The organism is Hasllibacter halocynthiae (assembly GCF_003003095.1).
GTDB lineage: Bacteria > Pseudomonadota > Alphaproteobacteria > Rhodobacterales > Rhodobacteraceae > Hasllibacter > Hasllibacter halocynthiae.
Window position 1 is genome coordinate 769880 of record NZ_PVTT01000001.1, and the last position, 52963, is coordinate 822842.

Annotated in this window: 59 protein-coding genes and 2 tRNA genes (2 of these 61 cut by a window edge); 28 read left to right on the top strand and 33 right to left on the bottom strand. The window is 72.0% G+C overall.

From position 1 onward, the window contains the following. A protein-coding gene (gene dusB / locus BCF33_RS03870; protein WP_106159582.1) for a tRNA dihydrouridine synthase DusB crosses the window boundary here: on the bottom strand, window positions 1-531 show its 5' portion. Its footprint begins 423 nt before the window's first position; the window shows 531 of its 954 coding nt (coding positions 1-531); its start codon is at window positions 529-531; its stop codon lies beyond the left edge, outside the window. Window positions 532-668: 137 nt separating this feature from the next. Here dusB and ispD point away from each other — a divergent pair, with 137 nt between their 5' ends. From ispD to BCF33_RS03885, 3 genes are read left to right on the top strand one after another with little or no spacing between them, the layout of a single operon-like run. Continuing rightward, complete coding sequence (ispD, locus tag BCF33_RS03875; RefSeq protein ID WP_106159583.1) at window positions 669-1787, top strand: 2-C-methyl-D-erythritol 4-phosphate cytidylyltransferase; 1119 nt, start codon at window positions 669-671, stop codon at window positions 1785-1787. Continuing rightward, on the top strand, window positions 1784-2281 hold the full coding sequence (locus BCF33_RS03880; RefSeq protein WP_106159584.1) for a phosphatidylglycerophosphatase A family protein: 498 nt from the start codon (window positions 1784-1786) through the stop codon (window positions 2279-2281). The genes ispD and BCF33_RS03880 overlap by 4 nt, the downstream gene beginning before the upstream one ends. Then, a complete protein-coding gene (locus BCF33_RS03885; RefSeq protein WP_106159585.1) occupies window positions 2278-2739 on the top strand; it encodes a CinA family protein in 462 nt (153 codons plus the stop codon). Before BCF33_RS03880 ends, BCF33_RS03885 begins: the two co-directional genes overlap by 4 nt. A gap of 16 nt (window positions 2740-2755) precedes the next feature. On the opposite strand, the gene BCF33_RS03890 is transcribed toward BCF33_RS03885, so the two are convergent. The 4 genes from BCF33_RS03890 to BCF33_RS03905 all read right to left on the bottom strand — a co-directional run bounded on the left by BCF33_RS03890 (window position 2756) and on the right by BCF33_RS03905 (window position 6441). Further along, complete coding sequence (locus BCF33_RS03890) at window positions 2756-3226, bottom strand: type II toxin-antitoxin system RatA family toxin (protein ID WP_106159586.1); 471 nt, start codon at window positions 3224-3226, stop codon at window positions 2756-2758. Between the two features lie 71 nt (window positions 3227-3297). Next, window positions 3298-4440 carry a S1C family serine protease gene (locus tag BCF33_RS03895; protein WP_245883709.1) on the bottom strand — a complete coding sequence of 381 codons (1143 nt, stop codon included), beginning with the start codon at window positions 4438-4440 and terminating at the stop codon, window positions 3298-3300. A gap of 41 nt (window positions 4441-4481) precedes the next feature. Continuing rightward, window positions 4482-5432, bottom strand: coding sequence for a lipoyl synthase (gene lipA / locus BCF33_RS03900; protein ID WP_106160199.1), 951 nt, complete (start codon window positions 5430-5432; stop codon window positions 4482-4484). A 73-nt stretch (window positions 5433-5505) separates the two neighbouring features. After that, entirely contained in the window at window positions 5506-6441 is a 936-nt protein-coding gene (locus BCF33_RS03905; RefSeq protein ID WP_245883710.1) for a DUF6456 domain-containing protein, read from the bottom strand. Window positions 6442-6673: 232 nt separating this feature from the next. On the opposite strand from BCF33_RS03905, the gene BCF33_RS03910 reads away from it, so the two are divergent. Next, window positions 6674-6964: a DUF6477 family protein gene (locus BCF33_RS03910; protein ID WP_106159587.1), complete on the top strand. Its 291-nt coding sequence runs from the start codon at window positions 6674-6676 to the stop codon at window positions 6962-6964. Between the two features lie 27 nt (window positions 6965-6991). Here the strand turns inward: BCF33_RS03910 and BCF33_RS03915 are convergent, their stop codons facing one another. Next, window positions 6992-8533 carry a trimethylamine methyltransferase family protein gene (locus BCF33_RS03915; protein ID WP_106159588.1) on the bottom strand — a complete coding sequence of 514 codons (1542 nt, stop codon included), beginning with the start codon at window positions 8531-8533 and terminating at the stop codon, window positions 6992-6994. Window positions 8534-8669: 136 nt separating this feature from the next. Between BCF33_RS03915 and guaA the strand changes: the two genes are divergently transcribed. The 9 genes from guaA to BCF33_RS03960 all read left to right on the top strand — a co-directional run bounded on the left by guaA (window position 8670) and on the right by BCF33_RS03960 (window position 17816). Further along, the gene (guaA, locus tag BCF33_RS03920; RefSeq protein WP_106159589.1) at window positions 8670-10256 is read left to right on the top strand and encodes a glutamine-hydrolyzing GMP synthase; all 1587 of its coding nucleotides are present in this window, start codon (window positions 8670-8672) and stop codon (window positions 10254-10256) included. Beyond that, complete coding sequence (locus BCF33_RS03925; protein WP_342747423.1) at window positions 10253-11143, top strand: DMT family transporter; 891 nt, start codon at window positions 10253-10255, stop codon at window positions 11141-11143. Before guaA ends, BCF33_RS03925 begins: the two co-directional genes overlap by 4 nt. A gap of 144 nt (window positions 11144-11287) precedes the next feature. Beyond that, entirely contained in the window at window positions 11288-12493 is a 1206-nt protein-coding gene (locus BCF33_RS03930; RefSeq protein ID WP_106159590.1) for a hypothetical protein, read from the top strand. Between the two features lie 105 nt (window positions 12494-12598). Further along, window positions 12599-13522, top strand: a complete 924-nt coding sequence (locus BCF33_RS03935; RefSeq protein ID WP_106159591.1) for a DMT family transporter — start codon at window positions 12599-12601, stop codon at window positions 13520-13522. A 32-nt stretch (window positions 13523-13554) separates the two neighbouring features. Further along, window positions 13555-14424, top strand: a complete 870-nt coding sequence (locus tag BCF33_RS03940) for an ATPase (protein WP_106160202.1) — start codon at window positions 13555-13557, stop codon at window positions 14422-14424. Continuing rightward, window positions 14424-15353 carry a homoserine O-succinyltransferase gene (locus tag BCF33_RS03945; RefSeq protein WP_106159592.1) on the top strand — a complete coding sequence of 310 codons (930 nt, stop codon included), beginning with the start codon at window positions 14424-14426 and terminating at the stop codon, window positions 15351-15353. The genes BCF33_RS03940 and BCF33_RS03945 overlap by 1 nt, the downstream gene beginning before the upstream one ends. Next, window positions 15328-16314, top strand: a complete 987-nt coding sequence (locus BCF33_RS03950; protein ID WP_245883711.1) for an alpha/beta fold hydrolase — start codon at window positions 15328-15330, stop codon at window positions 16312-16314. Before BCF33_RS03945 ends, BCF33_RS03950 begins: the two co-directional genes overlap by 26 nt. 3 nt (window positions 16315-16317) lie before the next feature. Continuing rightward, window positions 16318-17199 carry a polyphosphate kinase 2 gene (ppk2, locus tag BCF33_RS03955; protein ID WP_106159593.1) on the top strand — a complete coding sequence of 294 codons (882 nt, stop codon included), beginning with the start codon at window positions 16318-16320 and terminating at the stop codon, window positions 17197-17199. Further along, window positions 17199-17816 (top strand): TetR/AcrR family transcriptional regulator, encoded by a 618-nt coding sequence (locus BCF33_RS03960; RefSeq protein WP_106159594.1) that lies wholly within the window; start codon window positions 17199-17201, stop codon window positions 17814-17816. Before ppk2 ends, BCF33_RS03960 begins: the two co-directional genes overlap by 1 nt. A 10-nt stretch (window positions 17817-17826) precedes the next feature. Here the strand turns inward: BCF33_RS03960 and BCF33_RS03965 are convergent, their stop codons facing one another. The 5 genes from BCF33_RS03965 to rplM all read right to left on the bottom strand — a co-directional run bounded on the left by BCF33_RS03965 (window position 17827) and on the right by rplM (window position 21638). Next, window positions 17827-18885: an ABC transporter ATP-binding protein gene (locus tag BCF33_RS03965; RefSeq protein WP_106160205.1), complete on the bottom strand. Its 1059-nt coding sequence runs from the start codon at window positions 18883-18885 to the stop codon at window positions 17827-17829. Window positions 18886-18887: 2 nt separating this feature from the next. Next, window positions 18888-19658 (bottom strand): ABC transporter permease, encoded by a 771-nt coding sequence (locus BCF33_RS03970; RefSeq protein ID WP_106160204.1) that lies wholly within the window; start codon window positions 19656-19658, stop codon window positions 18888-18890. Between the two features lie 35 nt (window positions 19659-19693). Further along, window positions 19694-20560 (bottom strand): ABC transporter permease, encoded by an 867-nt coding sequence (locus BCF33_RS03975; RefSeq protein WP_106159595.1) that lies wholly within the window; start codon window positions 20558-20560, stop codon window positions 19694-19696. Between the two features lie 93 nt (window positions 20561-20653). Next, window positions 20654-21172: a 30S ribosomal protein S9 gene (gene rpsI / locus BCF33_RS03980; protein WP_106159596.1), complete on the bottom strand. Its 519-nt coding sequence runs from the start codon at window positions 21170-21172 to the stop codon at window positions 20654-20656. Window positions 21173-21176: 4 nt separating this feature from the next. Continuing rightward, window positions 21177-21638, bottom strand: a complete 462-nt coding sequence (rplM, locus tag BCF33_RS03985; RefSeq protein ID WP_106159597.1) for a 50S ribosomal protein L13 — start codon at window positions 21636-21638, stop codon at window positions 21177-21179. Between the two features lie 119 nt (window positions 21639-21757). Between rplM and BCF33_RS03990 the strand changes: the two genes are divergently transcribed. Further along, a complete protein-coding gene (locus BCF33_RS03990) occupies window positions 21758-22276 on the top strand; it encodes a 2'-5' RNA ligase family protein (RefSeq protein WP_106159598.1) in 519 nt (172 codons plus the stop codon). A gap of 13 nt (window positions 22277-22289) precedes the next feature. On the opposite strand, the gene BCF33_RS03995 is transcribed toward BCF33_RS03990, so the two are convergent. Further along, window positions 22290-23672 carry an aminotransferase-like domain-containing protein gene (locus BCF33_RS03995; protein WP_106159599.1) on the bottom strand — a complete coding sequence of 461 codons (1383 nt, stop codon included), beginning with the start codon at window positions 23670-23672 and terminating at the stop codon, window positions 22290-22292. Window positions 23673-23764: 92 nt separating this feature from the next. Here BCF33_RS03995 and BCF33_RS04000 point away from each other — a divergent pair, with 92 nt between their 5' ends. Further along, entirely contained in the window at window positions 23765-24001 is a 237-nt protein-coding gene (locus BCF33_RS04000) for a DUF1127 domain-containing protein (protein WP_106159600.1), read from the top strand. A 225-nt stretch (window positions 24002-24226) separates the two neighbouring features. Here the strand turns inward: BCF33_RS04000 and BCF33_RS04005 are convergent, their stop codons facing one another. The 3 genes from BCF33_RS04005 to BCF33_RS04015 form a co-directional block, all read right to left on the bottom strand. Then, on the bottom strand, window positions 24227-25693 hold the full coding sequence (locus BCF33_RS04005) for a carboxypeptidase M32 (protein ID WP_106159601.1): 1467 nt from the start codon (window positions 25691-25693) through the stop codon (window positions 24227-24229). Beyond that, window positions 25690-26832, bottom strand: coding sequence for a heme A synthase (ctaA, locus tag BCF33_RS04010; RefSeq protein ID WP_106159602.1), 1143 nt, complete (start codon window positions 26830-26832; stop codon window positions 25690-25692). Before ctaA ends, BCF33_RS04005 begins: the two co-directional genes overlap by 4 nt. 71 nt (window positions 26833-26903) lie before the next feature. Beyond that, the gene (locus BCF33_RS04015; protein ID WP_106159603.1) at window positions 26904-27632 is read right to left on the bottom strand and encodes an RNA methyltransferase; all 729 of its coding nucleotides are present in this window, start codon (window positions 27630-27632) and stop codon (window positions 26904-26906) included. An 80-nt stretch (window positions 27633-27712) separates the two neighbouring features. Between BCF33_RS04015 and BCF33_RS04020 the strand changes: the two genes are divergently transcribed. Beyond that, entirely contained in the window at window positions 27713-28324 is a 612-nt protein-coding gene (locus BCF33_RS04020) for a thiamine phosphate synthase (RefSeq protein ID WP_106159604.1), read from the top strand. Here the strand turns inward: BCF33_RS04020 and olsA are convergent. From olsA to BCF33_RS04035, 3 genes are all read right to left on the bottom strand, one after another. Beyond that, entirely contained in the window at window positions 28321-29157 is an 837-nt protein-coding gene (olsA, locus tag BCF33_RS04025) for a lysophospholipid acyltransferase family protein (RefSeq protein ID WP_483867463.1), read from the bottom strand. The two genes, BCF33_RS04020 and olsA, sit on opposite strands and share 4 nt — an antisense overlap. 7 nt (window positions 29158-29164) lie before the next feature. Further along, window positions 29165-29917 (bottom strand): GNAT family N-acetyltransferase, encoded by a 753-nt coding sequence (locus BCF33_RS04030; protein WP_106159605.1) that lies wholly within the window; start codon window positions 29915-29917, stop codon window positions 29165-29167. A 90-nt stretch (window positions 29918-30007) separates the two neighbouring features. Further along, on the bottom strand, window positions 30008-30187 hold the full coding sequence (locus BCF33_RS04035) for a DUF3553 domain-containing protein (RefSeq protein ID WP_106160207.1): 180 nt from the start codon (window positions 30185-30187) through the stop codon (window positions 30008-30010). Window positions 30188-30232: 45 nt separating this feature from the next. Between BCF33_RS04035 and BCF33_RS04040 the strand changes: the two genes are divergently transcribed. After that, window positions 30233-30847 (top strand): histidine phosphotransferase family protein, encoded by a 615-nt coding sequence (locus BCF33_RS04040; protein WP_106159606.1) that lies wholly within the window; start codon window positions 30233-30235, stop codon window positions 30845-30847. Here the strand turns inward: BCF33_RS04040 and BCF33_RS04045 are convergent. The 6 genes from BCF33_RS04045 to BCF33_RS04070 all read right to left on the bottom strand — a co-directional run bounded on the left by BCF33_RS04045 (window position 30844) and on the right by BCF33_RS04070 (window position 36331). After that, entirely contained in the window at window positions 30844-32097 is a 1254-nt protein-coding gene (locus tag BCF33_RS04045) for a glutamate-5-semialdehyde dehydrogenase (RefSeq protein ID WP_106159607.1), read from the bottom strand. The two genes, BCF33_RS04040 and BCF33_RS04045, sit on opposite strands and share 4 nt — an antisense overlap. A gap of 9 nt (window positions 32098-32106) precedes the next feature. Further along, window positions 32107-33219 carry a glutamate 5-kinase gene (gene proB / locus BCF33_RS04050; RefSeq protein WP_106159608.1) on the bottom strand — a complete coding sequence of 371 codons (1113 nt, stop codon included), beginning with the start codon at window positions 33217-33219 and terminating at the stop codon, window positions 32107-32109. Further along, window positions 33207-34229 (bottom strand): GTPase ObgE, encoded by a 1023-nt coding sequence (gene obgE, locus BCF33_RS04055; RefSeq protein WP_106159609.1) that lies wholly within the window; start codon window positions 34227-34229, stop codon window positions 33207-33209. Before obgE ends, proB begins: the two co-directional genes overlap by 13 nt. After that, window positions 34226-35248, bottom strand: a complete 1023-nt coding sequence (locus tag BCF33_RS04060; protein ID WP_106159610.1) for a GNAT family N-acetyltransferase — start codon at window positions 35246-35248, stop codon at window positions 34226-34228. The genes obgE and BCF33_RS04060 overlap by 4 nt, the downstream gene beginning before the upstream one ends. 78 nt (window positions 35249-35326) lie before the next feature. Beyond that, entirely contained in the window at window positions 35327-35596 is a 270-nt protein-coding gene (gene rpmA, locus BCF33_RS04065; protein ID WP_106159611.1) for a 50S ribosomal protein L27, read from the bottom strand. Between the two features lie 6 nt (window positions 35597-35602). Continuing rightward, a complete protein-coding gene (locus BCF33_RS04070) occupies window positions 35603-36331 on the bottom strand; it encodes a 50S ribosomal protein L21 (protein ID WP_106159612.1) in 729 nt (242 codons plus the stop codon). 220 nt (window positions 36332-36551) lie between these two features. Here BCF33_RS04070 and BCF33_RS04075 point away from each other — a divergent pair. Continuing rightward, window positions 36552-36641 (top strand) — tRNA-Ser (locus BCF33_RS04075). Between the two features lie 630 nt (window positions 36642-37271). Here the strand turns inward: BCF33_RS04075 and BCF33_RS04080 are convergent. Together BCF33_RS04080 and BCF33_RS04085 are read right to left on the bottom strand one after the other, a co-directional pair. Continuing rightward, the gene (locus tag BCF33_RS04080; protein ID WP_106159613.1) at window positions 37272-37985 is read right to left on the bottom strand and encodes an RlmE family RNA methyltransferase; all 714 of its coding nucleotides are present in this window, start codon (window positions 37983-37985) and stop codon (window positions 37272-37274) included. Continuing rightward, a complete protein-coding gene (locus BCF33_RS04085; protein WP_106159614.1) occupies window positions 37985-39097 on the bottom strand; it encodes a Ppx/GppA phosphatase family protein in 1113 nt (370 codons plus the stop codon). Before BCF33_RS04085 ends, BCF33_RS04080 begins: the two co-directional genes overlap by 1 nt. A gap of 242 nt (window positions 39098-39339) precedes the next feature. On the opposite strand from BCF33_RS04085, the gene BCF33_RS04090 reads away from it, so the two are divergent. From BCF33_RS04090 to BCF33_RS04115, 6 genes are all read left to right on the top strand, one after another. Next, the gene (locus BCF33_RS04090; protein ID WP_106159615.1) at window positions 39340-39636 is read left to right on the top strand and encodes a virulence factor; all 297 of its coding nucleotides are present in this window, start codon (window positions 39340-39342) and stop codon (window positions 39634-39636) included. After that, window positions 39633-40538, top strand: a complete 906-nt coding sequence (locus tag BCF33_RS04095; RefSeq protein WP_106159616.1) for a methylenetetrahydrofolate reductase — start codon at window positions 39633-39635, stop codon at window positions 40536-40538. The genes BCF33_RS04090 and BCF33_RS04095 overlap by 4 nt, the downstream gene beginning before the upstream one ends. After that, the gene (locus BCF33_RS04100; protein WP_106159617.1) at window positions 40535-41524 is read left to right on the top strand and encodes a methyltetrahydrofolate cobalamin methyltransferase; all 990 of its coding nucleotides are present in this window, start codon (window positions 40535-40537) and stop codon (window positions 41522-41524) included. The genes BCF33_RS04095 and BCF33_RS04100 overlap by 4 nt, the downstream gene beginning before the upstream one ends. Then, window positions 41521-43506, top strand: coding sequence for an ASKHA domain-containing protein (locus BCF33_RS04105; RefSeq protein WP_106159618.1), 1986 nt, complete (start codon window positions 41521-41523; stop codon window positions 43504-43506). The genes BCF33_RS04100 and BCF33_RS04105 overlap by 4 nt, the downstream gene beginning before the upstream one ends. 38 nt (window positions 43507-43544) lie before the next feature. Beyond that, window positions 43545-43618 (top strand) — tRNA-Gly (locus BCF33_RS04110). After that, window positions 43618-44052: an acyl-CoA thioesterase gene (locus tag BCF33_RS04115; RefSeq protein ID WP_106159619.1), complete on the top strand. Its 435-nt coding sequence runs from the start codon at window positions 43618-43620 to the stop codon at window positions 44050-44052. The genes BCF33_RS04110 and BCF33_RS04115 overlap by 1 nt, the downstream gene beginning before the upstream one ends. Before the next feature lie 8 nt (window positions 44053-44060). Here the strand turns inward: BCF33_RS04115 and pgi are convergent, their stop codons facing one another. Genes pgi through zwf form a run of 3 tightly spaced genes read right to left on the bottom strand, consistent with a single transcriptional unit; the run spans window position 44061 to window position 47785 of the window. After that, a complete protein-coding gene (gene pgi / locus BCF33_RS04120; RefSeq protein ID WP_106159620.1) occupies window positions 44061-45605 on the bottom strand; it encodes a glucose-6-phosphate isomerase in 1545 nt (514 codons plus the stop codon). Between the two features lie 3 nt (window positions 45606-45608). Further along, entirely contained in the window at window positions 45609-46283 is a 675-nt protein-coding gene (gene pgl, locus BCF33_RS04125; protein WP_106159621.1) for a 6-phosphogluconolactonase, read from the bottom strand. Beyond that, window positions 46280-47785 (bottom strand): glucose-6-phosphate dehydrogenase, encoded by a 1506-nt coding sequence (gene zwf / locus BCF33_RS04130; protein ID WP_106159622.1) that lies wholly within the window; start codon window positions 47783-47785, stop codon window positions 46280-46282. The genes pgl and zwf overlap by 4 nt, the downstream gene beginning before the upstream one ends. A 154-nt stretch (window positions 47786-47939) precedes the next feature. On the opposite strand from zwf, the gene BCF33_RS04135 reads away from it, so the two are divergent. The 3 genes from BCF33_RS04135 (at window position 47940) to BCF33_RS04140 (ending at window position 49505) form a co-directional block, all read left to right on the top strand. After that, window positions 47940-48893 (top strand): radical SAM protein, encoded by a 954-nt coding sequence (locus BCF33_RS04135; RefSeq protein ID WP_245883712.1) that lies wholly within the window; start codon window positions 47940-47942, stop codon window positions 48891-48893. Between the two features lie 63 nt (window positions 48894-48956). Beyond that, window positions 48957-49097, top strand: a complete 141-nt coding sequence (locus BCF33_RS13995) for a hypothetical protein (protein WP_158259349.1) — start codon at window positions 48957-48959, stop codon at window positions 49095-49097. Window positions 49098-49166: 69 nt separating this feature from the next. Further along, window positions 49167-49505 (top strand): DUF3140 domain-containing protein, encoded by a 339-nt coding sequence (locus tag BCF33_RS04140; RefSeq protein WP_106159624.1) that lies wholly within the window; start codon window positions 49167-49169, stop codon window positions 49503-49505. A 4-nt stretch (window positions 49506-49509) separates the two neighbouring features. On the opposite strand, the gene BCF33_RS04145 is transcribed toward BCF33_RS04140, so the two are convergent. The 4 genes from BCF33_RS04145 to BCF33_RS04160 all read right to left on the bottom strand — a co-directional run bounded on the left by BCF33_RS04145 (window position 49510) and on the right by BCF33_RS04160 (window position 52553). Continuing rightward, on the bottom strand, window positions 49510-50097 hold the full coding sequence (locus BCF33_RS04145) for an HNH endonuclease (protein WP_106159625.1): 588 nt from the start codon (window positions 50095-50097) through the stop codon (window positions 49510-49512). Window positions 50098-50214: 117 nt separating this feature from the next. Next, window positions 50215-51141, bottom strand: coding sequence for an MBL fold metallo-hydrolase (locus BCF33_RS04150; protein WP_106159626.1), 927 nt, complete (start codon window positions 51139-51141; stop codon window positions 50215-50217). A gap of 114 nt (window positions 51142-51255) precedes the next feature. Continuing rightward, window positions 51256-51930, bottom strand: a complete 675-nt coding sequence (locus BCF33_RS04155; protein WP_106159627.1) for an alpha/beta hydrolase — start codon at window positions 51928-51930, stop codon at window positions 51256-51258. Then, window positions 51927-52553, bottom strand: a complete 627-nt coding sequence (locus BCF33_RS04160; RefSeq protein ID WP_106159628.1) for a DNA-3-methyladenine glycosylase family protein — start codon at window positions 52551-52553, stop codon at window positions 51927-51929. The genes BCF33_RS04155 and BCF33_RS04160 overlap by 4 nt, the downstream gene beginning before the upstream one ends. Before the next feature lie 95 nt (window positions 52554-52648). Between BCF33_RS04160 and BCF33_RS04165 the strand changes: the two genes are divergently transcribed. Beyond that, window positions 52649-52963: the start of an MFS transporter gene (locus BCF33_RS04165; protein ID WP_245883713.1), read on the top strand. The gene runs 1062 nt beyond the window's last position; only the first 315 of its 1377 coding nucleotides appear in the window; it begins with the start codon at window positions 52649-52651; its stop codon lies beyond the right edge, outside the window.

Here is a 52963-nt window from a genome sequence, read left to right on the forward strand (position 1 = left end):
CCCACGGTAGAACTGGCAGCGGGTGCGCCCGTGCACGGCGATGGCCTGCGCGCCCGCCGCCTCGGCCCGCCGGGCGAGCGCGGGGGCGTTGAGCTGCCGCTCGTCCCAGCCGAGGCGCATCTTCACGGTGACGGGCACGTCCACCGCCCCGACCACCGCCTCGACGAGGCGGAGGGCGCGATCCGGCTCGCGCATGAGGGCGCTGCCGGACGCGCCGCCGGTGACCTTCTTGGCCGGGCAGCCCATGTTGATGTCCACGATCCGCGCGCCCATCCCGGCGACGGCGCGCGCGGCCTCCGCCATGGGCCCCGGCTCGCGTCCGGCAAGCTGCACGGCGCCGCCCTCTGCCTCGAGCTCGGCCTTCTCGCGGGTGCCGGGGCGGCGGGTCAGGAACTCGCCCGAGGCGATCATCTCGGACGTGGTGAGCGCGACGCCGAACCGGCGGACGAGGCGGCGGAACGGCAGGTCGGTGATCCCCGCCATGGGGGCCAGCAGCACCCTGCCCTTCAACTCGACCGATCCGATCCTCATGGCCACCCTTTCTCGTCGCGCCGCGGCCGCCCGCAAGATCGACGCGGCCGGAGAGGCGCCCATTTCGACGCCTTCGCACAAAGAACAGGCATGGGCGAGCGATTGCCACCGGCGGGGGCCGCGTCTAACCCGCGCACATGGAGGCCTGGGCCGTCATCGTAGCCGCCGGACGCGGCACCCGCATCGGTGGCGAGCCGAAGCAGTGGCGCATGGTGGGCGGCCGCACCGTGCTGGAGCGCGCGGTCGAGGCGTTCGAGGATCATCCGGGGATCGCGGGCGTGGTCGTCGTGCTGCATCCCGACGACGCCCCCCTGCCCGGCCGGCGCTGCGTCCCCGGCGGCGCGACGCGGGCGCTGTCGGTCCGCGCGGGCCTCGACGCGCTGCCGGAGACCGCGGAGGCGGTTCTGGTGCATGACGGCGCGCGGCCGCTGGTGTCGGCCGAGCTGATCGCGCGGGTGATCGACGGCGTGCGCGGCGCCGGCGCGGCCGCCCCCGCCCTGCCCGTGACGGATGCCCTCTGGCGCGGAGGCGCCGTGGTGGCGGAGGCGGTGCCGCGGAACGACCTCTGGCGGGCGCAGACGCCGCAGGGATTCCGGCTGACGCTCCTGCGGGGGGGGCATGCGGGCGCCGACGGGACCGAGGCCGACGACGTGGAGGTGGTCCGCAAGGCCGGCGCCGAGGTCGCGATCGTTCCCGGCGACGAGGAGAACCTGAAGATCACCCATCCCGAGGACTTCACCCGAGCGGAGGCCGTCCTGCGCGCCCGCGCGCCCGGCCCGGACGTCCGCATGGGAACGGGCTTCGACGTGCACGCCTTCGGCGGGCCGGGACCGGTCGTCCTCTGCGGGGTAGAGGTCGAGCATCCGAAAGGGCTGAAGGGCCATTCGGACGCCGACGTGGGGCTGCACACGCTGGCCGACGCGATCTACGGTGCGCTGGCCGAGGGCGACATCGGCCGCCACTTCCCGCCGAGCGACCCGCGCTGGAAGGGGGAGCCGTCGGAGACCTTCCTGTCCCATGCCGCGGGGCTGGCGCGGAGGCGGGGCTACGGCATCTCGAACCTCGACCTGACGCTGATCTGCGAGGCCCCGAAGATCGGCCCCCATGCCGAGGCCATGCGCGGGCAGGTCGCGCGCATCGCGGGGCTGGAGGTCGGGCGCGTGTCCGTGAAGGCGACCACGACCGAGCGGCTGGGCTTCGCCGGTCGCGCCGAGGGGATCGCCGCGCAGGCCGCCGCGACCTTGGTGCGCGCGTGAGCCCGGCCGGGGCGGTCGCCACCGTCGGCGGGATCGGCCTCTTGCGTCCGGCGCCGGGGACTTGGGGATCGCTCGCCGCGCTGCCGCTGGCATGGGGCGTGCTGACGCTCGGCGGACCCTGGGCGCTGTTGCTGGGGATCGGGCTGGCCGCGGGCGCGGGCGTCTGGGCGATCGAACGCTACCAGCGGGAGACGGGCGCCCACGACCCGAAGGAGGCGGTGATCGACGAGGTGGCGGGCCAGTGGATCGCGCTGCTTCCCGTCGCGTTCGGGGCGGCCCGCGCGGGGGCCGACCTGCTGGCGCTCTGGCCCGGCTGGGTGGCGGCCTTCGTCCTCTTCCGTCTCTTCGACATCTGGAAGCCCGGCCCCGTCGGCTGGGCGGACCGGAAGGGCACGGCCTCCTCGGTGATGCTCGACGACCTGATTGCGGGGGGCTTCGCCGCGCTGGGCGTGGCGGCGCTGGCGGCGCTGGCGCATCTGGTCCTGCTGGCATGACGGCGGCGGACCTTCTGGGCGCCCTGCGCGAAGCCGGCGCCACCCTCGCCACCGCCGAGAGTTGCACGGGCGGCCTGCTCGCCGGGGCGCTGACCGAGGTGGCGGGCGCGTCCGAAGTGTTCGGCTGGGGCGTCGTGACCTATTCCAATGAGGCCAAGGCCGACCTTCTGGGCGTCTCGCGCGCGACGCTCGGGGCGCATGGCGCGGTGTCGGAGCCGGTCGCGCGCGAGATGGCGCGCGGCGCGAGGGACCGTTCGGGCGCGACGCTGGCGGCCGCGGTCACGGGGATCGCCGGGCCGGGCGGCTCAGGCGCGAAGCCCGAGGGCCGGGTATGCTTCGCCGTGAGCGGCCCGGACGGGACCCGCGCCGAGACGGTTGAGTTCGGGGCGCTGGGACGGGGCGCGGTCCGCGCCGCATCCGTCGCCCATGCGATGAGGATGGTCGCCGACGCCCTCTAGCCGGCGCCTGCCCGGATCAGGCCGGGTTCCCCTTCGGCGCGTGCAGCTCGGCCGCGCGACGCTCGAACGCGCGGACGATGCGCTGCATGGCGTCCTGGAAGAACATGTTGGCGGCGCCCTGCAGAAGGCGCGACTTGAACTCGAAGTCGACCTCGAACTCGATCTCGCAGCAGTCCGGGTCGCTCTCGACGTCGTGGAACCGCCAGGTCGAGTCCATCTGCCGGAACGGACCCTCGACATAGCTCGTCTCGATCACGCGTTCCCCCGGGCGCAGCACCACGCGCGAGCCGAACCGTTCGCGGAAGACCTTGAAGGAGATCACGAGGTCCGCGAGCATCACGAGGTGGTCGCCCTCCTCCTCGACCGAGCGGACGCGGGCCGCGGCGATCCAGGGCAGGAACGCCGGGTAGGAGGAGACGTCCGCGACGAGGTCGTACATCTGCTGCGGCGTGTAGGGCAGCGTCCGGCGTTCGTGGTGGTGCGGCATGGCCCCTTTCCCTTCGGTTGTCTCGCTCCGCCATCTCGGGGCGAAAGCCGTCCCCGTCAAATCGTCGTCCTTCAGGTTCCCGCGGCGAGGGTGACGGCGACCTCCCGGCGGCCGCCCGGGCCGTCGAGGAGGAGGACCACCTCCTCCCCCGGGCGGCGGTCGTCAAGCGCGGCGAGGAGGTCGGGCGCGTGAGCCACCTCCTCGCCGTCCACGGCGAGGATGCGCGTGCCGATCCGCAGGCCCCCGTCGGGCGTCGTCTCGGCCGGGACGAGGCCCGCGGCCTCGGCTGGGCCCCCGGGCGCAAGCCCGAGGACGAGCGTTCCGGTCAGGCCCCGGCGGGCGGCCATCGCGTCGACGCGCGGGTCCACCTCGACCCCGATGACGGGGGGGATGTAGCGGCCCGTCTCGACGATCTGCGGCACCACCCGGTTCACCGTGTCCGCCGGAACGGCGAAGCCGATCCCGGCCGATGCGCCCGAGGGGCTGTAGATCGCGGTGTTCACCCCGATGACCCGCCCCGCGCTGTCGAGCAGGGGCCCACCCGAGTTGCCCGGATTGATGGCCGCGTCGGTCTGCACGAGGCCGCGGATCAAGACGCCCTCGCCCGGCAGCTCGCGGTCCAGGGCCGAGACGATGCCCGTCGTCAAGGTGAAGTCCAGGCCGAACGGGTTGCCGATCGCGAACACCCGCTGGCCCACGCGCAGGTCCGCGCTGGTGCCCAGCGGCAGGGGATCGGGCAGGCCCGCCGCGGGCGCGATGCGCAGGACGGCGAGGTCGTGGCGCCGGTCGCGGCCGACGAGGCGGGCGTCGAAGGTCCGCCCGTCGGCAAGCCGCACGTTGGCCCGCGCCGCGCCGTCGAGGACGTGCGCGTTGGTGACGACGTGGCCGCGGTCGTCCCAGATGAAGCCGGTGCCGGTCCCGCGCGGCACCTCGACCCCGCCGCCCCAGGCCGAGCCGGCCGCGCCGGTGGTCGAGATGAAGACGGTGCCGTCCTGCGCCGCCTCGAAGAGCGCTATGTTCGCCGCTTCCTCCTCCGCGAGGTCGCCACGGGCCTCGACGATCCTGGGAACGCCGGGCGGGCCGTCGATCCAAACCTCGATCGCGGGCGCCAGGCGCCAGGCCAGCACCGCCCCGAAGGCCAGGGCGAAGGCTAGGAGCGCTGGCGCGAGCGCCCTCGCCACGAGGGCCGTCCGGTCGTTCTGGTGCTCTTCCACCAATCCGCAACGCGTTCGCGCGGCTTCGGTTCGCCCCGGGGTCAGGCCAGCGCCCTCTCCCGTGCGGCGCGAAGGCGGGCGAAGTCGTCGCCGGCGTGGTAGCTCGACCGCGTGAGGGGGGTGGCGGAGACCATGAGGAACCCCTTGCCCCAGGCCGCGCGCTCGTAGCTCGCGAACTCGTCGGGGGTGACGTAGCGATCGACGGCGTGGTGCTTGGGCGTCGGCTGGAGGTATTGACCGATGGTCAGGAAGTCGATGTCGGCGGCGCGCATGTCGTCCATGACCTGCAGCACCGCCTGCCGGTCCTCGCCCAGGCCGACCATGATGCCGGACTTGGTGAAGATGGAAGGGTCCATCTCCTTCGCCCGCTGCAGCAGCCGGAGGGAGTGGAAGTAGCGCGCGCCGGGCCGCACCTCGGGGTAGAGGCCCGGGACCGTCTCGAGGTTGTGGTTGAAGACGTCCGGCCGCGCCTCGACGACGACCTCCAGGACGGACGGGTCGCAGCGCAGGAAGTCGGGGGTCAGGATCTCGATCGTCGTGCCGGGCGAGCGGTGCCGGATCGCGCGGATGGTGCGGGCGAAGTGCTCGGCCCCGCCGTCCCCGACGTCGTCGCGATCGACGGAGGTGACGACGACATGCGCGAGGCCGAGCTTCGAGACCGCGTCGGCCACGCGCCCCGGCTCGAACGCGTCGAGCGGCTCGGGCGGCTTGCCGGTGGCGACGTTGCAGAAGGTGCAGGCGCGGGTGCAGACCTCGCCCATGATCATCATGGTCGCGTGGCCCTGGGACCAGCACTCGCCCACGTTGGGGCAGCCGGCCTCCTCGCAGACGGTGGTCAGGCGATGCTCGCGCATGATGGCGGCCGTCTCGCGGTAGCCTTCGGAGACGGGCGCCTTCACGCGGATCCAGTCGGGCTTCTTCAGCCGGGGCGCGTCGGGGCGGCGCTGCTTCTCGGGATGGCGCTCGGCGCGGATCGACAGGTCGCGTGGCATGGCCCCCACATAGACGCGGCGCCGCCCGGTGTCCAAGCCCCGGCGCGCATGGCGGCCTTGCGCCGCGGACGCGCTATCGGGCAGCGACCCGCGCGCCGCCGTAATGCCGGGCGAGGCGCTGCAGCGCGATCCGAAGCACGATCTTGCCGGAGCGGGCCGACCAGCCGAGGCGCCGTTCGGTCCGTTCTATGCCCTCGCCGAGGCAGCATGTCCTGAGCGCGACCTCCGCCAAGCCGTCGCCCAGGTCGGCGAGGGCCGCGCCAAGGGGCGTGGCGGCGCCGAGGCGCATGGCGCGGGCGACCCCCTCCTCCGGCGGCAGCACGGAGAGGCCGGCGGCGACGAAGTCCTCGGCCATGCGCTCGGCGGCGGCGGTGAGCGGGGCGTCGAGGAACCGGCGGCCCGTGGCGTCACGGCGACGCGCGAGGATCCGCAGCGGCGTCTCGGCGCCCGCGGATCGGGGTGCGGCCTCGAAGACGGCAGGGGCCTCGGCCATGCCGCCGGGCGGGCGGCCCAGGACGGCGCGCCCCGCCGGCGCCAGCGCATAGCGCGAGACGCGGCGGCTCGCCCCGTCCTCGCGCCGCTCGATCCAGCCGCGCAGGGCCAGCGCACGGGCGACGGGGCGCTCGACGACCGCGGTGCGCTGCGTGCGCCCCGCGCCGTCGGTCCGCACGATCACCGCCTTGTCCATCTGATCGGCCACGGCGAGGACCGCGCCCGGCGCGTCGAGCGCGTCGAGAAGGGCGAGGGCGCCGCCCTCGGGCGCGGCGTCCAGCTCCCCCGGGCGGCCGTCGCCGAGCGCGCCGAGCGCCTCGTCGACCAGCGGGTCCTCGCGCCGCGCCTCGAAGCGGCGGATCTGGCGTAGGACCGTCGAGGCATGCTGCCCCAGGTCGCGCGCGATGGCGCGGATCGGCCGCCCGGTCTCGACATGGAGGAGGTAGGCACGGACCCCCTCGTCCAGCCAATCGGGAAGCTCCGCCCGCACCGCGCCGCCATCCATCGTTCCGTCCATGCTCACGCCCCTCGATGCCTAGGACGCGCCCGCCTGTGCCGCGAGCGCAGAGTCAGAATCCGCGCGGAGGACTGGAGAAGGGCCAACGTACCCGCCGCCAATCCACCGTGCGGACGGGTTGTAGTCCTGAAGTGGTAAACAATGTCTTGACGCACCGTACGCACCGGCGCGCTTCGGCAACGCCCCGCCCGGCCGGCTTATCCTGCCCCCTCGACGGGACAGGAGGACCGAGATGATCGACCTGCACACGCGGTTGCAGATGCTGGAGCGGCCCGCGCTCCTCGTGCGGACGGCGCGCCATGGGCTGGAACGCTACCGCCGCCCCCGCGACCTGCGGCGCGCCCTTCGCCAGCGCGGCGAGCCGCTGCCCGGGCCTGCCGCCGCCGTGATGGCGCTGCTGGAGCGCGAGAAGGGCCTCGAACGGGCGCGCGTCGCAGGCGATCCTCGCTATACCCACGCGCGCCATATCGAGGTGCTGATCGCCCTGATGGGCGAGTCCCGGCTGCTGAGGACGCCCGCCTGACGCCGGGGCGGGGCTCTAATCGAGGCCTCAGTACGCCATGTCCGGCTCGGCGGCCTTCCGGCGGGCCACGAAGTCGCCGAGCGCTTCGTTCACGGCCGGGTCGAGGGGCGGCGCCTCGTGGGAGGCGAGCAGCTTCTCGACCCGCAGGGCGGCGAGCGCGCGGGTATCGCGCGAGCCCTCCTCCTCCCAGCTCTCGAAGGGCTTGTAGTCGAGGAGGCGCGTCTTCCAGAAGGCGTCCTTGAAATGCGCCCGGGTGTGCGCGCAGCCGAGGTAGTGCCCGCCGGGCCCGACCTCTCGGATGGCGTCGAGGGCGTCCGGATCGGCGCGCACCCCTTCGGCCAGCCGCTGGATCACGCCGAGCTGGTCGGCGTCCATCACGAACTTCTCCTTCGAGGCGACGAGGCCCCCCTCCAGCCAGCCGCAGGAGTGGAGCATGAAGTTCACGCCCCCCGTCAGCGCCGCGTGCAGCGTGTTGGCCGATTCGTACGCCGCCTGCGCGTCGGGAAGCTTGGCACCCGTCAGCGCGCCGCCGGACCGGAACGGAAGCTTCATCCGCCGCGCGAGCTGCCCCGCCCCCCACAGGACCTGCGAGGCCTCGGGCGTGCCGAAGGTCGGCGCGCCGCTGTTCATGTCGATGGACGTGACGAAGGTGCCGAAGACGACCGGCGCCCCCGGCTTCACGAGCTGCGAGTAGGCGACGGCGGCCATCACTTCGGCCAGCACCTGCGTCAGCGTGCCGACGACCGAGACGGGCGCCATGGCGCCGCCGACGATGAAGGGGGACAGGATGCAGGCCTGGCCCGCCTCGGCGTATACCTCGAGGGCGGAGATCATCGTTGCGTCGCAGGTCAGGGGCGAGTTGATGTTGACGAGCGACGTCATCGCCGCGCGCCCCGCGAGCCCGCCCTGATCGGCGAAGAGAAGCTCGCACATCTGGACCGAATCGCGGGCGCGCGCGGGGTCGGTGACCGATCCCATGAACGGCTTGTCCGTCAGCGTCATGTGCGCGTGGAGCATGTCGAGGTGGCGCTTGTTGACCGCCACGTCCGTCGGCTCGCACACGGTGCCGCCCGAATGGTGCAGCCACTGCGACTGGTGGCCCAGCTTCACGAAGTCCCGGAAGTCCTCGATCGTGCCGTAGCGGCGCCCCTTCGCGTCGCGCACGAAGGGCGGGCCGTAGACGGGCGCGAACACCATCCGGTCCCCGCCGATCATGACGTTCCGCGCCGGGTTGCGGGCGATCTGCTCGTACTCCTCGGGGGCGGTGGCGCAGAGCGTGCGGGCGAGGCCCTTCGGCAGGTGGACCCGCTCGCCCACCACGTCCGCCCCCGCCGCGCGCCAGCGGTCCAGGGCCGCCGGGTTGTCCGAGAATACGACGCCGATCTCCTCCAGCACCGTCTCCGCGCCCGCCTCGACCACGTCGAGCAGCTCGGGCGAGAGGGCGTCGATCGTGGGCAGGCGCCGCTCGGCGAAGCGGGCGAACTCGACCCGTTCGGTGCCCCTCTCGGCCCGGCGGGCCGCGCCGCCGCCGCCCCTGCGCCCCCTGCGCGCCGCTCCGCCGTCCGCCATGATGCGCCCTCCTCCCCCGGATGTGCCTTGCGGACGGTCTAGCGCGCCGGGCGCCCCCCTCCGGCGGCGAAGGCGACGGGCCCGCGCGGAAAGCGACATGCTGGACCGCGTTCCGCCCCGCCATTAGGTCGCGCGCATGGCAGACCTTCCCCAGCACCAGCGCCTCCTGATCGTGGACTTCGGCTCCCAGGTCACGCAGCTGATCGCCCGCCGCCTGCGCGAGCTGAACGTGTATTGCGAGATCCATCCGTTCCAGAACGTCACGGACGCCTTCCTGCGGGAGTTCGCGCCACGGGCGGTGATCCTTTCGGGCGGGCCGGCGAGCGTACTCGACGAGGGCTCGCCCAGGCCGCCCGCCTCCCTCTGGGAGATGGACGTGCCCGTCCTGGGAATCTGCTACGGCCAGCAGGTCATGATGGCCGATCTCGGCGGCGAGGTACGGCGTGGCGGCACCGGGGCCGGCACGGCCGAGTTCGGGCGCGCCTTCGTGACCGAGACGCAGCCCTCGGACTTCCTGCGGGGCTGGTTCGCCACCGGCCCGGAGGGCGGCCCGCGCGAGGAGGTCTGGATGTCCCACGGCGACCACGTCGAGCGTCTGGCGCCGGGCTTCGAAGTGCTCGCGGTGTCGGCCGGGGCGCCCTTCGCCGTGGTCGCCGACGAGGGGCGCCGCCGCTTCGCCGTCCAGTTCCACCCGGAGGTGCACCACACGCCGAACGGCCGGACCCTGCTGGAGAACTTCGTCCGGCTGGCGGGCTTCGCCGGCGACTGGACCATGGCCGGCTACCGCGAGCAGGCGGTGGAGGCGATCCGCGCGCAGGTCGGGGAGGCCAAGGTGATCTGCGCCCTCTCCGGCGGGGTCGATTCCTCCGTCGCGGCCGCCCTGATCCACGAGGCGGTCGGCGACCAGCTGGTCTGCGTCTTCGTGGACCACGGCCTGCTGAGGAAGGACGAGGGCGCCGAGGTCGTGGGCATGTTCCGCGACCACATGAACCTGCAGGTCATCCACGCGGAGGAGCAGGAGCGGTTCCTCGGCGCGCTCGAAGGGGTCTCGGACCCCGAGACCAAGCGCAAGATAATCGGCGGCCTCTTCATCGACGTCTTCCAGGAGCAGGCCGACCGGATCGAGGGGGCCCGCTTCCTGGCGCAGGGCACCCTCTACCCAGACGTGATCGAATCGGTGTCCTTCTCCGGCGGACCGTCCGTCACCATCAAGTCGCACCACAACGTCGGCGGCCTGCCCGAGACCATGAACCTCGAGCTGGTCGAGCCGCTTCGCGAGCTGTTCAAGGACGAGGTCCGCGCCCTCGGACGCGAGCTGGGGCTGCCCGCGCACTTCGTCGGCCGCCACCCCTTCCCGGGCCCCGGCCTCGCGATCCGCTGCCCGGGCGAGATCACGCGCGAGAAGCTGGCCATCCTGCGCGAGGCGGACGCGGTCTTCATCGACCAGATCCGCCGCCATGGCCTCTATGACGAGATATGGCAGGCGTTCGTCGCGATCCTGCCCGTTCGCACGGTGGGCGTGATGGGCGACGGGCGCACCTACGACTACGCCTGCGCGATGCGGGCGGTCCGGTCGGTCGACGGGATGACGGCGGACGTCTTCCCCTTCGACCACGACTTCCTGTCCGAGACCGCGAACCGCATCATCAACGAGGTGCGCGGCATCAACCGCGTGACCTACGACGTCACCTCCAAACCCCCCGGCACCATCGAGTGGGAGTGACACGCGAGCGGGGGCCGGCGGCCCCGCCCGCGCAGGTCGGCGCCGCCGCCCTCTGGATGGCGGGGGCGGTCGCGTCCTTCAGCGCCATGGCCGTCGCGGGCCGCGAGATCGGCGCCGCGCTCGATACGTTCGAGATCATGCTCTACCGCTCGCTCGTCGGCGTCGCCCTCGTCTGGGGATTCGCGGCCGTGACGGGCCGCACGGTGGCATGGCGGACGCGGCGTCCGGGGCTGCACGTGCTGCGGAACCTCGCGCATTTCACGGGGCAGAACCTGTGGTTCGCGGCCGTTACGCTGATCCCGCTCGCGCAGCTCTTCGCGATCGAGTTCACGTCGCCCCTCTGGGTGGCGCTGCTCGCGCCGTTCCTCCTGGGCGAGGCGCTGGGCGTCCGGCGGGCCGCGGCGGTGGCCGCGGGGTTCGGCGGCATCCTCCTCGTGGCCGAGCCCTGGGCCGAGGGCGGGCTGGCGCCGGGGACGATCCTCGCCGCGGTGGCGGCGACGGCCTTCGCCGGAACCGCCATCGCGACGAAGGTGCTGACGCGGACCGAATCGCTGCTGACGATCCTGATCTGGCTAACGGGCGCGCAGGCGGCGATGGGCGCGATCTGCGCCGGCTGGGACGGCGAAGTCGCTTGGCCCACTGGCGCGGCGGGCGCCTGGGTGCTGCTGGTCGGCGTGACCGGGCTGGCGGCCCATCTGTCACTGACGCGCGCGCTGAGCCTCGCCCCGGCCTCGGCCGTGATGCCCGTCGACTTCGCGCGCCTGCCGGTGATCGCGGTGGTCGGCGCCCTCCTCTATGGCGAGACGTTCGGCTGGACGCTGGCCCTGGGCGCCACGGTAATCCTGCTGGCCAACTGGGTGAACCTGCGGGAAGCGGCGCGCGGCTGAGGCCCGAGGCCGCCGTCTGCCCCTTGCGCCGGGGACACAGTGCGGCGGGCGGGCAACGAGGGACGTGGCGTCACACTTTGACCCGCCGCGCCGCGAACCCCTAGGCTGGCCGAAAACAAGAGCAAAGGTTCCGGGGAGGGAATCATGAACCGCTTTCTAACGACCACGGCGCTGATCGCCGCGGCGGCCACCGGCGCTTCGGCGGCCGGCCTGGACCGCTCGAACCAGCCGCTGGGCATCCTGTTCGAGGACGGGGAGGAGGTCGAGCTGACCTTCGGCTTCGTCGCCCCGTCGATCGACGGCACCGACTTCTCCGGCCGCCGCTACGAGGACGTGGGGGAGAGTTACACCCAGCTCGGCTTCGGCTACGTCAAGCCGCTGACGGACCGCGTCTCGTACGCCGTGATCGTGGACGAGCCCTTCGGCGCGAACGTGGACTACGGCACCGGCGAGGGCGGGGCGACGGCCCCCGAGGTCCAGTTCGATCCGACGTTCCCCGGCGGCGGCGGCCTGCCCCCCGGGATCGCGCCCACCGGCAGGGCGGTCGGCATCCTGGACGACACCTATGTCGAGGTGAACTCCGTCGCCCTCTCCATCGTGCCCCGCTACGAGTTCGGGAACGGCTTCTCCGTCCATGGCGGCCTTCGCATCCAGCGGGTCGGCGGCGCGATCGAGATCCCCAACGGCACCGGTACGACGGCGTTCAACACGCCGCGCCTCCAGTTCGACGACGATATCGGGTTCGGCTACCTGATCGGCGGCGCCTACGAGCGGCCCGACATCGCGTTGCGCCTCGCCGTGACCTACTTCTCGGAGATCGACCACGAGTTCGATACCTCCGGCGGGTTCGCCGGCTCGTCCGGCACCACGGAAACGACGACGCCGGATGCGATCAACGTCGACTTCCAGACCGGCATCGCGCCCGACACGCTGCTGACGGCCAGCTTCCGCTACAGCGACTGGGACGAGTTCGTCCTCGATCCCTACAATGACGCCGACGCGGGCGTGTTCCCCGGGGCACCGGGCGGGATCCCGGACGTGGCCGGCATCGAGGACGGCCGCCGGTTCACGCTGGGCGTGGCGCGCCGCTTCACCGAGGCGTTCGCCGCGTCGGCGACGCTGATCTACGAGCCGGACGGCGGCTCGAACGTGTCGGTCCTTGGGCCGTCCGACGGCGTGATCGGCCTGACCCTGGGCGGAGCCTACACGAGGGAGAACCTGACCATCGGCGGCGGCATAAACTACAGCAAGCTGGGCGACGCGATCGGCACGGCCGGCGGGAACGAGGTCGCCCTATTCGAAGACAACCACGCGATCGGCGCCGGCGTGCGGGTGCTCTACGAGTTCTGACGCCCGCTGAAGCACGGCGTCCGGAAGGCCCCGCCCCCGTGCGGGGCCTTTTCTTTTTGCACGATACGGGTCGCGCGGCGCCGCGTCGGCGCGTAGCGGTGCGTCATGACGCAGATGTCCATGGACGCGCGGAGCTGGACGCTCCTTCTCCTTCTATCCCTCATCTGGGGCGGCGTGTTCCTCGCCGTTCGGGTCGCCCTGGGCGAAATCGGGCCGCTGACGGTGGCGATGCACCGGGTACTCTGGGCGTGCCTCCTCCTTTGGGCGGTAGTGGCCGCGGGGCGCCTGCCGCTGCCGCGGGATCCGGGCATCTGGGCCGCGTTCCTCGTGATGGGCGCGCTGAACAACGCCGTGCCCTTCTCGCTGCAAGCGTGGGGGCAGCTGCACATCCCGTCAGGGCTGGTAGCGATCTTCAACGCGGGCACGGCAGTGTTCGGCATCCTCGTCGCCGGCCTCCTCCTTCCGGACGAGCGGCTGAGCGCGCGGCGGATCGTCGGCGTGGCCCTCGGCTTCGCGGGGGTGGCGACGGCGATCGGGCTGCGGAACCTCGCCGCGCTGGACGTCACGTCGCTGGCGCAGCTGGCGGTGGTCGCCTCGACGATCTCCTATGCCTTCGCGGGCGTCTGGGCGCGCGCGCGGCTGGGCGGCGTCGCGCCGCAGGTGGCGGCCGCGGGGATGCTGACCGGATCGACCCTGATCATGGTGCCCGTCGCCTGGGCCTTCGAGGGCGCGCCGACGCTGGCCCTCTCCGGCCGGACGTGGGCGGCGCTGGCCTATGCCTCGCTCGTAGCGACGGCGGGGGCGTACCTCCTCTACTACGCGATCCTGCGGCGGGCCGGCTCGGGGAACCTGATGCTCTGCACGCTCCTCGTGGCGCCGGTGGCGATCGTCCTCGGCGCCGCCTTCCTCGGCGAGAGCCTTCCACCAGCGGCCTATGGCGGGTTCGCGCTGCTCGCGGGGGGCCTTCTGATCCTCGACGGCCGTGCCTTGCGCGCCCTGCGCCGTGGACCGAGGGTCGGGACGGGGTGAATCCCCCCGTGCGGGCGGCTATGTGCACGCCGATGGAACGACTCTACCCTTCCGGCGCGGCCTGGCTCGGCGCCCCCCGCAAGCGGCTGCTGATCTACGGCATGTCGGGTCTGGGAAAGACGCGGCTCGCGGCCATGCTGCGCGGCGGCGGAACGTGGTTCCACTACTCCGTCGACTACCGCATCGGCACCCGCTATCTGGGCGAGGCCATCGCGGACGGGTTCAAGGCCGAGGCGATGAAGGTTCCCGCGCTGGCGCGGCTTCTGCGCACGGATTCGATCTACGTCGCCTCGAACTTGACCTTCGACAACCTCGCGCCGATGTCGGACTGGCTGGGCAAGCCGGGCGATCCCGGGCGCGGCGGCCTGCCGTTCGACGAGTACGAGCGTCGCCAGGCCCTGCACCGCGCGGGCGAGGTCGCCGCGCTCGAGGACGCCGAGGCCTTCGCCGCCCGGGCCGGGACGCTCTACGGCTATCCCCACTTCGTCTGCGACACCTCGGGTTCGATCTGCGAGGTGGTGGAGCCCGAGGATCCGGACGACCCCCTGCTGCGGCGGCTGGCCGCGACCCATCAGATCCTGTGGATCGAGGACACGGACGCCCATGCCGATGCGTTGAAGGCCCGTTTCGACGCGGCCCCGAAGCCCATGTACTACCGCCCGGAGGTCCTGCGGCCGATCTGGGCGGAAGCGGGCGGCGAGGGCGCCGACCCCGACGCCTTCGTGCGCCACGCCTATGCCGAGGCGATCCGCCACCGCCGCCCCCGCTACCGCGCCATGGCGCGCTGGGGCGCCACCGTGACCGCCGAAGAGGTCGCGGCCTGCTCGGACGCCGCCGCCATCGACGCCATGGTGGCGCGCGCCATCGACAGATCGCTCGAAGAAGGCACCGGAAGCGTCTGATGCCCATCCGTATTCCAGAGGCTCTACCCGCCCACGACATCCTGCGCGACGAGGGCGTCATGGTGATGGGCGAGGATACCGCGACCCGCCAGGACATCCGTCCCCTGCGGATCGCGCTGCTGAACCTCATGCCGATGAAGATCGCGACCGAGACGCAGTTCGCCCGGCTGATCGGCGCGGGGCCGATACAGATCGAGCTGACCCTCGTCCGCATGTCCGACCACGAGTCCCGCCACACCTCGCGCGAGCACATGGAGGCGTTCTACCGCCCCACCTCGGACGTCATGTCCGAGAGGTTCGACGGTCTGGTCATCACCGGCGCCCCCATCGAGCATCTTCCCTTCGAGGCCGTCACCTACTGGGACGAGCTGCGGCGCGTGATGGACTGGACGCGGACCCACGTGCATTCGACCTTCGGCGTGTGCTGGGGCGGGATGGCGCTGCTGAAGCACTTCCACGGCATCGAGAAGCACGTCCTGCCCCGCAAGCATTTCGGCATATTCCGCCACCGCAACCTGGACCCCGCCTCGCCCTATCTGCGAGGCTTCTCGGATGAGGTGCCGGTCCCCGTCTCGCGCTGGACCGAGGTGCGGCGCGAGGACCTCGGCCAGCGCTCGGGTCTCTCCGTCCTGCTCGACAGCGCGGAGGTGGGGCCGTGCCTGATCGAAGATCACGCCGAGCGGGCGCTCTACGTCTTCAACCACTTCGAGTACGACTCCGGCACGCTCGCGGGGGAGTACAGGCGCGACCTGGCGAACGGGGGCCAGACGGGCGACGGCATCGCGCTGCCGCGGGACTACTTTCCCGGGGACGACCCCGACGCCGTGCCCCTGAACCGGTGGCGCAGCCACGCGCACCTGCTCTATGGGAACTGGATCAACCAGATATACCAGACCACGCCCTATGATGTCTCGCAGATCGGTAGTTAGCACGGGCCTCCTCGCGGCCGCGGCGGTGGCTGGGACGGGCCTGACCACGCGCGTGCGCGCCCGAACCGCGGAGGAGACGCACCCGCCCCTGGGGGACTTCGTCCGGGTGGACGGCGTGCCCGTCCACTACCTGCGCCGCGGCCGGGGCCCCGAGATCGTGCTGATCCACGGCGCGGGCGGGAACCTGCGCGACTTCGCCTTCGATTTCTTCGACCGCCTCGTCGAGGCCGGGTTCACGGTCACGGCGTTCGACCGGCCCGGGCTCGGTTATTCGGGGCGCTTGCCGGGCTACGGGCCCCTGTCGCTCGACGCGGAGGGGCCGCTCGCCCAGGGTCGCCACCTGCGCCGGGCGGCCGGGATGCTGGGGATCGGGGCGCCGATCCTCGTCGGTCACAGCTTCGGGGGGATCGTGTCCCTCGGCTGGGCGATGTCGGATCTCGATTCCACCTCCCCCGCCGCCGCGCGGGGCTACGTGTCGCTGGCAGGCGTGGCCATGCCCTGGCCGGGGGAGCTGGGCCTCTACTACCGGCTGAACGGCGGACCGCTCGGCGCGGTGACGACGCCGCTGGTGTCCGCGTTCGTCCCGGGCCGCGTGGTGGCGGACCGGATCGAGGACACCTTCGCCCCCCAGCCCGCCCCGCAAGGCTACGCGGACTTCATCGGCGCCCGGCTGACCCTGCGGCCCACCACCTTCCGCGCAAACGTGCGGCAGGTGAACACGCTGCGGCCCCACGTCGTCGCCATGGCGCGCCGCTACCCCGAGCTGCGCCTTCCGATTGAGCTGGTCCACGGCACGGCGGACCGGACCGTGCCGATCGAGGTCCATTCGCGCCCGCTGGCCGATCTCGTGGACGGCGCGGCGCTGAGGGAGTTGGACGGCATCGGTCACATGCCGCATCATGTGGCACCGGACGCTTGTCTCGCAGCGATCCGCAGGGCGCATGCCCGCGCCGGGGATTAGACCATGGACCTGCCCTTCGACGGCGAGATCACCCGCTTCTTCGAGGAAGGCGTGCCGAAGGACGTACGCACTGCCATCGAGGAGGCGGGGAAGAACGACGTCCTCGGGTTCGAGTACCCGTACGCGACGCGGATGGACAAGGACAACTACGAGGACCAGCTGGAGGCGCTGCAGGTCGAACTGGTGAAGATGCAGGACTGGCTGGACCGATCGGACGAGCGGCTGGTCCTGGTCTTCGAGGGGCGCGACGCGGCCGGGAAGGGCGGCTCGATCTCGCGCCTGACGATGAACCTGAACCCCCGGGCGGCGCATACGGTCGCCCTGGGAAAGCCGACCGAGCGCGAGCGCGGCGAGTGGTACTTCCAACGGTACGTGCCGCACCTGCCGACCACCTCGGAGATGACCGTGTTCGACCGGTCCTGGTACAACCGGGGCGTCGTCGAGAAGGTGTTCGGCTTCGTGGACGACCCCAGCCGCGAGAGGTTCTTCGAACAGGTCTCGGACTTCGAGCGCCTTCTGGTGCGGGACGGCATCCGGATGTGGAAGTTCTGGCTGAACGTCTCCCGCGCGGAGCAGCTGCGCCGCATCCTCGCGCGCGAGCGGGACCCGCTGAAGCAGTGGAAGCTGTCGCGCATCGACGTGGAGGGCCTGGCGCTGTGGGATGCGTATACCGGTGCGATCGAGGAGACGCTGGAGCGGTCGCATACCGCGCACGCGCCATGGACGGTGATCCGCGCGGACGACAAGCGCCGGGCGCGCCTGGCGGTCATCCGGTCGGTTCTGGCCCCCCTGCCCTATGACGGCAAGGACGAGGCCCTGGTCGGCGCCCCGGACCCGGCCATCGCGGGGGGGCCGGACCTCTGGGTGCGGCAGACGGGCTGGTAGTGGCGCGCAAGGGCTATCACCACGGCAACCTCCGGCAGGCCCTCGTCGACGCGGTCCTGCCTATCATCGAAGCGAGGGGCCCGACCGGGTTCACCCTGTCCGAGGTGGCGAAGGCCGCCGAAGTGACGCCGCCCGCCGTCTACCGGCATTTCGAGGGGCGCGAGGACCTGATCGCCGAGGCCGCGCGGCAGGGCTACGGCATCTTCGCCGATCTGATGGAGCATGCCTACGAGACGGGCGGCCCGTCCCCCCTGGCCAAGCTGGAGACGGTGGGCCGCGCCTACCTGGCCTTCGCGCGCAAGTTCCCGGGCCACTACATCGCGATGTTCGAGAGCGGGATCTCGATCAACCGCAACGCCGACCTCGCCGCACGGTCGGCCCGGGCGTTCGGGGTGCTCGAGCGCGCGGCCGAGGACGTGACGCGCCACCTGCCGCCGGGACGCCGCCCGCCGCCGCAGATGGTGGCCGCGCATATCTGGGCGACGGCGCACGGTGTCGTGGAGCTCTTCGCGAGGGGGTCGCCGGGGACGAAGTCGCCATTCCCGCCCGAGGACCTCCTGGAAAGCGCGATCGGCGTCTACCTGCGGGGGCTCGGGCTGATTCCGCAGGATGCATGACCTCCCGTCCCTAAGCCGGGAAGAGGAGGACCGCCCGCGGGTCCCATCCGATCCGGGCGGGCGCCCCCACGTCCAGCACGGCCGAGCCCGGGCGGTTCTTCATCGAGACGGTGACGTGGCCGGGCACGCCCGGCAGCTCGACCATGTAGTAGGTCATGTCGCCGTAATAGGCGCGGTCCGCTATGGTGCCCGCCGCCTCGCGAAGCCCCTCGCCGGGCTGGACGTCGAGCATCGTCATCGCCTCGGGTCGCATCCCGGCCTCGGCCATGCCTCCGGCGCCGATCACCTGCTCAGGCTCGACCTCGCAGGCGCCCAGGCCCGCGATCTCGACCCGCCCGTCCCGGACTTCGGCCGGCAGGAAGTTCATCGCCCCGAGGAAATCCGCCACCCGCCGGTCGGCCGGCCGCGAGTAGAGCGCCTGCGGCGAGGCGACCTGGGCGATGGCGCCCTCGAACATGACGGCGACGCGGTCGGACATGATCAAGGCCTCCTCCTGGTCATGGGTGACGAGGATGAAGGTGATCCCGACCTGCCGCTGGAGACGCCGCAGCTCCGACTGCATGGTCTCGCGCATCTTGCGGTCCAGGGCGGAGAGCGGCTCGTCGAGGAGGAGGACCTTGGGGCGCAGCACCAAGGCGCGCGCGAGGGCGACGCGCTGGCGCTGGCCACCCGACAGCTCGTGCGGGCGGCGCCCGCCGTAGCCGCCCAGGCCGACCATCTCGAGCGCCTCGCCGACGCGGCGCGCCTTCTCTTCCCTGCCGTCCGCCGTCCGGCGCAGGCCGTAGGCCACGTTCTGCGCCACCGTGAGGTGGGGGAAGATCGCGTAGGACTGGAACACCATGTTCGTCGGGCGCCGGTCCGGCGTGACGCCGCGCATGTCCAGCCCGTCGATCCGAAGCGTGCCCGCGTCGATGCCCTCGAACCCGGCGATGGTCCGCAGAAGCGTGGTCTTGCCGCAGCCCGATGGACCGAGAAGGGAAAAGAATTCCCCCGCGGCGATCTGCAGGTCTATTCCGCGCAGGGCGTGATACTCGCCGTACCATTTCTGCACGCCCGAAAGGTCGATCAGGCTCACAGGAAGCCCCCGCTGTCCTTGCGCCCGGCGCGCGCGGCGCCGCGGCGGCGGAAAATCTCCGCCATGGTGAGAAGCACGATGGAGGCCAGCACGAGAAGCGTGCCGAGCGCCATCACGATCGGCAGGTCCGCCGGAAAGCGCAGCAGGCCCCAGATGTAGACCGGCAGGGTCGGCGAGGCGCCGGTCAGGAAGAAGGCGATGATGAACTCGTCCAGGCTGATAGTGAAGCAGATGAGCAGCGAGGCGACGATGCCCGGCGCGACGAGGGGCAGCGTGACGGTGCGGAAGGCGCCCCAGGGCGTCTCGCCCAGGTCGCGGGCGGCCTCCTCCATCGCGGGGTCGAGGGACTGGAACGCGCCCGACAGGACGGCGACCGCGAAGGGCGTGCAGATGAGGACGTGCGCGGCGATCACCGCCCAGAGGCCCAGCGGCAGCCCGAGCACGGTGTTCACCACGATGAGGACGGAGACGCCGACGATGATCTCCGGCAGCACGAGGGGAACCATGATCATCCCCATCACCGCCCCCTGCCCCCGGAACGCATAGCGCGCCGAGGCCCGCGCGGCGCAGATCCCCAGGACCACCGCCAGGACGGAGGAGATCACCGCGACCACGAGCGAGTTCCAGAGCGCCGAGTGGAGCGTGCGGTTGGTCCAGAGCCCCTCGAACCAGCGGGTGGAGAAGCCCTGCAGGGGGAAGGCGATCACCTGACCGTCGTTGAAGGCGAAGATCGGCAGGAGCGCGATGGGCGCGTAGAGCAGCGCCATGTAGAGGACGACATAGAGGAGGAGCCAGCGGCGGCTCACCGGGTCCACCGGCGGGTGGCGAGCACGAAGAGAAGCGAGATCAGGCCGACCGACGCCATCGCTATCACCGCCAGCGTCGCGCCCATCGGGGCGTTCGACAGGCGCCCGAACTGGGACTGGATGAGGTTCGCGATCATCAGCCCGTCGGGCCCCCCGACGAGGCGCGGGGTCACGTAGTCGCCGATGGTCGGGATGAAGACGATGAGCACGGCCGCGACCACGCCCGGCATGGAGAGCGGCAGCGTCACCCGCGCGAAGGTGCGCAGCGTTCCCTCGCCGAGATCGCGCGAGGCTTCGAGGAGGGGCCGGTCGATCTTCTCCAGCGCGACGAAGATGGGCAGGATCGCGAAGGGCGCGAAGGCGTGCGTCAGGGTGATGACCACCGCCGCGGGCGAGTAGAGGAACGCGCGGATCGGCTCGTCTATCCAGCCGAGGTTGAGGAGGGTGCGGTTCACCACCCCGTCGAAGTTGAGGATCACCTTCCAGAGGAAGACCCGCACGAGATAGCTCGTCCAGAACGGGATCGTGATGAGGAAGAGCCAGAGCGACTTGCGCTCCGGCGCGACGTGGAAGCTGACGTAGTAGGCCACCGGATACGCGAGAAGGACGGTGCAGACCGTCACGAGGCCCGCGATGGTCACCGACCGCACGAGGAGCGTGCGGGGAAGCTGGCCGGCGAAGCCGGGATCCGTCAGGACGATGCGGTAGTTCTCGAGCGTGGGGGTGGTGTCGAGCGTCAGGAAGTCCTGCGTGAAGAAGGAGAGGACGACCACCGCGCCGAGCGGCAGCGCCAGCAGCGCCAGCGCGTAGAGCGCCGGCGGCGCGATCAGCGCCCAGCCCTTGGATGTCTCGCCATGCCCCATCCCGCCGATCTTCCCGCAGGCGCGGGGCGGCGCAAGGGCCAAACGAAGGGGGCCGCCCTTTCGGACGGCCCCCGGAACGGTTCCCCGCGCGGATCAGCGCTTGGAGAACTGGAAGGACCGACGGGCCTTGCGCTTGCCGTACTTCTTCCGCTCGACCACACGGCTGTCGCGGGTGAGGAAGCCCGCGGCCTTGAGGGCGGGGCGGTGCGACGGCTCGTAGAGCTGCAGCGCCTTGGAGAGACCATGGCGCACTGCGCCTGCCTGTCCCGACAGGCCGCCGCCCTTGCAGGTGGCCATCACGTCGAACTCGCCGTTCGTGCCGGTCACCTCGAAGGCCTGGCGGATGATGAGCTGCAGCACCGGACGGGCGAAGTACTTGTCCATGTCGCGGCCGTTCACCGTGACGCGCCCCGAGCCGGGCTTGATCCAGACGCGGGCGACCGCGTCCTTGCGCTTGCCGGTCGCGTAGGAGCGGCCCAGCTCGTCGCGGACGGGCTCGCGCGGCTCGGCGTCCAGGGTCAGGGTCTCGCCTTCGCCGGAACCCAGGCGGCCGGCGACGTCGTCGCCCACGGCATCCTTCAGGTCGTCGAGGCTCTTGATCTCGTCAGCCATGATCTCAGGCCCTCGTGTTCTTGGAGTTCATCGACTTCACGTCGACCGTCTCGGGCTGCTGGGCCCCGTGCGGATGCTCGGCGCCCGCGTAGACCTTCAGGTTGCCCATGATCTTGCGCGACAGGCGGTTGCCCGGAAGCATCCGCTTCACGGCCATCTCGACCACGCGCTCGGGGTGCTTGCCGCCGAGGATCTCGTCGGCGTTGGTCGACTTGATGCCGCCGGGGTAGCCCGTGTGACGGTAGTACATCCGGTCGGTGCGCTTGCGGCCGGTGATCTGCACCTTGTCGGCGTTCACGACGATCACGTTGTCGCCCATGTCCATGTGGGGCGTGAACGTGGCCTTGTGCTTGCCGCGCAGGCGCATGGCGACGATCGAGGCGAGGCGGCCGAGCACGACGCCTTCCGCGTCGATGACCACCCATTTCTTCTCGATGTCCGCCGGGGTCGCGGTGAAGGTCTTCATGCGTATCCCTCGGGGTTGCGTTTCCTTGGTCCCGGGGGCTTCTACCGAAGGGGAACGCACGGTCAAGCGTCGGCGTTCAGGATTATCGAAGTTCCGCCAGCTGGTTATGGATACGGTATATGAATACCCCAAGCAATGCACCCGACGAGGCGACCATCGTCGCCACGCTCGCGTTCGATCCGCGCAGCTTTCGGCGCCTCGACGGCTGGCGGCAGACCTATTTCCCCGAACGTGGGTACAGGCTGCCGGCGCATCTGACCCTCTTCCACAAGCTGCCCCCCGATGCGGCGCCCCGCGTCGCGGCGGCGCTGGGGCGGCGCCCGGGGCCCCTGTCGCTGCACTTCGCCGCGCTGCGTCCGCTCGAACGGGGAACGGCCGTGGACGTCGAGGCCGAGCGTCTGCACCGGCTGCGCGGCCGGATCGCCGCCGCCTTCGAGGGCGAGCTCTCGCGCCAGGACGCCCGTCCGGACTGGCGGCCGCACGTGACCGTGCAGAACAAGACCGACCCGAGGGAGGCCGAGGCAGATCGCGCCGCCATCGCAGCCGAGTTCACACCTTGGTACGGTCAGGGCACGGCCGTGCGCCTTTGGCGCTATCTCGGCGGGCCGTGGCGTTTCGAGGGTGCGCTGCCGCTCTAGCTCGCGGCCGGCCTCACACCTCGATGCTCGTCGGCGGATGATCGAGGAGGTCGCGCAGCACGCCCAGCGATTCTCCCAGCGCGTCGGGACCGATGGCCCCGTTCAGCGCGATCCGCACCGCATTGGGCGCGCGCCCGTCCGGCAGCGCGAAGAGGTCCGCGGGCTTCACCAGGACGCCGCGCGCCTTGGCGGCCGCCTCGAAGGAGCTGGCGCGCCAGCCGCGGGGCATGGTCAGCCAGATCAGCGGCACCTCCTCGCGCGAGAGGAAGTCGCACCCCTCGAACGCGCGCCGCGCTTCGGCGACCATGCGCCGGTTCGCTGCCCGGACGCGGACCTTGACCCGCTGCGCGGCGCCCGTCTCCAGTAGGTGCAGGCCGGTCGCCGCGACAGGACGCGGCAGGCCGAAGAACTGATGCTGGGCGGTAAGCACGGCATCCCTCTGACGCCCCTCGGGGGCGATGAGGAAACCCAGCCGCAGCAGAGGCGACACCCGCTTGGAGAGCGAGCCGACATGCCAGACCCGCTCGGGCGCGAGACCGCGATAGAGCGGCGCGAGCGAGCCGCCGGAGATGAAGCAGTCGTCGTCGAGGATCTGCACGTCGTAGCGGCGGGCGATCTCGACCATCTCGGCGCGGCGGTCGTCCGTGGTGCGCAAGGTGGTGGGATTGTGGCATTCGGAAGAGGTACAATAGAGTTGCACGCCCCCCAGCCGGCAGGCCGCGTCGAACGCCGCCGGCTTGGGGCCGTGGTCGTCCCAGGGCAGGCCGGATATCTCGGCGCGCGCCAGCGCGGCGGCGTGGCGGAAGCCGGAATAGGCCAGCTCGTCCGTGACGACGCGCGGGCGCGGGCCGCGCAGCGCGGCCTGCATGACGAGGACGACGGCGTGCTGCCCACCGAGCGCGGGAACGACGTGCCGCGGCTCGGCCGGACCGATCTCGATCCCGGGCTGCCAGTCGAGGATCGCGCGCGCGAGGGCGGCGTCGTCGCTGCGGTTCGGATGCCGTGCCCAATCCTCCACGTCGGCGGCGGCGCGCATGGCCGCGGCGATCTCGATACCCTGTCCAACATCGGGGACGAGGGCGGTCCGCAGGTTAACCTCGCCCTCCTCGCTGAGGGCGGTCAGGTAGGGCTCGCTCGGCTCGAAGTCCTCGGGTCGGGCGACGAAGGTGCCCGAACCCTGGGCGCCCATCAGGGCCCCTTCGGCCCGCAGGGTCCCGTAGGCGCGCGCGACGGTGCCGGGGGTCACGGAAAGGGTCGTGGCGAGCGATCGGACCGGCGGCAGCTTGCTTCCCGCCCGAAGCTGCCCGTCCTGTATGGCCCTGCGGATCGACGCAGCGAGGGCGGCGTATTTCGGCCCCCGCGCCGAAGAAAGGTCCGGCGACCAGATCGTACCCATAACAATCCTTTCCTCGACGAACCGAGCCCGCCGACCGTATCGCTTATGCGAACCAACGGTCAAATTGTATCTCGACGACGAAGGAACGTACCATGTTCGCGCCCCACACCGCCGCCCTGCAGCGTCCTGTTCCGGGAATTGCCTTCGGGCCGTTCCTGGGCGCCGCGAAGGCCGCGCCCGGCATCCTGCTCGCCGGTGCGGTGCGGTGGGATGCCCGCTGGCGTGCGCGCCGGACGCTGGGGGCGCTGCCTGCCGGGCATCTGGCGGACATGGGCATCGATCCGCGGGCGGCACGCCGAGAGGCCGCCCGCCCGATCTGGGAGGCGTAGGGACCTCGTCCTCCCCCACTTGGGCCGGCCTTCGCGCCGGCCCCTTTCTTTTCAGCTCGCCGGACGTTGCAGACGACCGCGGCGGTACGGATGCCGGCTGCCCCGTCCGGACCGACGGCGAAGGCCGGCCCGACGGTTCGTGTCGGCCGGACGCTTCCGTGGACGGCCCGTCACGTCACCGGGTGCAGAAGGCTGCGCCGGCAGGTCGGCGCGCCGGGGCGGCCCTTACAGATCGTGGATCCCGCGGAACTTGGCCTCGACGTAGTCGAGAAGCGGCCCTTCGGAGACGTCGTGCCCCGTCGCCCGCTCGATCGCCTCGCGGGGGCGGTAGACGCCGCCGTGACGCTGGAGCTTCTCGCGCAGCCAGGACGTAGCAGGCGACGTATCCCCACGGGCAAGCGCCTCGTCGAGCTCCGGCACGTCCCGGCGCAGCGCCTCGTGCAGGCAACCGGCATAGACGTTGCCCAAGGTGTAGGTGGGAAAGTAGCCGAAGAGGCCGACGGACCAGTGCACGTCCTGCAGGCACCCGTTCGAAGGCTTGTCCACCGCCACGCCGAAATCGGCGAGGAAGCGTTCGTTCCAGGCGTCCGGCAGGTCGGCGACGGCCAGGTCCCCCGCCACCAGCGCGCGTTCGAGGTCGAAGCGCAGGAGGATGTGGAGGTTGTACTGCACCTCGTCCGCCTCCGTGCGGATGAAGCCGGGGTGGACTCGGTTCGCGGCGGCATAGAAGGCGGCCGCGTCCGGGGTGGAGAGGTCGCCGAAGATGCCGCGCATCCGCTCGAAGAGCCATCCGGTGAAGGCACGCGAACGACCGAGCTGGTTCTCGTAGAGGCGGGACTGCGATTCGTGCACGCCCATGGAGACGCCCGCGCCGTTCGGCGTGAGGAGGTAGGCCGGATCGACGTTCTGCTCGTAGGCGGCGTGCCCGACCTCGTGGATGGTCGAGTAGAGGCAGTTGAACGGGTCGGATGGAACGGTGCGGGTGGTGATCCGCACGTCGAGGCCCGAGCCGCTGCTGAACGGATGCACGGCCTCGTCGATTCGGCCACGGGTCATGTCGTAGCCGAATGCCACCGCCAGCTCGGCGGACAGGAGGAGCTGGGACGCCTCGGGGAAGTCGCCTTCCAGCGCGGGATGCGGCCCTTCGTCGAGGATGGCAGCCCGCAGGGCGGCGAGGCGCGGGCGCATGGCGCCGAACATCCTTCCCAGTTCGGCCGCGGTCGCGCCGGGCTCGTAGTCGTCGAGCATGGTGTCGTAGCGGTCCGGCCCGCCTATCGCGTCGGCCTCGGCCCGCTTGAGGTTCAGCACCTCCTCCAGGACGGGCGCGAAGGCGGCGAAATCCTCCGCGGCGCGGGCCTCGGCCCAGATGCCCTGCGCGCGCGAGGTGACGCGCGCGATCTCGGCCGCGAGGTCGGCGGGGACCTTGGATGCCCGCCGGAAGGAGCGGCCGATGTGGCGCAGGTTAGCCTCCTCGACCTCGTCCGCGCCCGTCGCGGCGGCCAGCCAATGGCCGATGCGCGGATCGGTGCGGCGGGCGTGGAGGACGCCCTCCATCGCGCCCATCTCCTCGGCGCGCTGGGGGGCGGCGCCGCGGGGCATCACCGTCTCCTGATCCCAGCCGAGGCGGCCCATCACGGCGGAAAGGGCCTCGGTCTCGCGCTGGAAGGCCATCAGTTCGGCATAGGCGGTCATGCGGGGGCACCCCGGACGGATTGTGCCGGCGGATGCGCGGCGAGGAAGCGGGCGCGGATCACCAGCACCCAGAGGAACACGGCGCCGAGCTGGTGGACGATCGCGACGTACCAGGGCGACATGAGGCGCACGGTCACGATGCCGATCACCGTCTGGACCAGGACCATCGCGAAGGCGGCGATGAAGGCCGCCCGGACGGCCGTGCTCGGCGATGCGCGGCCCACACGCCAGGCGTAGATCGAGAAGGCGAGAAGGACGTAGCCCGACAGGCGGTGGAAGAACTGCACGGTGCCGTCGTTCTCGAAGAGGTTGCGCCACCAGGGCTCAAGCGACCACATGCCCGGCGGCGTCAGGCCGCCCGCCATGAGGGGCCAGTCGTGGTAGTTGCGCCCCGCGTCGATCCCCGCGACGAGGGCGCCGAGGAGGATCTGGACCGCGACGAGGGCGATCCACACGCTGGCGACGGTGACGCGCCGCCCCTCGCGCGCGCGGCGGGCGGCGATCAGCTCGGCCGGGCGGCGCGATAGTTCCTGCGCGAAGAGGGCGATGAGGCCAAGGATCACGAAGGCCAGTCCCAGATGCGTCGCGAGGCGGTAGGACGCGACGTCCAGCATCGTCCCCTCCAGCCCGGACGAGACCATCCACCAGCCGATGAAGCCCTGCAGCCCGCCGAGCGCGCCCAGCAGCAGGAGGCGCCCCGTCCAGCCGGGCGGGACCTTCCTGGCCGCGAGGAAGCCGACGAAGCCCACGGCCCAGACGAGGCCGATGACCCGCCCGAGCTGCCGGTGCCCCCACTCCCACCAGTAGATGAACTGGAACTCCGAAAGGGACATGCCCCTGTTCTGAAGCTGGTATTCGGGGATCCGACGATAGGCGTCGAACTCGCGCTGCCAATCGGCGGCGGAAAGGGGCGGGATCGCGCCCGAGAGAGGCGCCCATTCGGTGATCGACAGGCCCGAGTCGGTCAGCCGGGTCATCCCGCCGACCGCGATCATCACGACGACCAGCCCGAAGAGGACCCATAGCCACAGGCGAACCCCGCGGCGGGCACCCTGGGGCCGGTCGATGACGCCCGGGGCGGGGGCGGCGCGGCGTTCGGCCGGATCGGTCCCGACCTCCTCGAAGATGGAGCGTGCCATGGGCTGCGAGGTATCCCCCGGGGGCCCGGCCCTCAAGGGCGGCGGGCGGTCGCGGATCGGGCCCGGCCGCGTCAGGTCGGTGGCGGGCCGTCCCGGTGGCGGACGAGCTGGCGCAGGATCCCGTGAAGGAGCTGGCCGTCCCCCTTCGTGAGCTGCAGGCGGGGCCAGAGGGCCCGAAGGTGCCGTTTCATGTGGGGCGCCTTCTCGGGCGGGAAGAAGAAGCCCGCCTCGTCCAGCCGCCGCTCGTAATGGTCGGCGAGGGCTGCCGTCTCGGCAGCGGACAGGCCCTCGTGCCCCTCGCGCGCGCGCTCGGGCACGCCGCCTTGGCGGCCCCATTCATAGGCCATCAGAAGGACGCATTGCGCGAGGTTCAGCGAGAAGAAGTCCGGCGCCGTGGGGACGGTGACGATGGCGCGGGCGGGGGCGAGGTCGTCGTTCTCCAGCCCCGCGCGCTCGGGCCCGAAGAGGATGGCGGGACGGCCGCCGCGGGCCGCGAGGGCCCGCATCTCGCGCACCGCGGCCTCGGGGGTCAGGACGGGGCGGGCGTCGTCCCTCGGCCGGGCGGTGGTGGCGTAGACCGCGTCCGCACCGGCCACGGCGGCAGCGACGTCCCCATGGACCCGCGCGTCGTCCAGCACCCGTCCCGCCCCGGCGGCCAGCGCCACCGCGCGCGGGTTCGGCCAACCGTCGCGGGGGTCCACCAGCGCCATCCGCGAGAGGCCGAAGTTCCGCATCGCGCGCGCGGCGGCGCCGACGTTCTCGCCCATCTGGGGGCGCACCAGGACGATCAGGGGGGTCATGGCAGCCCCCTACCCCGCCCCGCCCCCGAGGGCGAGCGCCCGCTTGATCGCCCCGCGCGGCACCGATAGGGCCGCGCGCCATGACCGACCGCGCGCAGATCTACCTCGCCACCCCGCCCGACCCCGAGGGCGCGGGGTTCTCCGACACGCTCGCCCGGGTGATGGACGCCGCCCCCGTGGCGGCGCTGCGCCTCGACTTCGCGACGCGGGACGAGGGGCGGCTGATCCACCTGATCGACGCCGCGCGCGAGGTGGCCCATGCCCGCGACGTGCCCGCCATCCTCGCCGACCATCTGGGCCTCGTCACGCGGCTCGGCCTCGACGGGGTGCACCTCTCGGACGGCTCGCGGGGGGTGCGCAAGGCGCGCGAGGCGCTGGGCAAGGACGCCGTCGTGGGGGCGTTCTGCGGCGCGTCGCGCCATGACGGCATGACCGCGGGAGAGATCGGCGCCGACTACGTGGCCTTCGGCCCCGCGGGCGAGACTACGCTCGGCTCAGGCGAGCGGGCGGGGCCGGACCTCTTCGCCTGGTGGTCCGAGATGATCGAGCTGCCCGTGGTGGCCGAAGGCGCCCTGACGCCGGAGACGGTGCGCGCCCTCGCCCCGGCGGCGGACTTCTTCGCCTTCGGGCCGGAGATCTGGGACACGGACGACCCAGCCGGGGCGCTGCGGGCGCTGGCGAACGCGATCTAGCGGACCGGAACGGAACCCAGACGCTCCTCCAAGGCCGCGCGGACAGCGGCCTCGGTCCTGGCGGCGAGGGTCTTCCGCCCCCCCTCGACCGGGATCGGCGGCTCGAAGGCCAGCTCCACCCGTCCGCCTGGCGGCGCGGCGAGCACCGAGAGAAGGTGCGGCCCCAGCCCCATCGTGCCCCACCAGCCGAAGTGATCGTCGGGCCGCCCCGGCGGGGCGGTCCATATCATCGCCACGGGCTGCACCCGAAGCCCCTCGACCCCGGCGGAGAAGAACGCCTCGAAGAGCGTCGTCTTGAAGGGCAGGAGGCGGCGGCCGTCCGTGCTGGTGCCCTCGGGAAAGAAGGCGAGGAGGTGTCCTGCGCGCAGCCGCTCCTCGAACTGGGCGCGGTGGCGGGCGGCCTCGGTCCGGCGGCGTTCGATGAAGACGGTTCCGGTGGCGCGGGCGAGCCAGCCGATTCCGGGCCAGCCGGCGACCTCGGCCTTGGCCACGAAATAGAGGGGCGCGGCCGAGTTGAGGGCGAACACGTCGAGCCAGGAGGAATGGTTCGCCACCAGGGCGCCGCCGCCCCGCAGGGGCGATCCCGTCACCCGGCGCCGGATGCCGAGGATGCGCAAAGCGTTGCGGCAGACGAAGCGCGTGATCGCCGGCGTCCAAGGGCGCGCGGCGCCGTGGATCGGCGCTTCGACCAGACGCAGCGCGAGCAGCAGCGCGAGGCCGCCGGAGACGAGCGCCACGAGCGCCGGCCCCCGCACCGCCACGCGAAGGGCGCCGATCGGGCCGGATCCGCGTGGCACGGCGTCGGGCCGCCCGGCCCATCCGGTCCGCGCCACGCGCACCTCAGGCAGCGTAGCGCGCGCGGGCGGCCGCCGGTACGCGTGCGGCGTCGAGCACGACGCAGACGTCCGTGGTGCCGAAGGCGTGGTCCACCCAGGCCCCCTCCCCCACCCAGGCACCGAGGCGAAGGTAGGCCTTCAGCAGCGCGGGCATCGCGGCCGCGGCCTCCCGCGCGGGGGCGGGCGCGCCGGGATCGGGATCGAGAGGAGCCGCCGTCGGCCCGAGCGCGCGGGGGCGCAGCGCCGGCGGGGCCAGCCGCTCCCGCCCGAGCCAGGCCAGAGGCACCCGCAGCGCAGCGGGATCGGTGCCGGGAAACGAGGCGACCCCGAAGACGAGGCCGATGTTCCGCTCGGCGACGAGGCGGCCGATCTCGCGCCAGATGAGGTGCATCCCCGGCCCGCCCCGTGCCTCGCGGGCGAGGCAGGACCGTCCCAGCTCGAGCAGGGGAAGGCCCGCGGCGCGCAGGCGCGAGAGGTCGTATTCGCCCTCGCCGTAGAACCCGCCCGTCGTTCGCGCGGCCGCATCGGTCATCAGCCGGTAGGCGCCGAGGACGCGGCCCGTCCGGCGATCCTCGAGGAGGAGATGCTCGGCATGGGGGTCGAAGCGGTCGCCCTCGCGGCGGGTGGCGTGATCGACCCCGTCGCCGCCGGCCCCCAGCTCGTCCACGAAGACGTCGTAGCGCAGGCGCTGGACGGCCCTCAGGTCGTCCTCGCCGGTGGCGAGGCGGGCGCGGAGACTGTCGTCTAGCAGCGGCATGGCGCATCGGGACTACGAAGCGGCGGTCCTGCTGACAACCCGGGCCGCGGCGGCACGGGATGGCTTTAACGTACGGTTAACCCCGGCGTCCTAGGAAGGGACGTCCCATACTGGCAGGAGGTCGACCTTGGCGCCGTCTATCACGACCTTGCCGGCATCCGGGAAGTTGACGGTGACCCGGCCGCCCACGTTCGACTGCACCTGCCCGATGCCCCATTCGGGGCGCTGCGGGTGCCGCACCAGCATCCCCGGCTCGAGGAGCGATCCCATGTCCATGACAGGCCTTCCCCTGTGACCCCTCGTAGCCAACCCGCCGTGGCCCGGCCCGTTCCGGCCGAAGGGCCCGACCTGCCGGCCCTGGTCGCCAGCCGGATCTGCCACGACCTCGTCAGCCCGCTTGGCGCCATCGGCAACGGGCTCGAGCTGATCGAGATGACCGGCGCCCCCGGCAAGCCGGAGATGGCCCTCATCGGCGAGAGCGCGGCCGACGCCACCGCCCGCATCCGCTTCTTCCGGGTCGCCTTCGGGGCGGCCGCGCCGGGCGCCGCCATCGGGGCCGAGGAGGTGCGATCCGCCCTCGCGGGCCGGGCGCGGGGTTCGCGGATGGCGTTGGATTGGGGGGTGCGGGACAGCCTCACCCGTCTGGAGGCGAAGGCGGCCTTCCTCGCCCTCGCCTGTCTCGAGAGCGCCTGCGCCTATGGCGGCACCGCCAGGGCGGCGCGGGACGGCGACGGTCGCTGGACGCTGTCCCTGGGGGCGGCGCGCCTCAGGACGGAAGATGCGTTCTGGCCCGTCGCCGCCGGTGGGCCGGCACCGGCGGACCTTCCGTCCTCGGCGGTGCAGTTCGCCCTCCTCCCCCTTGCGGCGGCGTCGCTGGGCCGGGTCGTCACGATCGACCGCGGCGCCACGAGGATCGCGGTCCGGTTCTAGGGCCTGACGGCGCCGTCGCCGGTCACCAGGTACTTGAACGACGTGAGTTGCTCGGCCCCGACGGGCCCGCGGGCGTGCATCTTGCCGGTGGCGATGCCGATCTCCGCGCCCATCCCGAACTCGCCCCCGTCGGCGAACTGGGTCGAGGCGTTGCGCATGACTATCGCCGAATCGACCTCGGCGAAGAAGCGCGCCGCGGCCGCGTCGTCCTCGGTCAGGATGGCGTCGGTGTGGTTCGAGCCGTGGGCGCGGATGTGCTCCACCGCCGCATCGAGGTCGGGAACCAGCTTGGCGGCGATGACCATGTCGAGATACTCGCGCCCCCAGTCCTGCGAGGTGGCGGGCACGGTGCCGGAGAGGCCCTCGCCCGCGTGAACCTCGACCCCGGCGGCCATCAGGTCGTCCAGGATGGATTGGCCCAGGGCCTTCGCATCCTCGTGGATCAGCAGGCACTCGGCCGCGCCGCAGATGCCCGTGCGCCGGGTCTTCGCGTTCAGCACGACGCGGCGGGCCTTCGCGGGCTCGGCGGCCGCGTCCAGGAAGACGTGCACGATCCCGTCGAGATGGGCGAACACGGGCACCCGCGCCTCGCGCATGACGAGGCCGGTGAGGCCGGCGCCCCCGCGCGGCACGATCACGTCGATGAAGTCGCGCGCGCGAAGCATCTCGCCCACCATGGCGCGGTCGGTGACCGGCACGCGCTGGATCGCGGCCTCGGGCAGGTCCGCCGACCGCAGCCCGTCCACCAGGGCGGCGTGGATCGCGGCCGACGAGCGGGCCGATTCGCTGCCCCCCCGCAGGATCGCGGCGTTGCCGGCCTTGAGGCAGAGGGCCCCGGCATCGGCGGTGACGTTCGGCCGGCTCTCGTAGATCACCCCCACGACGCCCAGGGGGGTGCGGACGCGCTGGATGTGCAGCCCGCTGGGGCGGTCCCACTCGGCCATCACGGCGCCGACCGGGTCGGGCTGCTCGGCGATGGCGCGAAGGGAGTCGGCGATGCCCCGGACGCGCCCCTCGTCCAGCATGAGGCGGTCGAGCATGGCGCGGGTCAGCCCCTTCGCCTCGGCGGAGGCCATGTCGCCGGCGTTCGCCTCGACGACCTCGGCCCGGCGGTCCCACAATGCCTCGGCCGCGCCGATCAGGGCGGCATGCTTGCGCTCGGCCGAAGCGATGGCGAGGGCCGCGGCGGCCTCGCGCGCGGCGCGGCCCATCTCGCCCATCAGGGCGGAGGCGTCGAAGGTCGTGTCCATGGGGGTCCTCTAGCGGGTCCAGGGGGTCATGTCATCGCGGTGCACGAGCGCGGCGCGCGCCGGATAGCCGAGCGCCGCCTCCACCTCGTCCGAGCGCAGGCCGGAGATGCGCGCCGCCTCCTCGGCGGTGTAGCGCGAGAGGCCCCGCGCCAGCGGCCCGGCGGGGCCCGTGATCTCGACCGGGTCGCCCCGGCCGAAGCTTCCCTCCACCGCGACCACACCCGCGGGAAGGAGCGACCGGCCGTCGTCGAGCGCGACCTGCGCGCCCGCGTCGATCGTCAGCCGGCCCCGGGGCTTCATCGCGGCGATCCAGCGCAGGCGCGCCGAGGCGGGGTGGTCGTCCGCGACGAACACCGTCCGGGGACCGCCGGACCGCAGCGCGGCGACGGGATTGGCGATCCGCCCGTCCGTCACGATGAGGTCGCAGCCGCCCCTCACGGCCGTGCGCGCGGCCAGCACCTTCGTCCGCATCCCCCCCTTGGAGAGGCCCGATCCGGCGTCCCCGGCCATGGCCTCGATGGCGGGCGTGATCTCGCGCACCTCGTCCAGGCGGACCGCAGCCGGATCCTGCGAAGGATTCGCGGTGTAGAGGCCGTCCACGTCCGACAGGAGGACGCATGCCTCCGCCCCGGCCGCGACGGCGACCTGCGCGGCGAGGCGGTCGTTGTCGCCGTAGCGGATCTCGTCCGTGGCGACGGTGTCGTTCTCGTTGACGATGGGCACGGCGCCGAGGTCGAGCAGCGCGTTCAGGGTAGACCGCAGGTTGAGGTAGCGGCGCCGGTCCTCGCTGTCCTCCAGCGTCAGGAGGATCTGGGCCGTCTCGATCCCGTGCGCTAGCAGGGCGTCGCGCCATGCCTGCGCCAGCGCGATGGAGCCGACGGCGGCGGCGGCCTGCGAAAGCTCCAGCGGCAGGGCCCCGGGGGCCATGCGAAGTGCGCCCCGGCCCAGCGCGATGGACCCGGAGGAGACGACGACCACCTCGACCCCATCGGAGCGGAGCGCCGCGATGTCCGCGGCCAGGGAGGCTAGCCATGCCGCCTTCAGCCCCGCCCCGACGAGGAGGGACGAGCCGACCTTCAGCACCACGCGGCGCTTGCCGTGGAGGGGATCTAGGGCCGCCACGGTTCCCCCGATGCGGGGGCTTCGCGGCCCGCGTCGATCCGTTCCAGAAGGGCGCGCAGCACCTCGTCCACGCCGGTCCGCGCGACGCCGGACATCACCATGACCTTGCCGGCCACCGCCTCCAGCGCGGCGTGGCGCCCGGCCAGCGTGTCCTCGTCGAGGGCATCGGCCTTGTTCAGCACGGTCACGCGGGGCTTCTCGGCCAAGGCGCCGCCATAGGCCTCCAGCTCGGCGATCACGGTGCGCCAGTCGGCGGCGACATCCTCGGAGGTGCCGTCGACTAGGTGGAGAAGGACCTCGCACCGCTCGACATGGCCGAGGAAACGGTCGCCGATCCCGCGCCCTTCCGAGGCGCCCTCGATCAGGCCGGGGATGTCGGCGATCACGAACTCGCGCCCGTCGACGCCGGCGACGCCGAGGTTCGGGTGCAGCGTGGTGAACGGATAGTCCGCGATCTTCGGCCGGGCGTTCGAGACGACCGAAAGGAAGGTCGACTTGCCCGCGTTGGGCAGCCCGAGAAGGCCCGCGTCCGCGATCAGCTTGAGGCGCAGCCAGAGCGTCCGCTCGACCCCCGGCTGGCCGGGGTTGGCGCGGCGCGGGGCGCGGTTGGTCGAGGACTTGAACCGCAGGTTGCCGAAGCCGCCGTTGCCGCCCTGCGCGATCACGACCCGCTGGCCCACCTCCGTCAGGTCGGCGAGCACGGTCTCCTCGTCCTCGTCCAGCACCTCCGTGCCGACGGGGACGCGCAGGACGATGTCGTCGCCAGACGCGCCCGTCTTGCCCTGCCCCGCGCCGGGGCGACCGTTCTTGGCGAAGAAGTGCTGCTGGTAGCGGAAGTCGATGAGGGTGTTCAGCCCCTCGACCGCTTCGACCAGCACGTCGCCGCCACGGCCCCCGTCGCCGCCGTCGGGGCCGCCGTACTCGATGAACTTCTCGCGCCGGAAGGAAGCGGCCCCGGCACCGCCGGTTCCAGATCGTATGTAGACCTTGGCGAGGTCGAGGAACTTCATGATCTGCCTTCCAGCGCTGCCCGCTCCAGCCGGTAGTCCCAAAGCGGCGCGGGGTCCATTCGTGCGTCGCCCTGGCGGACGCTCTCGCCCGTGCGGCGGAAGCCGAGCTTCTTGAGGACGCGGGCGGAGGCGGGGTTGTCCTGAAAGACGCCCGCGACGAGGGCATCCCGGTCCGGGAAGCGGCGGAGGAAGTCCAGGATCGCGGCGCGCGCGGTCTCGGTGGCGAAGCCTTGCCCGGCGGCGTCCGGGTGCAGCCAGTAGGCCAGGCCGACCGCCCCGCCGGCAGGCGCGCCGAAGCCGACAGAGCCGATCAGGCGCCCGTCCCGCCGGACGGCGAGGCGGTAGCGCGGGCCGGACAGGTCGCCGCAGAGGGGGATGAAGGTCCGGGCGGCGGCGACGGTCCACCAGGGCGGGAAGACCATGAGGTTCCGTCCGACCTCCGGGATCGTGACCATGGCGTGCAGCGCCTCGGCATCGGCGTCGCGCATGAGGTCGAGGGTCAGGCGCTCGGTTCGGATGGGCAGGCCGGTCCGCGCCTCCCACGCTGCGCGGGTCAGCAGCATCGCGCGGCCCGGCCGCTCGCCCGCCGCGAGGGAGCGAAGGACCTTCGGGCCGTCATCCTCGAAGCCCAGCCCCCGGAGGATGCGGGCCGAGGCGGCGTTGCCGTCCATGAAGGAGGAGGCGAGGTCGCCGCCGCCTTCGGAGAAGTGGAAGTCCACGACCCGGCGCGCGGCCTCTCGGGCGAGGCCCCTGCCCCAGGCGTCCCGGCGCAGCCAGTAGCCCAGGCCGTCATCGGCGGCGACCATGCCGATCACCGCATGGCGATGCCGGATGGCCCAGGCGGGGCCCTCGCGGCAGGTCTCGACGAAGCGCAGGGCATCGCCCTGGCCATAAGGGAACGGCAGGCGGGTCAGCCAGCGCACGACCTCCCGGTCGTCGGCGCCCGCGGCGATGTCCTCGGCCATCTCCGGCGCGAGGGGCGCCAGGGTCAGTCGGGCGGTCAGGAGGTGCGGGGGCATCGGACCCTCCGGCGGAACGAGGAAGGGGCGGCCCCGGCGGGCCGCCCCTTCGTGTCGGAAACGATTGCCCGCGCGGGATTACTCGGCGGCGACGGCCGTCGGCAGGACCGAGACGAAGGTGCGGTTCTTCAGCCCCTTGTGGAAGGTCACCTGACCCTCGGCCACGGCGAAGATCGTATGGTCGCGGCCCATGCCGACCCCCTCGCCCGGCCACCACTTGGTGCCGCGCTGGCGGATGATGATGTTGCCGGGGATCACGGCCTCGCCGCCGTACTTCTTCACCCCGAGACGGCGGCCGGCGCTGTCGCGGCCGTTGCGGCTGGATCCGCCTGCCTTCTTGTGTGCCATGTCCTGTTACTCCTTCTCGGCGTCGTACTGCTTGGCCTGGTCGATCCAGCCGTCACGCTCGATCCGGCCCTTGAACGAAAGGCGGTCGTCCATGTAGGCCACCTCCTCCGGCGACCAGGCGGCGATCTGGGCGAAGGTGTAGACGCCCACGTCGTTCAGCTTCTCCTCCAGCTTCGGGCCGACGCCCGAGATGCGCTTGAGGTCGTCGGCCCCGCCCTGGGGCGCGGCGTCCAGCAGGTTGGCGGGACGCTCGCCGTCCCCGACGGCGGCGCGGACGGCGCCCACGGCCTCCTCGGCGCGGGTCTCGACACGGCCCGCGGCCTTCCTCGTCCGCCCCGGCGCGGCGGCGGCGGCGATGGCCGCGCCCGTGGCGGCGACGGCGGCCGCGCCGAGCGCGACCTTCACGCCCGTGGAGAGCCCGCCCGATTTCACGATCTCGGTCACGCGGACGACCGTCAGGTGCTGGCGGTGGCCCTTCGTGCGCTTGGACGAGTGCTTGCGCCGGCGGCGAACGAAGTTGATGACCTTCTCGCCCTTGATCTGGCCCAGCACCTCGGCCTGGACGGCGGCGCCGTCGACGAAGGGGGTGCCGACCGTGGGGCTGTCGCCGCCGACCATCAGCACGTCGTTGAACTGGACGGTCTCGCCTTCGTCGGCGGCGAGCTTCTCGAGGCGGAGCACGTCGCCGGGGCTGACCCGGTACTGCTTGCCGCCGGTCTTCATGACCGCGTACATCGCGTTCTTCCTTTTCGGTTCCGCGCCCTCTGGCCCCCGGATCGGGCGTTTCGGGGGACGTGTCCCCGCCTCGGGCTGCGCGCCCCCGCCGGGGCGAATGCATGGATGGCCCGCGCGGGACGGTCCCGGCGGGTGGGCGGCACCTACGGGCAGGCGGGGGGCCCGTCAACCGGGGTTGCAGGCCGCGCCGCAGGGGGCTAGGTGCGCCGCCGACCCCCGCGGAGAGGTGCCGGAGTGGTCGAACGGGACGGTTTCGAAAACCGTTGACCCTTCACGGGGTCCCAGGGTTCGAATCCCTGTCTCTCCGCCACAAATCCACCGCCGTTGCGCCCAGAAGCCAGAAGCCCCCCGCCCGCCGGGGCCCGCCGGGGAAGGTCCCGAACGGCGCTCCGTGCCCGTTCGGGAAGGGAGTGGGGGGCCGCGGCGACCCTGTGCGGCTGCGGTCCGGCGCCTCGGCCGACCCGGTCGCGGCAGAGCCCCCCCCCCTCGCGAACGCCGGCGTCCCGGCGCAGGGTCGGTGGACCCAGCCGGGGACGCGTTGGCAGCTTTCCCGCTGCCCTATGCGTTCCGGGTGGGTCGCCTCTTGTCCCGCCCGTATGTCGATCGGCCCGTGCGATGGGCGATCGGAGTGTCGATCGGCCTATCGGCCTGACCGGCCTGTCTCGCTTCGTCGGGGGTCTCCCCCCGCTGTCCGTCCCCCGGGGCTCGGACGCCCTGCCGTTCGATGCGGCGTGGTGGGCGCGAGCCGGTCGTCGGCCGTCCGTTGCATGCAGGAGAGGTTCTAGCGGCCAGAGGTTAACGAGGCGTGAGGGCTGCGCGCGGCGCAACGCCCGGCGCGCAACGGGGGGGGCGGGGAAACGAGTTCCGCCCTGCGGGGCGCATCCGCTGCGCGCCATTGCAACGTCCGATCCCGGTGGGACCGGCACCGGGGGGCGGACGGTCAGGCGGGGGCGCCTCGGAAGCCCTGGGCCACCACGAACTTCTCGGAGCTGTCGGAGCGACTGGCGGGGGGCTTCACGTTCGCGACGGTGCGGAACGCCTTCTTCAGACGGGCTTGGAGGCCCTGCTCCGCACCGCCCTGGAGGACCTTGGCGACGAAGGTGCCCCCCTCCTCCAGCACGTCGAAGGCAAGCTCGGCGGCGGCGTCGCAAAGGGCGACGATGCGCAGGTGGTCGGTCGCCCTGTGGCCCGACGCGCTGGCGGCCATGTCCGACATCACCACGTCGGCCGGCCCGCCGAGCCAGGCCTTCACCTTCTCGTCCGCGCCGTCCGACATGAAGTCGAGCCGGTGGACCTCCGCACCCGGAACCTCCTCGACCTCCTGCAGGTCGACGCCGACGATGCGGCCTGCCGGGCCCGGCCGCTCGCCGAGCGCGTTGATGCGGGGCACCGCGACCTGGAGCCAGCCGCCGGGCGCGGAGCCGAGGTCCACCACCCGCGCGCCGGGGCGGAGGAAGCCGAAGCGGTCGTCCAGCTCCATGATCTTGTAGGCCGCGCGGCCGCGCATCCCCTCGGCCCGGGCGCGCTTGACGTAGGGATCGTTCAGCTGCCGCTCGAGCCAGAGGGTCGAGGAGAGCTTGCGCCCCCGCGCCGTGCGGACCTTCTGGCGCAGGTCGCGCTGGCCGCGCCCGCTCGTCGAGCCGGACCGCGCCATCAGGCTGCGCTGTCCTCGAGCACGCCGTCCGCCGACATCTGCGCGTAGAGAAGCCCCTCGCGCAGGCCGCGGTCCGCAACGGAGAGGCGATCCGTGGGCCAGGACCGCAGGAGCGCCTGCAGGATCGCCGCGCCCGACATGATGAGGGCATGGCGGTCGCGCCCGATCCGCGGATCCGCGCGCCGGCCCGCCGGCCCCAGGCGCAGGTACTCGTTCACCACCTTGTCGATCTGGTCCGAGGTCATCCGAAGCCCATCCACCTTCGAGCGGTCGTAGCGCCTGAGCCCCAGGTGGGACGCCGCCACGGTCGTCACCGTGCCCGAGGTGCCGATGATCTGGAACCCCGCGCGCGCCTGCTCGGCGCCGTAGGGGGCGAAATCGGCGAGCTGCTCCTCGAAGTACCAGGACATGAGGGCGAAGCGCGCGCCGTCGTCCTCGACGTCGTCGAACTGGTCGCGCAGGGTCGCCACGCCGAGGGGTATCGAGATCCAGTCCACCACCCGCGCCGCGGCGAAGGGCCCGGGATCGGAGGTGAAGCCGCCTCGCATCCGCATGATGGCGCGCGGCCGCTCGGCCTTCGGAACGTTGGTCAGGTCGATCCACACCAGTTCGGTCGAGCCGCCGCCGATGTCCACGACGAGGAGCTGCTCGGTCCGGACGGAGACGAGGGGCGCGCAGGAGATGACGGCGAGGCGCGCCTCCTCCTCGGGGGGGATCAGCTCGAGCGACAGGCCGGTCTCGCGGCGGACGGCGTTCAGGAACGCCTCGCCGTTGGTCGCGCGCCGGCAGGCCTCCGTCGCGACGAGGCGGGCGCGCCGCACCCCGTGCCGGTCCAGCTTGGAGCGGCAGACCTTCAGCGCCTGGATCGTCCGCCGCATCGCATGGGCCGCGAGACGGCCGTGCGCCTCCAGCCCCTGCCCCAGCTGGACGGACTTCGAGAAGCTGTCCACGACATGGAACTGCGCGCCCTTTGGCTGCGCGACCAGCATCCGGCAGCTGTTCGTCCCGAGGTCCAGCGCCGCGTAGAGCGACGTCGGATCGGGAATGTGAGGCGCGGTGGTCTCGACCGCTTGGGGAAACGCGCCCGCGCCCTGCGTGCGCCTGGGCGCCATCGCCGCGCCCTCCTTTTCAAGTTGGAACGAATGTAGGACGAATCGCCGAATCCGACAAGGACCGTATCGCGTACCGCTCATGCCCAGCTTGAGCCGATCGAGCCCCGGACGGCCTTTGCAGCGTGCGCCCGACGGGGCATCACTCCATCGGTCGCGGATGCTGGACGGCGCGTCGGATTCCGGGCGGGCCGAACATGGGCGCGGATGTATCCGGGTCGGGAAATCTACGGCGGAGAGGCGACATGGCCGAGCTGACGGTGGTGTACTGGCGGGACATACCCGCGCAGGTGATGTCGGGCCGGGGCCGCGGCGCCGTCCGCGCCGTGCTGCCCGAACGGTTCGAGAAGGCCATCGATCGCGCCGCGATGCGCGCCGGCGCCAAGGACGGCGACGCCTACACCGCCGAGTGGCGGCGCGTGCCGGAGCCCGCCCCGCCCGGCGACCCCGAGGAGGCGGTCGCGGCCCGTCTCGCCGCCCTCGACGCCGAGTACCACGATGCCCGCCTGAAGGCCCTCGCCCTGAACGAGGGGCGGCGATGATGCTCGGCCTGAGGCGCGGCCGGCCCGAGGCGCCCGCCGGTTCCGCGGATGCGGTAGCGGCGTTCCTCGACGGCTTCTCCATCGAGGTGATGCCCCGCACGGCCGCCAGGGTCGGCGACTTCGGCGCGATCCTGCCGGCCGGCACCCGCGTCTACCTCGCCCATCTCCACGGCACGCCGATCTCCGACATGGTGGCGACCGCGCGCCGCCTGAACGCGGACGGCTTCCCGGTCATGCCGCACTTCCCCGCCCGCATCGTCGAGAACCGCGCCGTCCTGCGCGAGTGGATCGCCATGTACCGGGGCGAGGCCGACGTCAGGCAGGCGCTGGTGCTGGCGGGCGGCGTCAGCGAGCCCTACGGCGAGTTCCACTCCTCCATGCAACTTCTGGAGACGGGCCTCTTCGACGAGTACGGGTTCACGGACGTCCACGTCGCCGGCCACCCCGAGGGCAACCGCGACATCGACCCGGACGGCGGCCATGCGAACGTCTCGGACGCGTTGCGCTGGAAGCAGGACTTCGCGCGCCGGACCGACGCGCGGATGGCCATCGTCACCCAGTTCGTCTTCGAGGCCGGGCCCGTGCGCGACTGGGCCCGCACCTTGCGGGCGGCCGGGATCACGCTGCCGATCCATATCGGCGTGGCCGGACCGGCCAAGTTGCAGACGCTGATCAAGTTCGCCATCGCCTGCGGCGTCGGCCCTTCCCTGCGCGTGCTGCAGAAGCGCGCGACGGACCTGACGAAGCTGCTCGTGCCGTTCGAGCCAACGGACCTCGTCGCCGACCTCGCCCGCATTCAGGCGGACGAGCCGGCGCTGGGCATCGAGAAGGTCCACCTCTTCCCCCTCGGGGGCATCGAACCCTCGGCCGCCTGGGCCGGACAGAAGAAGGTTGAGGAATGACCCGCACGGTACTGGAATCGAAGACCAAGACGGTCGTCATCGGCTTCGACGAGCCGTTCTGCGTCATCGGCGAGCGGATCAATCCCACGGGCCGGTCGAAGCTGAACGCCGAGCTGGAGGCCGGGAACTTCGAGACGGTCGAGAGGGACGCCCGCGACCAGGTGGCCTGCGGGGCGATGGTCCTCGACGTGAACTCGGGCGCGGTCTTCAAGAACAAGATGGCCGAGGATCCGCGCTACGCCGACAACAACTTCGTCGAGCCCCCCCTCATGCGCGAGCTGGTGAGCCGCGTGCAGGCGGCGGTGGACGTGCCGATCTGCATCGACAGCTCGGTCACCGGGGCCATCGAGGCCGCGCTGGAGGTCGTCGAGGGGCGGCCCCTGGTCAACTCGACGACCGGCGAGGAGGAGAAGCTGGAGGCGATCCTGCCCCTCTGTGCCAAGCACAAGCTGCCCGTGGTCGCAATCTCCAACGACGAGAGCGGCATCTCCGAGGATCCGGACGTGCGCTTCGCCGTCGCCAGGAAGATCGTCGAGCGGGCCGCCGATCACGGCGTGCCGGCGCATGACATCGTGGTCGATCCGCTCGTCATGCCGATCGGCGCGATGGCGACCGCCGGGCGGCAGGTCTTCACCCTCGTCCGCCGGCTGCGGGACGAGCTGGGGGTGAACACGACCTGCGGCGCCTCGAACGTGTCCTTCGGGCTGCCCAACCGGCACGGGGTCAACGCCGCCTTCCTGCCCATGGCCATCGGCGCGGGCATGACCAGCGCCATCATGAACCCCATCCGCCCCGTGGAGATGGAGGCCGTGGCCGCCGCGAACCTCTTGATGAACCACGACGACAACGGGGGCGCGTGGATCGGCCTCTCCCGCACGCTCGAGAAGCACCGCGCCGATGGCGTGCCATTCCCCGAGGCGGCCGCCGCGGCAGCGGCCGGCGGCGGGCGCGGGGGCCGCCGGGGCGGGCGGCGCAGGGCCTCGTGACCGATCCGCTCGTCGTCTTCACCCCGTCGGGTAAGCGCGGGCGCGTGGCGCCGGGCACCACGGTGCTGGACGCCGCCCGGCGGCTGGGCGTCGACCTCGACAGCGTGTGCGGGGGCAACGGCATATGCTCGAAATGCCAGGTCGTTCCGGTGCCGGGGCCCCATCCCAAGCACGGGATCGAGATGGGGACGGGCGCCCTGAGCGGCCCCAACGCGGTCGAGGAGCGCTACGACCGCGTCCGCGGGCTGAGGCCCGGCCGGCGGCTGGGGTGCCAGGCGACGGTCATGGCCGATGCCGTGCTGGACGTGCCCCCGGAGAGCCAGGTTCACCGTCAGGTGATCCGCAAGGAAGCGGGCGACGTGGCCATCGCCCTCGACCCTGCGACGCGCCTGCATCTCGCCGCTGTGCGCGAGCCCGACATGGAGGACCCGTCCGGCGATTTCGAACGGTTGAGGGACGCGCTGCGGGACCAGTGGGGAATCGAGGGGATCGTCGCACCCCTGCCCGTCCTCGCCGCGCTGCAGCCCGCGCTGCGTCGGGGCGGCTGGCAGGTGACCTGCGCCGTCCACACGCCGCGGCGGGGCGCTCCGATCCTCGTGGGCGTCTTTCCCGGCCTGCGCGAGGCACCGCCTCTCGGGCTGGCGGTGGACCTCGGCTCGACCACCATCGCGGCGCATCTGTGCGACCTCTCCACGGGCGCGGTCCTCGGCTCGGGCGGGGTGATGAACCCGCAGATCCGCTTCGGCGAGGACCTGATGAGCCGGGTGTCCTACGCCATGATGAACCCCGGCGGCGCGGACCGGATGACCGAAGCCGTGCGCGAGGCGCTGAACGCCCTTGCCCGCGAGGTCTGCGAAGGCGCCGGCGCGGCGCCCGAGGACGTGTTCGAGGCGGCGCTCGTCTGCAACCCCGTGATGCACCACCTCCTTCTGGGGCTCGACCCGGTGGAGTTGGGGCAGGCGCCCTTCGCCCTCGCCGTCCAGGGCGCCCTGGAGCTGGAGACGCGTGAGATCGGGCTGGCCCTCGCCCCGGCGGCGCGCGCGTACCTCCTGCCCTGCATCGCGGGGCACGTGGGCGCGGACGCCGCCGCCGTCGCCCTGGCCGAGGATCCGGGCGCGCGGCGCGAGACGACGCTGGTCGTGGACGTGGGCACGAACGCCGAGATCATCCTGGGCAACGAACGCATGACCCTCGCCTGCTCGTCCCCAACGGGACCGGCCTTCGAAGGGGCGCAGATCAGCGCCGGCCAGCGTGCCGCCCCCGGCGCCATCGAACGGGTAGAGATCGACCCCGACACGAAGGAGCCGCGGTTCCGCGTCGTCGGCGACGCGCGCTGGTCGGACGAGCCGGGCTTCGACGCCCCCGTCACCGGCATCTGCGGCTCGGGCATCATCGAGGCGATCGCCGAGATGCGGATGGCGGGGATCGTCGACGCCTCCGGCCTGATCGGTTCGGCCGAGGCGACGGGGTCGGAGCGCTGCGTGCCGGACGGGCGCACCTTCGCCTACGTGCTGCGGGATGGCATCCGGGTCACGCAGGGCGACGTGCGGGCGATCCAGCTGGCCAAGTCCGCGCTCTACGCCGGGGCGCGGCTTTTGATGGACGAGATGGGGACCGACGTGGTGGACCGGGTGGTGCTGGCGGGCGCGTTCGGCGCGCACATCTCGCCGAGGCACGCGATGGTCTTGGGCATGATCCCCGACGCGCCGCTCGACGCGGTGCGCGGCGCAGGCAACGCCGCCGGGACGGGTGCGCGGATGGCGCTGCTGAACAGGGGAATGCGCGCCCGCGTCGAGGCGCTGGTGTCGGACATCCGCAAGATCGAGACCGCGACCGAGCCGCGCTTCCAGGAGCATTTCGTCGCCGCCAACGCCCTGCCCCACGCCACCGCGCCCTTCCCGAACCTGCGCGCCGTCGTTCCCCTGCCGGAGGGGTCGTTCAACGCGCAGTCCGGGGGCCGCCGGCGGCGGCGGCGTGCTTGACGCCCCCGGGGGCGGCCCGTATCTGCGAGGCTCGGAACGCGGGTGTAGCTCAATGGTAGAGCAGGAGCTTCCCAAGCTTAAGACGAGGGTTCGATTCCCTTCACCCGCTCCATGATTCTGGCATCCGGCGATCTTTCCACGCGCGGTCTGGACGGCTGGGCCCTAGGCTGGGCAGACAGCGTCCGCTTCGCCGAGCTGGACCCCCTAGGGCACGTGAACAACGTCGCCTACCTGTCCTGGTACGAGGCGCTGCGCGCGCGTCACCTGATGCATTGCGGCCTGACCGCCTTCCGCCCGGAAGACCCCCAGTTCGTCGTCGTGGCGCTGGATGCGACCTACAAGGCCGAGATGAAGCTGCACGACGATTACGTGGTGACGACCCGCTGTGGAAAGCTCGGCAATACCAGCTTCACGATGGAATACGCGTGCTTCCGGGGCGAAGCCGAGATGGCGGGCGGGACGGCGACGGTGGTGATGGTGCGCGGCGGCCGCCCCGAGCGGCTGAACGAGGAGCAGCGCGCCGCGCTGGGCGGTGCGACGGGCTGAAGCCCGGCCTACGCCAGCCGCTCGACCAGCGCGCGGGTGGAGGCGTCCTTGCCGTCCGCGCTCTCCTCGCCGGCGAGGATCGGCTCCAGCGACCTGGCCAGCTCCTTGCCCAGTTCCACGCCCCATTGGTCGAAGGAGTTGATGCCCAGCACGGTCCCCTCCACGAATACCCGGTGCTCGTAGAGGGCCACGATCTGACCCAGGACGAAGGGCGTCAGCTTCGGATAGACCAGCGTGGTCGAAGGCCGGTCGCCCGGGAAGACCCTGTGCGCCGCCTGCCGGTCCAGCTCCGCCCCCTCGAACTTCTCCCCCAGAAGGACCTTCGCCTCTGCATGGGTGCGGCCGCGCATCAGCGCCTCCGACTGGGCGAGGCAATTGGCGATCAGAAGGCGGTGGTGATGCTCCAGCCCCGGCTCGTGCCCCTCGCGGGCCACCATGAACTCGCAGGGAATGACGCGGGTGCCCTGGTGGATGAGCTGGTAGAAGGCGTGCTGGCCGTTGGTTCCGGGCTCGCCCCAGACGACGGGCCCGGAATGCTCGGACAGCTCGGCCCCGTCCATGGACACGCGCTTTCCGTTCGACTCCATCTCGAGCTGTTGGAGATAGGCCGGCAGGCGCGCCAGCCGGTTCTCGTAGGGCAGGACGGCGCGGGTGGCGCAGCCCAGCACCTGGTTGTGCCAGAGGCCCGAGAGCGCGAGGAGCGCGGGAAGGTTCCGGGCCCAAGGGGCGTCGCGGAAATGCCCGTCCATCGCGCGCCCGCCCGCGAGGAACTCGTCGAACCGCTCGGGGCCGATGGCGATCATCAGGGACAGGCCGATCGGCCCCCACATGCTGTATCGCCCCCCGACCCAGTCCTCGAAGCCGAAGACGCGATCCGCCGGGATCCCGAACGCCTCGGTTCTCTCGAGATCGCTGGACAGCGCGGCGAAGGTGGCGCCCGGCAGGCGGTCGCGCGCGGTGGCGGCGTTGGTCATCGTCTCGGTGGTGGTGAAGGTCTTGGACGCGACGATCACCAACGTGCGTTCGGGATCCAGCCCCTCCAGCGCGTCGGCGATGTCGGCCCCGTCGACGTTCGACACGAAGTTGCAGCGCGGCCCGTCATGGTAGGGCGCCAGCGCCAGCACCCCCATCGCGGGACCGAGGTCGCTGCCCCCGATCCCGATGTTCACCACGTCGTCGAACCGCTTCCGCGCGTCGGCGGCGAAGGCCCGCATCCGTTCGAGCGTCTCGCGCACCCCAGGCATCACGTCGACGCCGTCCACCTCGACGACCGCGTCCGGCCCGGCGCGCAAGGCCGTATGAAGCACGGCCCGACCTTCGGTTTCGTTGATCTTCTCGCCCGCGAACATCGCGTCGCGCCGCGCCGCCACCCCCCTCTCGTCGAGAAGCCGCAGGAGCAGCGCGCGGCTGCCCTCGTCGACCTTCGTCTTGGACCAGTCGAAGAAGAGGCCGTCCACCTCGGCCGAGAAAGCCCGCACCCGCGCGTCGTCCATCAGCTCGAGGATGGAGGGGGCGCCCTCGGCGCGCGCGCGCAGCTCGTCCAGCGTCTCCATCGTCTAGCCCTCCGCCCAGTGAACGGTCGCGTCGTCCCAGACCGACGTGATCGGCGCCTCCTGCGGGGGGAGGCGCCGGGCCCGCTCGATCGCGTCGCGCTTGGCCCGGCCCTTGACCAGGACGTGCGTCGTCATCGCCCCTCGCAGGACATGGGCGGCCAGCGTGATGCGCGCCTCGGGTTGGGAGGGGCTCTCCACCGCCATGGCCACGGGCGCGTCCGGGGCGAGCGCCGCGCGAAGCTGCGGCGAGTCGGGGAATAGGGACGCCGTGTGCATGTCGTCCCCCATCCCGAGGAGCAAGACCGAGACCGGCAGCTCGCCTTCCAACCGCGCGGACGCGGCGGCGGCGGCCTCCTCTGGGGTCTGGCCCTCTTCGTACATCGGCAGGAAGCGTGCCGCCGCGGCGCGCCCCGTCAGCAGCCGCTCGCGGATGAGGCGGGCGTTCGACCGCTCGTGCCCGGGCGGCACGCACCGCTCGTCGTTGGGGAAGACGTGGACGCGCGACCAGTCGAGATCGGCCGCGGAGAGGCTGTCGAAGACCGGCCCCGGCGAGGTGCCGCCCGAGACCGAGAGGCTCGCCCGGTCGTGCGACATGAGGCAGGTGTTCAAGTCGCTGGCGATGCGGTCAGCGACCTCCAGCATCATCATCTCGGCGTCGGGATACTCCTTCAGCCTCATTCCGCCGCCTCCTGCATCGCCTTCAGCTCGGCCTCCGCGCGGCCCGCATCCTTGCGGATGTCACCTATGGACCGCCAGTGGCGGCCGTCGCGCCGCAGGAGGGTGTCGGCGTCCGACGGACCGGCCGTGCCCGGCTCGTAGGGCTTCGGCATGTCGCCGCGCGCCGTCCAGCTCGCGATGATGGGGTCGGCCCAGGCCCAGGCGGCCTCGACCTCGTCGCCGCGCATGAAGAGGGTCTGGTTGCCCCGCATGACGTCCATGATCAGGCGCTCGTAGGCCTCGGGGACCTCCGTGCCCTCCTCCAGCGCCTCGGCGAAGGTCATGTCCAGCGGCACGTCCGCCAGCCGCATGCCGCCGGGCCCGGGCTCCTTGATCGTGACGTCGAGGGTGATCCCCTCGTTCGGCTGCAGCCGGATCGTGAGGACGTTCTGGCGGCGCGCGCCCTCGTCTTCGAAGACGGCATGGGGCGGGGCCTTGAAGTAGACGGCGATCTCGCTGGCCTTGGCCGACAGGCGCTTGCCCGTCCGCATGTAGATCGGCGTGCCCGCCCATCGCCAGTTGTCGATCGTCGTGCGCAGCGCGACGTAGCTCTCCGTGCGCGATCGGTCGTCCTCCACGTCCTCGCGGTAGCTCGCGTGGCCGTTGCCCGCCTCGTACTGGCCGCGCACGACCTGATGCGGCTCGGGCTGGGTCAGGGCGTGGATCACCTTCAGCTTCTCGTCCCGGACGGGGTCGGCCTCGAAACGGTTCGGCGGCTCCATCGCGATGAGGCAGACGAGCTGCATCAGGTGGTTCTGGATCATGTCCCGCATCGCGCCGGACGCGTCGTAGTAGCCGCCCCGCCCTTCGACGCCGATCGTCTCGGCCACGGTGATCTGGATGTGGTCGACGTAGTTGCTGTTCCAGAGCGGCTCGAAGAGGACGTTGGCGAAACGCACGGCCATCAGGTTCTGGACCGTCTCCTTCCCAAGGTAGTGGTCGATCCGGTAGATCTGCCGTTCCTCGAAATAGGCGCGCAGCTGGGCGTTCAGCGCCTTCGCGCTTTCGAGGTCGTGGCCGAAAGGCTTCTCGACGATCACGCGCGAGGTGCCGTCGATGATTTCGTGGGCGTGCAGATGCTCGGCGAGGTCCCCGAACAGCGAGGGGCCGACGCTGAAGTAGAAGGCGCTGATGACGTCGCCGCGCACGACCTTCTTCAGCGTCTCCCAGCCCATGTCGCCGCGCGCGTCGACCGGGATGTAGCAGGTGAGGGCCAGGAACTCGTCCAGGCGCGAGCGGTCGGTGTCCGGCTCGAACTCGTCCATCGCCTCGCGGATCATGTCCCGGAACCCGTCGTCGTCGAGGTCGGACCGGGCCGCGCCGATCAGCCTGGCGCCGTCCGGAACCTGCCCGGCGAGGAAGCGGCGGTAGATCGAAGGGATCACCTTGCGCCGGGCGAGGTCGCCGGTGCCCCCGAAGATCACGAGGTCGAAAGGATCGACCGGAATGGTGCGGCTGGCCATAGGGTCCGTTCCCCCCCGATGTTTGCGCTCCCGGGCGGGGTAGCGGCGCCCTCCGGTCCCGTCCAGCGCTCCGCCTCGCGGGGCCTCACGCCGGGTTGTCCTGCCGGGGGTTGCGCGCATCCCGTGCATCCCCCCACAAGACGCGCCAGACCGCATGGGGGTTTCATCTATGGACGGCTCGACGTTCGGAAAGTTCGAGGATCCCGCCGTCACCGCGAGTGGCGAGGACCGCGCGACCGTCGCGCTGCGCGACCCGCAGACGCTCTGGTTCAACACCGGAACGCTCTGCAACATCACCTGCGCGAACTGCTACATCGAATCGAGCCCCTCGAACGACGCGCTGGTCTACCTGACGGCGGACGAGGTGTCGGACTACCTCGCCCAGCTTCGGGACCGCCGCTGGTCCGTGCGCGAGATCGCGTTCACCGGGGGCGAGCCGTTCATGAACCCCCAGATGATCGAGATGGCGCGCAGGCCCCTCGAGGCGGGCTACAAGGTGCTGATCCTCACCAACGCGATGCGGCCGATGATGCGTCCGAAGGTGCAGGCCGGGATCGAGGCGCTGGTGGCCGAGCACGAGGGCCGCCTGACCTTCCGGGTCTCGCTCGACCATCATGCGGCCGAGGTCCACGACCGCGAGCGGGGCGCGGGCGCGCATGCGCGGACGGTCGAGGGCGTCGATTGGCTCCAGTCCATCGGCGCCCGCCTCGCCGTCGCCGGCCGGATCGAGATGGCCGAATCCGAGGCCGAGGCACGCGCGGGCTATGCCGCCCTCTTCGAGGCGCGCGGCTGGGCGATCGACGCCCTCGACCCGGGCCGCACCGTCCTCTTCCCCGAGATGGACGAGCGCGCCGAGGTGCCCGAGATTACCACCCGGTGCTGGTCGATCCTGGGCAAGTCGCCGCGCGAGGTGATGTGCTCCTCCTCGCGGATGGTCGTGAAGCGAAAAGGCGCCGAACGACCGGCGGTCCTCGCCTGCACCCTCCTGCCCTACGATCGCCAGTTCGAACTGGGGGTTACGCTGGAAGAGGCCGAGCGCCCGGTCGCGCTGAACCATCCGCATTGCGCGAAGTTCTGCGTCCTCGGAGGGGCGAGCTGCTCGGCCTAGGACGCGGGCGGGCCGTTCGTTCTAACTTCTCCTCGGACGGAAACCCGTGAGGGGGAGAACAAAATGACCGACATCAACATCACCCGCCTGCTGGCCGCGATCGCCCTTTCAGCACCGCTCGCGCTCGCGGCCTGCGACGAGGACGATGCCGCCGGCATCGACACGGACGCCGACGGCGCGCCCGAGGTCATCGTCGAGGAGTGAGGTGCCGCGTGGCCGGAACCGGGGGCGCCGGTTGGCCCTTGGTCCTTCGCAAGATAGCGGAGGACCGGCATGTCGAAGTCCCGGGACGAGATCTGGAGCGAATGGGGCGAGCTTGTGAACATGGCCCCGAAGGAGATCGAGGACTTCCTCGAGACCGACGCGTCCAAGGAGGTGGGCGTCGATTCCGGCGACGGGGAATCCAAGGGCCGCAAGTCTGCCCAGCGCATCGTAGAGATCAAGCACACAAAGAAGGACGATCTCTCCGATGACGACTGGGACCACATGGGTAAGGTCGTGGGATACGTGAAGCGCCACCTCGCCCAGGGCGGCCCGGACGAGGACATGGAGCATTCCGACTGGCGCTACAGCCTGATGAACTGGGGGCACGATCCCCTGAAGGACGGCTGAGGGGTCAGGCCTCCAGCTCGGCGTCCCAGTAGAGGAAGTCGAGCCAGCTCTCGTGCAGGTGGTTCGGCGGGAACTTCCGCCCGAGGTTGCGCAGCTCCTCCGCGCCGGGCTGGCGGGGGGGCTTTCGCAGCGCGAACCCCACGTCCCTCACCGAGCGCGAGCCCTTCTTGAGATTGCACCGCCCGCAGGCCGCGACGACGTTCTCCCACGACGTCACGCCGCCGCGCGCCCGCGGCACCACATGGTCGAAGGTCAGATCCCCCCGGCCGCCGCAGTACTGACAACGGAATTCGTCGCGCAGGAACAGGTTGAAGCGCGTGAACGCCACTTGCCGCACGGGCCTGACGTAGTCCCGCAGAACCACGACCGACGGGATGCGGATCTCCGTCGAGGGGGATCGGACGACGTCCTCGTAGGTCGCCAGGACGTCCACCCGGTCGAGGAAGGCGGCCTTCACCGCCTCTTGCCACGGCCAGAGCGACAGGGGGTAGTAGCTGAGGGGACGATAGTCCGCGTTCAGCACCAAAGCCGGGTTGTGGCGCAGCGACGAAGGCTCGCGCACGAAGGTCGTCCTGAATTCGCCGTCCGGCATCCGCGCCCTCCTCCGGGCGGGACCGCTAGGTGGGGGGCCCCGCCGCGATGGCCAGACCATATATTGCGGCCGGGGACGGGCAAGGTCAAAGAACGCCGCTGCCGGACGGCCCCCGCCTCAGAGGAAGAGCTGGTAGGAATGCGGGATCCACCGGAACCCGTCGCCCGCCTCCTCGACGTAGCCCACGGCCGGGAACGGCATGTGGTAGCCGAGGATCGGCGTGCCGTCGGCCGCGGCCATCCCCAGCAACTCTCTTCGCGTGGCCGCCGCGGCCGCCTTGTCCATGTCGAACAGCACCTCCCAGTCCGGGTGCTCCAGCGACCAGATCGGGTGGTTGGCCGTGTCCGCGATCAGCAGCATGGCGGCGTCCCCGTCCGCGACGCGGAAGGCCATGTGCCCCGGCGTGTGGCCGAACGCCTCGACCGCCTCGGCCGGCCCGACCGCGGCGCCCGGCTCGATCAGGGTGAAGCGGTCGCGGATCGGCAGGACCTTCGCCGTGAACGCGTCCGAGGGGTCCTCCTCCCAGGCGGCCATCTCCGTCGCTCCGGCGAGGTGCTCGGCGTTCTCGAACGTCGGCGTGCCGTCCTGTGAGAGGCCGCCGATATGGTCGGGGTGCATGTGCGTGATCGCCACGTGGGTCACGTCGCCCGGCGCGCGCCCCGCTGCCTCCAGCGCGGCGGTCATGCCCGTGGGGTCGAGGCCGGTATCGAAGAGGATCACGTTCGTGCCGTCCTCCACGAGAGTCGGCGTGAAGAAGAACTGCGCGGCGTCCGCGGGTATGCGCGCCTCGGCGGAGACCTCCTCGAAGGTGGCGTCGTCCACGTTCAGGCCGAAGATCGAATGGGGATCGTCGCGGACCGCTGCGCCCGACAGGAGGGGCGTCACCGTCAAGCCGCCGATGGCGAAGGGCCGCGTCCGATGGGCCAGGGGGCCGGTCGCGGGGGCGTCATCGCCCTGGGCGCGGGCGCCGGTCGCGCGCAGGATGGCCGGTGCGGCCAGCGGCAGGGCGGCCGCGGCGGTCAGAAGGGTTCTGCGGGTCGTCATGGGATCGCTCCTGTCCTGGACCCCTCCCAGGGTAGTGCGCACGAACCCGTTGGCGACACTAGCTATTTAGCGACATGGCAAGTCCCTGACGCGGCAGGTTTTCGCTGCGGGGCCTCAGTCGTCCTCCGGGGCCACCGCCTCCTCCAGGGCGAGCGAGCGGCGCATGAACGCCAGCGCGACCTCCAGCCCGTCCGGTGCGATGCCATGCGCGGTGCCCTTCATGACGTGTCCGAACACCTCGAACCCCGCCTCCCCCAGCGCCTCTGCGGCCTCCGGCATCGAGGCGGGCGGGACCACGTCGTCCCTGTCGCCGTGCACGAGCAGAACGGGCGGCTTCGAGATCGCCGCCCCGGCCAGCTCCTCCGGCTCGAGGAGGCGGCCCGAGAAGCAGACCAGCCCCGCGAACGCGTCCTCGCGCCGAGGCGCGACGTGGAGCGCCATCATCGTGCCCTGCGAGAAGCCGAAGAGGACCGCCTCGCCCTCGCTCAGGTCCTCCTCGGCGAGGACGTGGTCGAGGAAGGCGTCGAGGTCGGCCGCCGACCGATCCAGCCCTTCGCGGGCCTCCTCCTCCGACGAGCCGTCGATCCAGGGAATCGGGAACCATTGGAAGCCGCCGGGGTTCGGGCTCGCCTCCGGCGCGTCGGGGGCGACGAAGGCCGTGTCGGGCATGTGCGGTATCAGCACGTCGGCCAGCCCCAGAAGATCGGCGCCGTTCGCACCGTAGCCGTGAAGGAAGACGACGAGGCGCGAGGCCCCCTTCGGACCCCGCCGGGCATAGTCCAAGGTCATGCGGTCACGCCCTCCCGGCCCTTTTGGTGGGCGTAGTAGGCCCAGAGCAGCCGCGCGGCAACGGCCCGCCAGGGCGCCCAGTCCTCGGCCATCGCGCGCAGCGCCCTTTCCTTCGGTCGCTCGTCCAGGCCGTAGAGCATTCGCGCGCCTTCCTGCAGCGCCAGGTCGCCGGGCGCGAACACGTCCGCGTGTCCCAGAGCGAAGAGCGCGTAGACCTCCGCAGTCCAGACCCCGACGCCCGGAACGGCCGTCAGCACCTCGATCACCTCCTCCGTCGGCGCCCCGCGCAGGCCGCCCCAGTCGATCCGGGCTTCGGCCAGGGCGCGGGCGTAGCGCGCCTTGTTGCGCGAGAGCCCCGGCGCGCGCAGCGCCTCGTCCGTCGCGGCGAGTATCGCGCCCGGCTCGTGCAGGCCGGCCGCTTCGAGCCGGCTCCAGATCGCGTCCGCCGCGGCGACGGAGACCTGCTGAGAGACGATCGCCTTGAGCAGCCCGGCGAAGCCGTCCCGCCGCTCGCGCACCGGGGGCACCCCGGCGAGGGCATGTGCGTGGGCCATTCGGGGGCAACGGACGGCGAGGGCGGCGCAGCCTTCGGCGACGTCCGCTTCGGTCAGGATCAGGCGCATCCGCCCACCCTGCCCCGGCCCCGCGCGCCCGTCGACCCGGACCGTGCCGTCACGCCTTCCTCGCCAAGCCCGGCCGGCGGGGATAGGTCGGAGCCATGAAGGACGCCCTGCCCGACAGACCCGCCGCGCAAGCCGGCCCCGGCGGACCGGCCCAGCTCCCCGCGGCCACGGGCGCGGGCGGCGACCGGAGGGCGTGGCGCAACGTGGCGGTGCTGGTGGCGGCGCAGGCGTTCCTCGGCTCGCAGATCACGATGATCTTCGTGATCGGCGGGCTCGCCGGGCAGTGGCTGTCGCCGATCGCATGCCTCGCCACCCTGCCGATCTCGCTGATCGTGTTCGGCTCGATGACCTCCGCCCCGTGGATGAGCGCGCTGATGCAGGCCAGGGGCCGGGTGTTCGGCTTCGTCACG

What these genes read in the sequence shown, in the direction of transcription:
- BCF33_RS04095 (WP_106159616.1), top strand. Translation starts at nt 39,633, where the DNA reads ATGATGCTCGGCCTGAGGCGCGGCCGGCCCGAGGCGCCCGCCGGTTCC.
- rpsI (WP_106159596.1), bottom strand. Translation starts at nt 21,172, where the DNA reads ATGGCTGACGAGATCAAGAGCCTCGACGACCTGAAGGATGCCGTGGGC.
- BCF33_RS03930 (WP_106159590.1), top strand. Translation starts at nt 11,288, where the DNA reads ATGAACCGCTTTCTAACGACCACGGCGCTGATCGCCGCGGCGGCCACC.
- BCF33_RS03935 (WP_106159591.1), top strand. Translation starts at nt 12,599, where the DNA reads ATGACGCAGATGTCCATGGACGCGCGGAGCTGGACGCTCCTTCTCCTT.
- BCF33_RS03940 (WP_106160202.1), top strand. Translation starts at nt 13,555, where the DNA reads ATGGAACGACTCTACCCTTCCGGCGCGGCCTGGCTCGGCGCCCCCCGC.
- BCF33_RS04135 (WP_245883712.1), top strand. Translation starts at nt 47,940, where the DNA reads ATGGGGGTTTCATCTATGGACGGCTCGACGTTCGGAAAGTTCGAGGAT.
- rplM (WP_106159597.1), bottom strand. Translation starts at nt 21,638, where the DNA reads ATGAAGACCTTCACCGCGACCCCGGCGGACATCGAGAAGAAATGGGTG.
- BCF33_RS04020 (WP_106159604.1), top strand. Translation starts at nt 27,713, where the DNA reads ATGACCGACCGCGCGCAGATCTACCTCGCCACCCCGCCCGACCCCGAG.
- BCF33_RS04100 (WP_106159617.1), top strand. Translation starts at nt 40,535, where the DNA reads ATGACCCGCACGGTACTGGAATCGAAGACCAAGACGGTCGTCATCGGC.
- BCF33_RS04045 (WP_106159607.1), bottom strand. Translation starts at nt 32,097, where the DNA reads ATGGACACGACCTTCGACGCCTCCGCCCTGATGGGCGAGATGGGCCGC.
- BCF33_RS03995 (WP_106159599.1), bottom strand. Translation starts at nt 23,672, where the DNA reads ATGGGTACGATCTGGTCGCCGGACCTTTCTTCGGCGCGGGGGCCGAAA.
- BCF33_RS04080 (WP_106159613.1), bottom strand. Translation starts at nt 37,985, where the DNA reads ATGGCGCGGTCCGGCTCGACGAGCGGGCGCGGCCAGCGCGACCTGCGC.
- guaA (WP_106159589.1), top strand. Translation starts at nt 8,670, where the DNA reads ATGGCAGACCTTCCCCAGCACCAGCGCCTCCTGATCGTGGACTTCGGC.
- pgl (WP_106159621.1), bottom strand. Translation starts at nt 46,283, where the DNA reads ATGAGGCTGAAGGAGTATCCCGACGCCGAGATGATGATGCTGGAGGTC.
- BCF33_RS03945 (WP_106159592.1), top strand. Translation starts at nt 14,424, where the DNA reads ATGCCCATCCGTATTCCAGAGGCTCTACCCGCCCACGACATCCTGCGC.
- BCF33_RS04015 (WP_106159603.1), bottom strand. Translation starts at nt 27,632, where the DNA reads ATGACCCCCCTGATCGTCCTGGTGCGCCCCCAGATGGGCGAGAACGTC.
- BCF33_RS04035 (WP_106160207.1), bottom strand. Translation starts at nt 30,187, where the DNA reads ATGGGATCGCTCCTCGAGCCGGGGATGCTGGTGCGGCACCCGCAGCGC.
- BCF33_RS03890 (WP_106159586.1), bottom strand. Translation starts at nt 3,226, where the DNA reads ATGCCGCACCACCACGAACGCCGGACGCTGCCCTACACGCCGCAGCAG.
- BCF33_RS04090 (WP_106159615.1), top strand. Translation starts at nt 39,340, where the DNA reads ATGGCCGAGCTGACGGTGGTGTACTGGCGGGACATACCCGCGCAGGTG.
- BCF33_RS04070 (WP_106159612.1), bottom strand. Translation starts at nt 36,331, where the DNA reads ATGTACGCGGTCATGAAGACCGGCGGCAAGCAGTACCGGGTCAGCCCC.
- BCF33_RS04150 (WP_106159626.1), bottom strand. Translation starts at nt 51,141, where the DNA reads ATGACGACCCGCAGAACCCTTCTGACCGCCGCGGCCGCCCTGCCGCTG.
- BCF33_RS04030 (WP_106159605.1), bottom strand. Translation starts at nt 29,917, where the DNA reads ATGCCGCTGCTAGACGACAGTCTCCGCGCCCGCCTCGCCACCGGCGAG.
- BCF33_RS03950 (WP_245883711.1), top strand. Translation starts at nt 15,328, where the DNA reads ATGATGTCTCGCAGATCGGTAGTTAGCACGGGCCTCCTCGCGGCCGCG.
- ctaA (WP_106159602.1), bottom strand. Translation starts at nt 26,832, where the DNA reads ATGGCACGCTCCATCTTCGAGGAGGTCGGGACCGATCCGGCCGAACGC.
- BCF33_RS04160 (WP_106159628.1), bottom strand. Translation starts at nt 52,553, where the DNA reads ATGCGCCTGATCCTGACCGAAGCGGACGTCGCCGAAGGCTGCGCCGCC.
- BCF33_RS03975 (WP_106159595.1), bottom strand. Translation starts at nt 20,560, where the DNA reads ATGGGGCATGGCGAGACATCCAAGGGCTGGGCGCTGATCGCGCCGCCG.
- lipA (WP_106160199.1), bottom strand. Translation starts at nt 5,432, where the DNA reads ATGCCACGCGACCTGTCGATCCGCGCCGAGCGCCATCCCGAGAAGCAG.
- obgE (WP_106159609.1), bottom strand. Translation starts at nt 34,229, where the DNA reads ATGAAGTTCCTCGACCTCGCCAAGGTCTACATACGATCTGGAACCGGC.
- rpmA (WP_106159611.1), bottom strand. Translation starts at nt 35,596, where the DNA reads ATGGCACACAAGAAGGCAGGCGGATCCAGCCGCAACGGCCGCGACAGC.
- BCF33_RS04005 (WP_106159601.1), bottom strand. Translation starts at nt 25,693, where the DNA reads ATGACCGCCTATGCCGAACTGATGGCCTTCCAGCGCGAGACCGAGGCC.
- BCF33_RS03915 (WP_106159588.1), bottom strand. Translation starts at nt 8,533, where the DNA reads ATGGCGGACGGCGGAGCGGCGCGCAGGGGGCGCAGGGGCGGCGGCGGC.
- BCF33_RS04060 (WP_106159610.1), bottom strand. Translation starts at nt 35,248, where the DNA reads ATGCCCCCGCACCTCCTGACCGCCCGACTGACCCTGGCGCCCCTCGCG.
- pgi (WP_106159620.1), bottom strand. Translation starts at nt 45,605, where the DNA reads ATGGAGACGCTGGACGAGCTGCGCGCGCGCGCCGAGGGCGCCCCCTCC.
- ispD (WP_106159583.1), top strand. Translation starts at nt 669, where the DNA reads ATGGAGGCCTGGGCCGTCATCGTAGCCGCCGGACGCGGCACCCGCATC.
- BCF33_RS03905 (WP_245883710.1), bottom strand. Translation starts at nt 6,441, where the DNA reads ATGGACGGAACGATGGATGGCGGCGCGGTGCGGGCGGAGCTTCCCGAT.
- ppk2 (WP_106159593.1), top strand. Translation starts at nt 16,318, where the DNA reads ATGGACCTGCCCTTCGACGGCGAGATCACCCGCTTCTTCGAGGAAGGC.
- BCF33_RS03885 (WP_106159585.1), top strand. Translation starts at nt 2,278, where the DNA reads ATGACGGCGGCGGACCTTCTGGGCGCCCTGCGCGAAGCCGGCGCCACC.
- BCF33_RS04085 (WP_106159614.1), bottom strand. Translation starts at nt 39,097, where the DNA reads ATGGCGCCCAGGCGCACGCAGGGCGCGGGCGCGTTTCCCCAAGCGGTC.
- BCF33_RS13995 (WP_158259349.1), top strand. Translation starts at nt 48,957, where the DNA reads ATGACCGACATCAACATCACCCGCCTGCTGGCCGCGATCGCCCTTTCA.
- BCF33_RS03990 (WP_106159598.1), top strand. Translation starts at nt 21,758, where the DNA reads ATGAATACCCCAAGCAATGCACCCGACGAGGCGACCATCGTCGCCACG.
- BCF33_RS04000 (WP_106159600.1), top strand. Translation starts at nt 23,765, where the DNA reads ATGTTCGCGCCCCACACCGCCGCCCTGCAGCGTCCTGTTCCGGGAATT.
- BCF33_RS04145 (WP_106159625.1), bottom strand. Translation starts at nt 50,097, where the DNA reads ATGCCGGACGGCGAATTCAGGACGACCTTCGTGCGCGAGCCTTCGTCG.
- BCF33_RS04140 (WP_106159624.1), top strand. Translation starts at nt 49,167, where the DNA reads ATGTCGAAGTCCCGGGACGAGATCTGGAGCGAATGGGGCGAGCTTGTG.
- BCF33_RS03910 (WP_106159587.1), top strand. Translation starts at nt 6,674, where the DNA reads ATGATCGACCTGCACACGCGGTTGCAGATGCTGGAGCGGCCCGCGCTC.
- zwf (WP_106159622.1), bottom strand. Translation starts at nt 47,785, where the DNA reads ATGGCCAGCCGCACCATTCCGGTCGATCCTTTCGACCTCGTGATCTTC.
- BCF33_RS04115 (WP_106159619.1), top strand. Translation starts at nt 43,618, where the DNA reads ATGATTCTGGCATCCGGCGATCTTTCCACGCGCGGTCTGGACGGCTGG.
- BCF33_RS03970 (WP_106160204.1), bottom strand. Translation starts at nt 19,658, where the DNA reads ATGGCGCTGCTCTACGCGCCCATCGCGCTCCTGCCGATCTTCGCCTTC.
- BCF33_RS04155 (WP_106159627.1), bottom strand. Translation starts at nt 51,930, where the DNA reads ATGACCTTGGACTATGCCCGGCGGGGTCCGAAGGGGGCCTCGCGCCTC.